General features: G+C 39.7%; 44 protein-coding genes, 1 pseudogene and 3 other annotated features. Of the genes and pseudogenes, 5 read left to right on the top strand and 40 right to left on the bottom strand.

The features are described from left to right. Positions 1 to 339 precede the first annotated feature (339 nt). Positions 340 to 570, bottom strand: a binding site (T-box leader). A 43-nt stretch (positions 571 to 613) separates the two neighbouring features. From P4V41_RS19255 to P4V41_RS19225, 7 genes and pseudogenes are all read right to left on the bottom strand, one after another. After that, positions 614 to 787 carry a hypothetical protein gene (locus P4V41_RS19255; protein WP_197131240.1) on the bottom strand — a complete coding sequence of 58 codons (174 nt, stop codon included), beginning with the start codon at positions 785 to 787 and terminating at the stop codon, positions 614 to 616. Between the two features lie 63 nt (positions 788 to 850). After that, positions 851 to 1,294, bottom strand: a complete 444-nt coding sequence (dtd, locus tag P4V41_RS19250) for a D-aminoacyl-tRNA deacylase (protein ID WP_328086758.1) — start codon at positions 1,292 to 1,294, stop codon at positions 851 to 853. Positions 1,295 to 1,316: 22 nt separating this feature from the next. Further along, the gene (locus P4V41_RS19245) at positions 1,317 to 3,500 is read right to left on the bottom strand and encodes a RelA/SpoT family protein (protein ID WP_197131245.1); all 2,184 of its coding nucleotides are present in this window, start codon (positions 3,498 to 3,500) and stop codon (positions 1,317 to 1,319) included. A gap of 531 nt (positions 3,501 to 4,031) precedes the next feature. Beyond that, the gene (locus P4V41_RS19240; RefSeq protein ID WP_066239566.1) at positions 4,032 to 4,544 is read right to left on the bottom strand and encodes an adenine phosphoribosyltransferase; all 513 of its coding nucleotides are present in this window, start codon (positions 4,542 to 4,544) and stop codon (positions 4,032 to 4,034) included. A gap of 20 nt (positions 4,545 to 4,564) precedes the next feature. Next, entirely contained in the window at positions 4,565 to 6,916 is a 2,352-nt protein-coding gene (recJ, locus tag P4V41_RS19235; RefSeq protein ID WP_328086757.1) for a single-stranded-DNA-specific exonuclease RecJ, read from the bottom strand. Positions 6,917 to 6,987: 71 nt separating this feature from the next. Further along, positions 6,988 to 9,202, bottom strand: a pseudogene (secDF, locus tag P4V41_RS19230) (protein translocase subunit SecDF). Between the two features lie 327 nt (positions 9,203 to 9,529). Continuing rightward, positions 9,530 to 9,790 (bottom strand): post-transcriptional regulator, encoded by a 261-nt coding sequence (locus tag P4V41_RS19225; RefSeq protein ID WP_328086756.1) that lies wholly within the window; start codon positions 9,788 to 9,790, stop codon positions 9,530 to 9,532. Positions 9,791 to 9,892: 102 nt separating this feature from the next. Here P4V41_RS19225 and spoVB point away from each other — a divergent pair, with 102 nt between their 5' ends. Then, complete coding sequence (gene spoVB, locus P4V41_RS19220) at positions 9,893 to 11,443, top strand: stage V sporulation protein B (protein ID WP_328086755.1); 1,551 nt, start codon at positions 9,893 to 9,895, stop codon at positions 11,441 to 11,443. 19 nt (positions 11,444 to 11,462) lie between these two features. On the opposite strand, the gene P4V41_RS19215 is transcribed toward spoVB, so the two are convergent. Next, on the bottom strand, positions 11,463 to 12,122 hold the full coding sequence (locus P4V41_RS19215; protein ID WP_328086754.1) for a DUF421 domain-containing protein: 660 nt from the start codon (positions 12,120 to 12,122) through the stop codon (positions 11,463 to 11,465). A gap of 189 nt (positions 12,123 to 12,311) precedes the next feature. On the opposite strand from P4V41_RS19215, the gene P4V41_RS19210 reads away from it, so the two are divergent. Beyond that, positions 12,312 to 12,701 (top strand): TIGR04086 family membrane protein, encoded by a 390-nt coding sequence (locus tag P4V41_RS19210; RefSeq protein WP_328086753.1) that lies wholly within the window; start codon positions 12,312 to 12,314, stop codon positions 12,699 to 12,701. Between the two features lie 24 nt (positions 12,702 to 12,725). On the opposite strand, the gene yajC is transcribed toward P4V41_RS19210, so the two are convergent. The 12 genes from yajC to nadB all read right to left on the bottom strand — a co-directional run bounded on the left by yajC (position 12,726) and on the right by nadB (position 24,082). Further along, positions 12,726 to 12,995, bottom strand: a complete 270-nt coding sequence (gene yajC, locus P4V41_RS19205; RefSeq protein WP_328086752.1) for a preprotein translocase subunit YajC — start codon at positions 12,993 to 12,995, stop codon at positions 12,726 to 12,728. A gap of 49 nt (positions 12,996 to 13,044) precedes the next feature. After that, positions 13,045 to 14,187, bottom strand: a complete 1,143-nt coding sequence (gene tgt, locus P4V41_RS19200; RefSeq protein ID WP_328086751.1) for a tRNA guanosine(34) transglycosylase Tgt — start codon at positions 14,185 to 14,187, stop codon at positions 13,045 to 13,047. A 17-nt stretch (positions 14,188 to 14,204) separates the two neighbouring features. Beyond that, positions 14,205 to 15,233: a tRNA preQ1(34) S-adenosylmethionine ribosyltransferase-isomerase QueA gene (gene queA, locus P4V41_RS19195; protein WP_328086750.1), complete on the bottom strand. Its 1,029-nt coding sequence runs from the start codon at positions 15,231 to 15,233 to the stop codon at positions 14,205 to 14,207. A gap of 18 nt (positions 15,234 to 15,251) precedes the next feature. Further along, positions 15,252 to 15,443 (bottom strand): DUF2905 domain-containing protein, encoded by a 192-nt coding sequence (locus P4V41_RS19190; protein WP_328086749.1) that lies wholly within the window; start codon positions 15,441 to 15,443, stop codon positions 15,252 to 15,254. Then, entirely contained in the window at positions 15,440 to 16,441 is a 1,002-nt protein-coding gene (gene ruvB / locus P4V41_RS19185) for a Holliday junction branch migration DNA helicase RuvB (RefSeq protein WP_153237745.1), read from the bottom strand. The genes P4V41_RS19190 and ruvB overlap by 4 nt, the downstream gene beginning before the upstream one ends. Positions 16,442 to 16,455: 14 nt before the next feature. Next, the gene (ruvA, locus tag P4V41_RS19180) at positions 16,456 to 17,049 is read right to left on the bottom strand and encodes a Holliday junction branch migration protein RuvA (RefSeq protein ID WP_328086748.1); all 594 of its coding nucleotides are present in this window, start codon (positions 17,047 to 17,049) and stop codon (positions 16,456 to 16,458) included. A 216-nt stretch (positions 17,050 to 17,265) separates the two neighbouring features. Continuing rightward, positions 17,266 to 17,853: a YhcN/YlaJ family sporulation lipoprotein gene (locus tag P4V41_RS19175; RefSeq protein ID WP_328086747.1), complete on the bottom strand. Its 588-nt coding sequence runs from the start codon at positions 17,851 to 17,853 to the stop codon at positions 17,266 to 17,268. Positions 17,854 to 17,925: 72 nt separating this feature from the next. Then, entirely contained in the window at positions 17,926 to 18,906 is a 981-nt protein-coding gene (locus P4V41_RS19170) for a hypothetical protein (RefSeq protein ID WP_328086746.1), read from the bottom strand. Beyond that, positions 18,899 to 20,479: a LysM peptidoglycan-binding domain-containing protein gene (locus P4V41_RS19165; RefSeq protein WP_328086745.1), complete on the bottom strand. Its 1,581-nt coding sequence runs from the start codon at positions 20,477 to 20,479 to the stop codon at positions 18,899 to 18,901. The genes P4V41_RS19170 and P4V41_RS19165 overlap by 8 nt, the downstream gene beginning before the upstream one ends. Before the next feature lie 136 nt (positions 20,480 to 20,615). Continuing rightward, positions 20,616 to 21,713 carry a quinolinate synthase NadA gene (gene nadA, locus P4V41_RS19160; RefSeq protein ID WP_328086744.1) on the bottom strand — a complete coding sequence of 366 codons (1,098 nt, stop codon included), beginning with the start codon at positions 21,711 to 21,713 and terminating at the stop codon, positions 20,616 to 20,618. Beyond that, the gene (gene nadC / locus P4V41_RS19155; protein ID WP_328086760.1) at positions 21,688 to 22,548 is read right to left on the bottom strand and encodes a carboxylating nicotinate-nucleotide diphosphorylase; all 861 of its coding nucleotides are present in this window, start codon (positions 22,546 to 22,548) and stop codon (positions 21,688 to 21,690) included. Before nadC ends, nadA begins: the two co-directional genes overlap by 26 nt. Then, positions 22,502 to 24,082 carry an L-aspartate oxidase gene (gene nadB / locus P4V41_RS19150; RefSeq protein ID WP_328086743.1) on the bottom strand — a complete coding sequence of 527 codons (1,581 nt, stop codon included), beginning with the start codon at positions 24,080 to 24,082 and terminating at the stop codon, positions 22,502 to 22,504. The genes nadC and nadB overlap by 47 nt, the downstream gene beginning before the upstream one ends. A gap of 97 nt (positions 24,083 to 24,179) precedes the next feature. Between nadB and P4V41_RS19145 the strand changes: the two genes are divergently transcribed. Further along, positions 24,180 to 25,331 (top strand): IscS subfamily cysteine desulfurase, encoded by a 1,152-nt coding sequence (locus tag P4V41_RS19145; RefSeq protein WP_328086742.1) that lies wholly within the window; start codon positions 24,180 to 24,182, stop codon positions 25,329 to 25,331. After that, positions 25,328 to 25,855, top strand: a complete 528-nt coding sequence (locus P4V41_RS19140) for a transcription repressor NadR (RefSeq protein ID WP_328086741.1) — start codon at positions 25,328 to 25,330, stop codon at positions 25,853 to 25,855. Before P4V41_RS19145 ends, P4V41_RS19140 begins: the two co-directional genes overlap by 4 nt. Before the next feature lie 39 nt (positions 25,856 to 25,894). On the opposite strand, the gene P4V41_RS19135 is transcribed toward P4V41_RS19140, so the two are convergent. The 20 genes from P4V41_RS19135 to P4V41_RS19040 form a co-directional block, all read right to left on the bottom strand. After that, entirely contained in the window at positions 25,895 to 26,341 is a 447-nt protein-coding gene (locus tag P4V41_RS19135) for an ACT domain-containing protein (RefSeq protein ID WP_137788756.1), read from the bottom strand. Positions 26,342 to 26,455: 114 nt separating this feature from the next. Further along, on the bottom strand, positions 26,456 to 27,742 hold the full coding sequence (gene obgE, locus P4V41_RS19130) for a GTPase ObgE (protein WP_328086740.1): 1,287 nt from the start codon (positions 27,740 to 27,742) through the stop codon (positions 26,456 to 26,458). Between the two features lie 18 nt (positions 27,743 to 27,760). Beyond that, positions 27,761 to 28,297, bottom strand: coding sequence for a Spo0B domain-containing protein (locus P4V41_RS19125; RefSeq protein WP_328086739.1), 537 nt, complete (start codon positions 28,295 to 28,297; stop codon positions 27,761 to 27,763). A gap of 128 nt (positions 28,298 to 28,425) precedes the next feature. Continuing rightward, positions 28,426 to 28,716, bottom strand: coding sequence for a 50S ribosomal protein L27 (rpmA, locus tag P4V41_RS19120; RefSeq protein WP_066239506.1), 291 nt, complete (start codon positions 28,714 to 28,716; stop codon positions 28,426 to 28,428). After that, positions 28,709 to 29,062 (bottom strand): ribosomal-processing cysteine protease Prp, encoded by a 354-nt coding sequence (locus P4V41_RS19115; RefSeq protein ID WP_328086738.1) that lies wholly within the window; start codon positions 29,060 to 29,062, stop codon positions 28,709 to 28,711. Before P4V41_RS19115 ends, rpmA begins: the two co-directional genes overlap by 8 nt. Positions 29,063 to 29,067: 5 nt before the next feature. Then, on the bottom strand, positions 29,068 to 29,376 hold the full coding sequence (gene rplU / locus P4V41_RS19110; protein ID WP_066396525.1) for a 50S ribosomal protein L21: 309 nt from the start codon (positions 29,374 to 29,376) through the stop codon (positions 29,068 to 29,070). A gap of 14 nt (positions 29,377 to 29,390) precedes the next feature. Beyond that, positions 29,391 to 29,463 (bottom strand) — a sequence feature (ribosomal protein L21 leader region). Between the two features lie 46 nt (positions 29,464 to 29,509). Further along, positions 29,510 to 30,985, bottom strand: a complete 1,476-nt coding sequence (locus P4V41_RS19105; protein WP_328086737.1) for an Rne/Rng family ribonuclease — start codon at positions 30,983 to 30,985, stop codon at positions 29,510 to 29,512. Between the two features lie 42 nt (positions 30,986 to 31,027). Continuing rightward, positions 31,028 to 31,879, bottom strand: coding sequence for a site-2 protease family protein (locus tag P4V41_RS19100; RefSeq protein WP_328086736.1), 852 nt, complete (start codon positions 31,877 to 31,879; stop codon positions 31,028 to 31,030). Continuing rightward, positions 31,872 to 32,600: a M23 family metallopeptidase gene (locus P4V41_RS19095; RefSeq protein ID WP_328086735.1), complete on the bottom strand. Its 729-nt coding sequence runs from the start codon at positions 32,598 to 32,600 to the stop codon at positions 31,872 to 31,874. The genes P4V41_RS19100 and P4V41_RS19095 overlap by 8 nt, the downstream gene beginning before the upstream one ends. A gap of 488 nt (positions 32,601 to 33,088) precedes the next feature. Beyond that, the gene (gene minD / locus P4V41_RS19090; protein ID WP_066396533.1) at positions 33,089 to 33,883 is read right to left on the bottom strand and encodes a septum site-determining protein MinD; all 795 of its coding nucleotides are present in this window, start codon (positions 33,881 to 33,883) and stop codon (positions 33,089 to 33,091) included. A gap of 15 nt (positions 33,884 to 33,898) precedes the next feature. Next, positions 33,899 to 34,576: a septum site-determining protein MinC gene (gene minC, locus P4V41_RS19085; RefSeq protein WP_328086759.1), complete on the bottom strand. Its 678-nt coding sequence runs from the start codon at positions 34,574 to 34,576 to the stop codon at positions 33,899 to 33,901. Positions 34,577 to 34,639: 63 nt separating this feature from the next. Next, positions 34,640 to 35,158, bottom strand: coding sequence for a rod shape-determining protein MreD (gene mreD, locus P4V41_RS19080; protein ID WP_328086734.1), 519 nt, complete (start codon positions 35,156 to 35,158; stop codon positions 34,640 to 34,642). Further along, a complete protein-coding gene (mreC, locus tag P4V41_RS19075) occupies positions 35,158 to 36,030 on the bottom strand; it encodes a rod shape-determining protein MreC (RefSeq protein ID WP_328086733.1) in 873 nt (290 codons plus the stop codon). Before mreC ends, mreD begins: the two co-directional genes overlap by 1 nt. A gap of 14 nt (positions 36,031 to 36,044) precedes the next feature. Further along, the gene (locus tag P4V41_RS19070) at positions 36,045 to 37,082 is read right to left on the bottom strand and encodes a rod shape-determining protein (RefSeq protein WP_137788747.1); all 1,038 of its coding nucleotides are present in this window, start codon (positions 37,080 to 37,082) and stop codon (positions 36,045 to 36,047) included. A gap of 72 nt (positions 37,083 to 37,154) precedes the next feature. Then, positions 37,155 to 37,826, bottom strand: a complete 672-nt coding sequence (gene radC, locus P4V41_RS19065; protein ID WP_419181335.1) for a RadC family protein — start codon at positions 37,824 to 37,826, stop codon at positions 37,155 to 37,157. Positions 37,827 to 37,858: 32 nt separating this feature from the next. Further along, entirely contained in the window at positions 37,859 to 38,449 is a 591-nt protein-coding gene (locus P4V41_RS19060) for a Maf family protein (protein WP_328086731.1), read from the bottom strand. Between the two features lie 433 nt (positions 38,450 to 38,882). Beyond that, positions 38,883 to 39,878 carry a hypothetical protein gene (locus tag P4V41_RS19055; protein ID WP_328086730.1) on the bottom strand — a complete coding sequence of 332 codons (996 nt, stop codon included), beginning with the start codon at positions 39,876 to 39,878 and terminating at the stop codon, positions 38,883 to 38,885. Positions 39,879 to 39,987: 109 nt separating this feature from the next. After that, entirely contained in the window at positions 39,988 to 41,697 is a 1,710-nt protein-coding gene (locus tag P4V41_RS19050; RefSeq protein WP_328086729.1) for a sensor domain-containing diguanylate cyclase, read from the bottom strand. Between the two features lie 120 nt (positions 41,698 to 41,817). Then, on the bottom strand, positions 41,818 to 43,116 hold the full coding sequence (locus tag P4V41_RS19045) for a folylpolyglutamate synthase/dihydrofolate synthase family protein (protein ID WP_328086728.1): 1,299 nt from the start codon (positions 43,114 to 43,116) through the stop codon (positions 41,818 to 41,820). A 76-nt stretch (positions 43,117 to 43,192) separates the two neighbouring features. Then, positions 43,193 to 45,841 carry a valine--tRNA ligase gene (locus P4V41_RS19040; protein WP_328086727.1) on the bottom strand — a complete coding sequence of 883 codons (2,649 nt, stop codon included), beginning with the start codon at positions 45,839 to 45,841 and terminating at the stop codon, positions 43,193 to 43,195. Positions 45,842 to 45,888: 47 nt separating this feature from the next. After that, positions 45,889 to 46,111, bottom strand: a binding site (T-box leader). Between the two features lie 168 nt (positions 46,112 to 46,279). On the opposite strand from P4V41_RS19040, the gene P4V41_RS19035 reads away from it, so the two are divergent. Further along, the gene (locus P4V41_RS19035) at positions 46,280 to 46,474 is read left to right on the top strand and encodes a hypothetical protein (protein WP_066396554.1); all 195 of its coding nucleotides are present in this window, start codon (positions 46,280 to 46,282) and stop codon (positions 46,472 to 46,474) included. Positions 46,475 to 46,556: the final 82 nt, after the last annotated feature.

The following is a 46,556-nucleotide window of genomic DNA, read 5'->3' as shown; positions in this document are numbered from 1 at the left end:
CTAAAAGAAAAAGCTGATGTGTATCATGCTATGAAGAGCTTTTTTAAGAAGAATGAAGTGAACGCATAAGGCCAGTTGTATTCATTGATGTACTTGAAAGTGGTTGATCTCCGTTTCAGATGCTCGCTTTCCGCGGGGCAGGCGGTGAGCCACATTCGTACGTTTCACTCTTAAGTGTCTCACCTGCCCACCTGTCCCGCAGGAGTCTCGCACCCTACACTCCAATCAAATTGTCAGTGAAGAGAATGAACAAAATTACTAAAAGCAACAGTCTTGTAGAGGAGGTAAGCCATTAATAAAAAATAAAAAAATCCCGTCCCTTATGAAATCAGTCATTTCATAAGGGACGGGATTTCCCGCGGTGCCACCCTGCTTCGAAGCTAAAAAAGCTTCCTCATTATGCAAGTAACGATTGCCCACGTGTAACTCTACTGAGGTCAAAACTTAACCGTTCGAATTAAAACCTATGAAGTGTCTTTCACTTTATCATCAGGGAGAAATACTTTCAGCCATGGTATTTCATCTCTAACCCTGTGGGGTAAAGCTACTTTTCTTCGTCATCAGTTTTCATTTTGGAATTGTAGATTATCATACTTTTAGATGGGGTGTGATGTCAATAGTTTTCGCGTTTTATTTTTTTCTTTAACTGATTCACTTGATATAGATTCATTCCAAATTCTTCTGCAAGCTCCATATCGTTTGCAGATTTTTCAAGAGAAAGAAAATCATGAAAGCTCAGCTGCTTCCATTGAGGGATTCCTTCTATGCCTTTCCGGTTCTGCCTCATACAAAAAACCTCCACCTTTTTGATTTAGTCTTTCCATCAAGGCGGAGGTTTCATTCAAGTTGATTATATTTTAGAGTCCAAGATTAAGGTTACTGGTCCATCATTCGTAAACGAAACATCCATCATCGCACCGAATACACCTGTCTCCACATGTACTCCTAAGCTTTTAAGCTTGTCGTTAAAGTAGTCATACATGGTAATGGCATGATCAGGTTTAGCAGCGTCCATGAAATTTGGACGTCTGCCTTTTTTCGTATCTCCGTATAACGTGAACTGTGAAATAGAAAGGATGCTTCCTTCTGTATCTTTTAAAGAAAGATTCATCTTTTCATTTTCATCTTCAAATATTCGGAGGTTCACGATCTTTTCGGCTAAATAATCCGCATCTTTCTCTGTATCTTCATGAGTAACACCAACTAAGAGGACAAGGCCTTTGTCAATTCTGCCCTTAACATCAGAATCGACTGTGACCTTCGCCTCTTTAGCACGCTGTAATACTACTTTCATTGCAGAATCACTTCCTTAAATCCTATTGCATCAATCTTCTAACCGCATATATGTCAGGAATTCTTTTGATTCGTTCGACTACTTTTTGAAGGTGGCTGACGTTGTGAATCGAGATTGACATACTAATCGTTGCCATCTTGTTTCGATCTGACTTACCACTTACTGCTGTAATATTCGTTTTCGTTTCTGCAACAGCATGCAGAACTTCATTTAAGAGGCCACGACGGTCAAATCCATTAATCTCAATATCAACGTTATAATTCTTCGGTTGCTCTAGATTACCTTCCCATTCAACCGGTAAAAGTCGTACTTGTGCATCTTCGTTGTGTACGTTGACACAATCTTCACGGTGAACAGATACACCACGACCTTTTGTAATATAACCGACAATGTCATCTCCAGGAACTGGATTACAGCATTTAGATAAACGAATAAGCATGTTATCAATGCCTTTAACCACGATACCTGAATCTGTTCTTCGTTTTGGTTCAGGCTTTTCAGCAGAGTCTCTTATCGCATCCAGCAGCTCAGAATTATCCGGGTCCTGCTCTTTTTTACGTCGGACTTTATCCGTTAGTCGAGTGGCGATCTGCGCAGCCGTTATGCCGTTATATCCTACTGCGGCGTACATATCTTCTTCGCCTGCAAAGTTATACTTTTGAGCTACATATTGAATGTTATCATTCGTGAAGATGTCTTTCAGATCGTACCCGCGATTCTTTATTTCTTTTTCAACAAGCTCTTTGCCTTTTGCGACGTTCTCTTCTCTTCTCTCCCGCTTAAACCATTGACGGATCTTGTTTTTTGCATGAGAGCTCTGAGTGATTTTCAGCCAATCCTGACTTGGTCCGTAGGAATGTTTGCTCGTTAAGATCTCGATAATATCTCCCGTTTTCAAACGATAATCTAACGTGACCATCTTGCCGTTTACTTTTGCACCGATACATCTGTTACCTATCTCAGTATGAATGCGGTATGCAAAATCAATAGGAACCGATCCTGACGGAAGCTCATAAACATCACCTTTTGGAGTGAACACAAACACCATATCAGAGAAAAGGTCGACCTTAAGAGATTCCATAAATTCTTCAGCATCTACAACATCGTTTTGCCATTCAAGAATTTCACGGAACCATGTTAGTTTATTTTCAAATGAGCTGACAGGAGCTTTTGTTGCACCCTCTTTATATGCCCAGTGTGCTGCAATCCCGTATTCAGCTACGCGATGCATATCAGATGTTCTGATTTGGACTTCAAGTGGATCACCTTTTGGTCCGATGACCGTCGTATGAAGAGACTGGTACATATTTGCTTTTGGCATGGCGATATAATCTTTAAAACGGCCAGGCATCGGCTTATAGGCCGTGTGGATAATACCAAGAGCCGCATAACAGTCTTTAATATTCTGAACGATAATACGAACAGCTAAAAGATCATAGATCTCATTGAACTGCTTTCCTTGCTTAGCCATTTTTCGATAGATGCTATAAATATGTTTTGGTCTTCCAGAGATATCAACTTGAATGTTCACTTCTTTAAGCTTACTTTTCATCTCATCCATCACTTGATGAACATACTCTTCCCGTTCCGCGCGCTTTTGTTGCATCAAGTTAACAATTCTATAGTATTGCTGTGGATTTAGGTATCTTAAAGAAACATCTTCAAGTTCCCACTTTATTGTCGAAATACCAAGGCGATGGGCAAGCGGGGCGAAGATTTCAAGTGTTTCATTCGCTTTTTGGATCTGCTTTTCTTTTGGCATATGCTTTAACGTGCGCATATTGTGAAGACGGTCAGCCAGCTTAATCAAGATACAACGAATATCTTGTGCCATAGCAACGAACATCTTCCGGTGGTTCTCAGCCTGCTGTTCTTCTTTAGACTTAAACTTAATCTTCTTCAACTTCGTAACACCATCAACAAGCATAGCCACTTCTTCATTAAATTGAGTGGAAATATCCTTAAGTGTAATCGGTGTATCTTCAACTACATCGTGAAGAAACCCTGCTGCTACAGTCACAGGGTCCATCTGCAGATTCACCAAAATTGCTGCTACTTCAACAGGGTGATGAATATAGGGCTCTCCCGATTTACGGAATTGTCCCTCATGTGCATTTCTTGCATATTCATAAGCCTTCGTGATGAAGCTTAAGTCGTCTTTAGAAAGATAGCTCTCCGCTTTTTGCAATACTTCCTCAATCGTCATGGAATCACCTTACGTTGTCATTGTATATTGCTTCTATTATCGTTAAATTGACCCTTCATGTAAAGCAAAAAACGAAATTTGTCGAATGATTAGGCAGATTTTGTGACAGGATTGTAAATAATGTCTGTTATTTTACTTGGTGTTTTTGAAAGTAGTTGGATTCCGTTTCAGGTGCTTCGCTTTCCGCGGGGCAGGCGGTGAGCCATATTCGTACGTCTCACTCTTAAGTGTCTCACCTGTCTAGTTGCAGTGGCTAGCCCCTCGAGGTCAAAAGCTAAATGGACAAGAAGGCAAAGTGCGCCTTCCTAGCCCATTCACCTTTTGCTTGTCGGGGCTGAACGAGCCACTTCCACTTTTCGGACTGCCCGCCTGTCCTAGCCTAGAGTCTCACACCTTCCACTACAACCAACTTTTCAAAGAAGATAGTAAAAATAGATTAAAAGCAACAGTCGTATAGAACCGACTCTTTAAAATCAAATGTTTGTAGGAGAGGTAAAAAAAGAGCCCCTCAAAAGGAACTCTTTCATCGTTTTAGTATTGAGTTAAAGTGAAGATATCATAACCTGAAAGTTTTTTACGACCATCTAAGTAAGTAAGTTCAATCATGAATGCGATTCCTACAACTACTCCACCAAGCTCTTCTACAAGCTTGATCGTTGCTTCAATCGTTCCACCTGTTGCGAGTAGGTCGTCTGTGATCAAGACTCTTTGTCCTGGTTTGATCGCGTCTTTATGCATCGTTAGCACATCTTTACCATACTCAAGACCGTAATCTACTTTGATCACTTCACGAGGTAGTTTACCTTCTTTACGAACTGGAACAAATCCTAATCCTAACGTGTAAGCTACAGGGCAACCTACGATAAATCCACGTGCTTCAGGTCCGACGATCACATCTACCTGTTTTTCTTTTGCATATACAGCAATATCGTCCATTGCTTGTTTATATACTGCACCATCAGACATAAGTGAAGTAATATCTTTAAAACGAATGCCTTCGATTGGGAAATTCTCTACTACTGAAATAAACGGCTTATAATCCATGAATCTTTGCCTCCTGAAAATTACAAACTGGCTTTTGGCCGTGTTTGTTCTGTAAACCAGCTTTTTAAAGAATGATAAGAAGAGTAAACGAGCTGATTTTCAATGTCTGCTTGTTCAAACTTTTTCTGATACGTTTCAGAACTTTCTAATTCTCGTTTGCTAGGTTCTTTGTTAATGAAAATAACACCATCGTCTATTGTAACAAAATCCAGCTCAAAAAACACCTTTGACATGAAATCTATTGTTTCTTTTGACCAGCCCTTCCATTTCGCTAGTTCTGCGCCATCCCTCTGCACATTAAAGGTCTTCCTTTTTGCAAGGAACCCATAAAACCATTTAAAATGCTCTCTGGTAGGTAAAGTCGTAAAAAAGTGTTCTGTACTTTGGTGGAACACCGCGTAGATCCTTGAAGGTTCTCCGATAGTTTCCAACCATTCAGAAAAGCGAGTGAGAGAAGGAGGAACATCTAAGAACACTAAATTCTTTCCTGTAAAATAATCCTCGGGTAGAGTCAACAGCTCATCTTCACCGATCACTTGGTCAGACAGCGCTTCAAAGTCTTTATGCTTTAATGTTTCTTCCTCAAACGCGATAAAACATGATTTAGAATATGGTAGTCCGATCAACCTTTTGCCCGCATCTTTAAGACCTCGATAATCAAACAGTTGAAAATGATTTACTGAAAGATCTTCAAGAAGAAGCTGAGGTTTTCTATAGCCGTTCCACTCGTTCAGTTGTATCTGACCAACGATCGAAACCAACGAATAAGGAGTCATCTCTTCTAACAAGCTACCTTTTTGAAAACCAATGCAATCGAGAACTGATAGCTCACCATTGCCCACCTGCAATTTGAGGTGATTGGATTGACTTCCTATCTTTTTCATCTCACGGATCGGAACTTCTTCAACCATTACGCGAGGCGATGGATTTCCAACACCGAAAGGAGCTAGCGTACTTAAGAGCTCCACCGTTTCTAATGAAATCTCATTTAACCTTGCTGTTAGATCGATTGTCGTAACCGGCAGATAATCTTCTGGTTTTAAACAATCCTTAGCTTGCTGGATGAGCCTACTTCTTAATTCATCGACATCATACATCGAAAGTGTCATTCCTGCAGCCATTGGATGCCCACCGAAATGCGGAAGAATGTCTCTAGATTCTGAAAGGTTTTCAAACATATCAAATCCTTTGATGCTTCGCGCTGATCCTTTTGCCGTTTCCTTTTCAGGGTCCAAACAAAGCACGATCGTCGGACGATAGAATTTTTCAACCAATCTTGAGGCAACGATACCAATAACTCCTGGATTCCAGCCCTCTTTGGCAAGGACTAGCACTTCATTCTCATCAGGAGGATAACTTTCTTCGACCATCGCGATTGCTTCTTTTGTAATCTCGTTTACGATTCCTTGACGTTCTTTGTTTACCGAATCGATCTCTTGTGACAACATGGCCGATTTCTCTCGATCACTTGAAGTAAACAGCTCCACCACCGGCATCGCTGAACCAAGTCTTCCTGCTGCATTCACTCGCGGGCCGATCGCGAATCCTACATCTTCAGCCGTCAATTCTTTTTCATAAAGACCCGCTACTTTTAGCAGTTCTTGCAAACCGATCTTATCCGTTTTCGATAGTGCTTCTATCCCAAGTTTCGCGATCACTCTATTTTCATCAACAAGCGGTACAAGGTCCGCTATTGTTCCAATGCATGCGTAATCAAGTAAATGTAGCGGTGGTTTACCATGAAGGGCATGTGCTACTTTAAATGCTACACCTACACCTGCGAGACCAGAGAATGGATATGTACAACCAGGCTTCTTAGGATTGATAATGCTATAAGCATCTGGCAGTACAGGAGGTGCCTCGTGGTGGTCCGTGATAATGAAGTCTAGCCCGATCTCTTTTGCGATATTAGCTTCGTGTACAGCAGAGATTCCTGTATCAACAGTTACTACGAGTGAGTAACCATCATCTTTCGCTTTTCTTAATGCAGGCTCATTCGGACCATAGCCTTCTGTAAAGCGGTTCGGAATATAATAATCAAACTGTGCGCCGAGTTCTTTCAGTGCATAATACATTACCGTCGTACTGCTTACACCATCAGCGTCATAATCGCCGAAAATTAAAATCTTTTCATTAGATTCTACAGCTCTATGTATCCGCTCAACGCTCTCTTTCATGCCATCCATCAAGAATGGATCGTGAAATTGGTCGATATCTATTTTTAAAAATGCTTCTGCTTTCTCTATCGTTTCAATTCCTCTGACAACCAATAGGTTAGCGATCAGAAGAGGGATATCTAATTCTTGTGACAACCATTTCGCCTTGTCTTCCGATGGTTCTTGAATCTCCCACCTTGTTCTAGGCTCCAACATAAAAATCACCTCTTAACCTATTCATTATACAAAACAGGATAAGAGGTGACAATTTATGAATGATATTTACTTTAAATTTCTGGCTCTGCTTCAACTGGTCGTGTTCTTTTTGATTTCATCTGTCGTGATTTCATAACGTACCACAACTGAGATGCGATAAAGATGGAAGAATACGCACCAAAAGTAAGACCGATTAACAATGCAATGGAGAAGTTTCTGATTGAATCTGCTCCAAAGATCAATAGCGCTATTGCTGCGATAATAACAGTTAAAACGGTATTTATGGAACGACCTAACGTCTCATGAATACTTCTGTTTACGATTTCAGCCAGTTTCTCTTGTGTTTTTACTTTTTCAAGTTTCATGTTCTCTCGGATCCGGTCAAACGTAACGATCGTGTCGTTGATCGAATAACCAACAATCGTAAGAACTGCTGCAATGAACGGAAGGTCTACTTCTATCCTTAAGATACTGAATACGGCAATTATCATAAAAGCATCGTGTAATAAAGCCACTACAGACGCAACAGCCATGCTCCATTCAAAACGGAACGCTACATAGATGATGATACCGACTGAAGCGATCAGCACGGCATAAAAAGCGTTCTGTGCAAGCTCACGGCCAACCGTTGGCGTAACAGTACTGATACTTGGCGTTTCACCATATTTTTCTTCAAAGTGAGTGTTGATTTTCACTACTTCGTCTTTTGACAAAGCACCTTTAAAGGAAACATTTGCTTGATCGTTTTTCCCAGCAAGAACAACCGCTTCAGGTTCAAGTTCTATTGACTTAAACTCCTCTTCTACACTTTCATTGGTAAGTGTCTCGTTTGCTTGAATATTCACACGAGATCCACTATCAAAATCAATACCAAGCTTCAACCCAGCCGTAAGTAAGAAAACAATTCCTACAACGGTCAGGAGAGTTGAGATGATGAAGTAAAGGTTTCTGTTTTTTACAAAGTCGTAATTAAAGCTCACGGATGTCACTCTCCTTTACACCAAACAAGCCTGGCTTCTTATCCATAACACGAGACTGCACCCATAAACCTAGGAAAAGTCTTGAGCCAAAAACGGCCGTAACGAAACTAGCCAGTACTGAAATAATTAGAACTAACGCGAATCCTTTTACTGAGCTTGTTCCATAGGCGAATAAAACAGCAGCGGCAAGGATTGTCGTAATGTTTGCATCAAAAATTGTAGTAAATGAACGACGATTTCCAGCTTTAAACGCACTTAATACAGATTTCCCGCTTCTAAGTTCTTCTTTGATCCGTTCATACGTAATGATGTTAGCGTCAACCGCCATACCCACTCCAAGAATAAGTGCTGCGATACCCGGAAGCGTTAATACTCCGTTCATCAGATAGAAAATAGCTAAGATCAACCATATATAGATGGATAGCGTGATTACAGCAATTATTCCCGGCACACGATAGAAAATCAGCATGAATAAAAAGATCACTGCAATTCCGATAAATCCAGCAAATACAGTTTCATTTAATGCTTTCTCTCCGAACTTCGCTCCAACTGATGTAGAATACACTTCATCAAGTTTAACCGGTAAAGCTCCCGCATTTAAAATTTTAGCTAAGCTCTGTGCTTCTTCAACAGAGAATTGACCTGTGATGGTTACTACGTCTTCTGTAAGAACTTCTCTTACATAAGGTGCAGAAATATATTTTGGCTGTTTTCCAGCAAGTTCTTTCTTTTGTTCTTCTTTGAAAGAATCACCTTTTTCATAATCCAGCCAGATAACTAATAAATTTTCTCCTTGTGGCTGACGTTTAAGCACTTCTTCTGTTATTTTAGCAAACTTATTAGCGTCTTTTAGCTTTAGAGAAACAATCGGTTTATTGTTTTGAGACTCAAACGTTTGTTTTGCACCATTTCCTACTAAATCTGATCCATCTAAAAGCACTTTATCATCCACATCACGGAATGTTAACTCTGCTTGTGTAGATAATAGTTCACGTGCTTTGTTTTGATCGGTTACACCAGCAAGCTGAACTCGTATTCTGTTGTCTCCTTCGATCTGAATCTCAGGCTCAGAGACACCCAATACGTTTATACGGCTGTTTAATGCTTCAACCGTACTCTTCAATGTTTCCTGTGTAATTTTTTGACCTTTTTTCACAGGTTCAACATCGTAAAGTACTTCAAATCCGCCTTGAAGATCTAGTCCAAGCTTAGTACCTTTTACGATCTTTTCTGTTGTAAGCCCTATTAGTGCTGCGAACATGATAAGCACAACAAAAAAGATGACGATCTTACTCCTTTTTACCACTTCAAGAAACCTCCTTCATGCTGTATCAAAAAACAACACTATGTATAAGTACGAATACTAACCCTTCCCATTATAGCGATTGTTGTTTTTTTCTGTCAATTTGTCCAGTGAATGTTCATAAATAAAACATAATAAACTTAAGTTGTTTTTCGTACAGATTGTTCCCTTGACAGTAGCTGATTTCCGCTTCATTCGCTCACATTCAATGGAGCGTGCGGTGTGCTCCCATGAGTCTCGCACCTTACACTTAAACAACAATCTTTCAGAAAACTCCCTAGATAAGACAAAATAAGGAACAAAAAAGAACAGGGCTGCCAAAAGTAAGTTCTACTCTTGGGACAGCCCCTCTTCTTTATATGAGCGTACTGTAAGCCACGTCATAAAATCATTAAGTGAAAGAGCTAGGATTGTATCAACCAATGCGTAAAGACGAGGCTCAACCTTCTTTTTCTTTAATCTAGATTGAACACATTCCCATATTTCCTCTTCAGTTACACTTTCATACCCTAAGTAATGAAATTCTTCTTTTTTACTCTGTACCGCTGGCTTCACTTCTCTTTTCCATTCCGCAAAATGTGTATTCTCCATTTGACTCTCTCCTTTCGAGATTAGATGAAACAAGCTGTCATGACTATTCACTCTACTTGCATATAGTGATATATAAGATTGTCCAAGAAAGGACAGGTTAAAATGACAAAACAAACACTCGTGCAAGGAACGATCCTACTCATACTAGCAGGACTTGTAACGAAGATACTCGGTTTCGTAAATCGAATCGTCATGGCCAGGGTCATGGGTCACGAAGGTGTCGGCCTCTATATGATGGCAGTCCCTACATTCTTATTAGCCGTAACTTTAACAAGGCTTGGGCTGCCGATCGCCATATCAAAACTTGTAGCAGAAGCAGACGCAACTGGAGATCGTTCTAAAGTAAGAAAAATCTTGATCGTATCTTTAGCCATCACAGGAATTTTGAGCATTGTGATCACGATCGCTTTGTTTATCGTTGCTCCGTTATTAGCTGAATATTTCTTTACAGATGACCGTACGATCTGGCCGTTGCTCGCCATCGCTCCTGTAGTCCCTGTGATTGCGGTCTCCTCGGTTTTGAGAGGATACTTTCAAGGTCTGCAGAACATGAGACCCTCTGCTTACTCGCAGGTTATCGAACAGGTAGTCAGAATTGCTCTCGTCGCATTATTGACAGGTTTATTCCTGCCATATGGCGTACAATACGCAGCAGCTGGCGCGATGATCTCTGTTATTATCGGTGAGCTCGCATCACTTCTTTATATGTTTTCCATGTTCAAAGTAAAAAAGAAGATGCGTATTCGAAAAGGTTTTTTTAAGCAGCTGAAGCAAGGTCATGAAACGATGAAAGACCTCCTGAATATCGCACTACCTACAACGGGAAGTCAATTGATCGGTTCTGTTTCCTATTTTTTTGAACCAATCGTTGTGGCAAATAGTTTAGCGATTGCTGGTATCACCACAGCTGTTGCCACCGCGCAGTACGGGGAACTTGCAGGCTATGTTATCCCACTATTGTTTCTACCAACGTTCATTACGTATTCGCTTTCTATCTCTTTAGTACCTGCCATCAGTGAAGCGAACGCACAAAAAAAATACCACTTGATCGAACATCGCTTAAACCAAGCGCTTAGACTCTCCATGTTATCTGGTGGTATTGCAGCCGTTGTGATGTATGTATATGCGGTTCCGATCATGGACTTGATGTATGATTCACCTGCTTCCGCATCCTATGTAAAAATCATGACACCATTTTTCTTTTTCCTTTATTTCCAAGGTCCGTTGCAAGCTGTACTTCAAGCATTAAATCTTGCACGTTCCGCGATGATTAACAGTCTTATTGGAGCACTAGTTAAATTAACAGCGATATTCGCTCTAGCTACACGACCTGAATTCGGAATTATGGGAGCAGCACTCGGGATCGTAATTAGTATTGTCGTCGTTACCCTGCTTCATTTTGCTACAGTCATCAAAGCCATCAGTTATACGATCGTAGTAAAAGATTTTGTTTTATGTCTGATTTCCATTTTTATTACAGGAGGAGGAGCTGTTTACCTGTATCGATACATGATGCCTCAATTTCCTCCACTGCAAGGTCTAACGATATGTGTGACGGCAACATGTGCTATCTATTTGTTTGTTCTCATCTTCTTTAAGCTCTTAGGTAAGGAAGATCTTAAACATATACCTCTCATAAAAAGATGGATTTAAGACAGCCAATTAGGCTGTTTTATTTTTTGCTGTTCAATTCGTCGACATACAATGTACCATCTTCATTAAGTGTACAGAACGAAATGTTTTTTATCTCTTTAAACCCTATTTTTTTCAACTCTTGCCTTAACCAAAACGTTGTCTTGTCCATCTTTTCAAGATTATCATCTAAAATTTTTCCGTCCAATATAAGAGGCAGAACCATTTGAATCGGTATATTATCAGAATCAGCCTCTTTTTTTATAATTGAGAGCTTGCCTGTTGTTTCTAAAATTCCAAATTCAACTTCATTCAAGCTTCTAATATTCTTCTCCCGCAATTGTGTTAAAAGATCATCAAAGTTATAACGTTGCTTCTTCATCTCATGTTCATCCACTTGTCCTTCTTTAATGATTAAAGAAGGTTTACCATCGACAATTTCTCTCATTTTCCTGCTCTTTAATGAAACAAGTGCTAATATGAGCTGGATACTTAACAAGATAAAAATGGATACGAGGGAATTCAACATGGGAATCGTAGGATCTTCGATGGAGATAACAGCTAACTCTGCGACCATGATCGAAACAACAAAGTCAATGATCGATAATTGTCCCATCTCGCGCTTACCCATCAGTCGAAAGACCACCATGATTAAGAAATAGATAAAAAGCGTTCTAAAAACAATCGTGTACAGTTCCATGATTCCCCTCCTTCCATACTTTGTTCATTCCATTAGTTAGTGTGGCACAGATATGAAAAAAAATGTTACGCAGGATTTGCCAAATATAAATCAATGGAAGCGAGTGGGAAAATGCTTGCTTGTACTTCTAATTTTTACGGAGTCTGAATAAAGTATATAGAAAGCTTCTAGGGATAAGGAGGATCAAAAATGGGGATTAAACATATGGCGTCTTCTATGGGACGGGGTCTGATTGCTGTACTTTTAATGATCATGCTTTGCAGTTTAGTGCTCTCTCTTTTGCTGCGGTTTACAGGTTTGACAGAAGCGTCGTTGAAATGGGTGACTGTGGGTCTTTCTTTTTTATCATTATTTATAGGGGGATTGATTTCTGGAAAGAAAGGACAGAGTAAAGGTTGGCTGTTAGGTGGAGGTACAAGTCTTTTGTTTTCTTTTCTTGTTTTTCTAGTTCAATACTTAGGCTATCAAAGTACGTTTAACTCTTCTCAGTATATGTATCATGGACTTTTTCTTTTATTAGCAATTATCGGTGGAATTATGGGTGTGAACTTAAGCAGTCATAAACAAACATATAAATAAGACCCGTATGAACGGGTCTTTTTGTTATAATGCTGCTTCTTCTTTTACTTCACGGATTGCATTACGATCAAATGTTAATTTTGCGCCATCGTTCGAACGAATAACAGCGATGTTATCATCAATGCTGTCTAGTGTTCCGTGTAATCCACCGATTGTTACAACTTTGTCACCTTTTTTAAGGCTAGACTGCATCTCACGAACAGCTTTTTGTCTCTTTTGCTGCGGTCTGATCAACAAAAAATAAAAAATCGCAAACATCAAGATAATTGGCAATATTCCTCCAAGGTTTCCCATACTATTTCACCCCTTTCTATAAGTTACTATTTGTTTATGACAGAACGTTTTAGAAATTCCGTGCGTTCGGTTTATTGAATCCGTACATTTCAAAGAATTCATTTCTAAAATCCAGAAGTCTGTCTTCCATGATCGCTTGTCTAACTTGCTTCATTAAGTTTACCAAAAAATAAAGGTTATGGTAACTTGTTAATCGGAAACCAAATGTTTCGTTCGCTTTTACAAGGTGACGAATATAAGCTCTAGAGTATGTTCGGCATACATGACAGTCGCAATTTTCGTCGATCGGACGGAAATCACGTGCATACTTCGCATTACGAACCACTAACCTTCCTTCACTCGTCATACATGTTCCATTTCTAGCGATACGAGTCGGCAGTACACAGTCAAACATGTCGATCCCGCGAATCGCTCCATCGATAAGCGAATCAGGAGAGCCTACTCCCATCAGATAACGAGGTTTGTTTTCTGGAAGATGTGGAGTTGTGAAATCTAAGACACGGTTCATCACATCTTTTGGTTCACCTACAGATAGGCCACCAACTGCATAACCCGGGAAATCGAGCGATACTAAATCTCGTGCGCTCTGTTTCCGAAGTTCTTCGTATTCTCCACCTTGCACGATACCAAAAAGGGCTTGATCCTCTGGCCTTGCATGTCCTTTTAAGCAGCGCTCAGCCCAGCGACTTGTACGTTCAACAGAAGCTTTCATATAATCATATTCTGCAGGATATGGTGGACACTCATCAAACGCCATCATAATGTCAGAACCTAGTGCGTTCTGAATCTCCATCGCACCTTCAGGACTTAAGAAAAGCTTTTCACCGCTCAGATGGTTTCTGAAGTGAACTCCCTCTTCTTTAATCTCTCTCAGGTCACTTAAGGAAAAGACTTGAAATCCTCCTGAATCCGTAAGAATCGGACGATCCCAGTTCATAAATTTATGAAGCCCACCAGCTTCTTTTACGATATCATGTCCTGGGCGTAACCATAGGTGATACGTATTGCTCAGAATGATCTCTGCTCCAAGCTCTTTTAGTTCTTCTGGACTCATCGTTTTTACTGTTGCTAATGTTCCCACCGGCATGAAGATAGGTGTTTCAAATGTTCCGTGTGGAGTATGAACCTTCCCTAATCTCGCACCTGATTGTTTGCACGTTTTTATTAATTCGTATGTTACTGCTGGTTTCATCTTAAAATATATCCCCCTTAAAGTATAAGCATCGCGTCACCGAAACTGAAAAAGCGATACTTTTCTTCGACGGCTTCATGATATGCTCTTAAAACGAAATCTTTTGAGGCTAATGCGCTCACCAACATGATTAATGTTGATTTTGGAAGATGGAAGTTCGTAATCAATCCATCAATCGCCTTAAACGTATAACCAGGATAGATAAAGATATCTGTCCAACCAGAATCTTCTTCAAACTTGCCATCAAATTTATTCGCTACCGTTTCAAGCGTTCGTGTACTTGTCGTTCCAACGGTAATAATTCTTCCTCCGGCCTCTTTAACCCCATTTAAAAGTTCAGCTGTTCCTTTAGTGACCTGATAAAATTCCGCATGCATGTCATGCTCAAGTACATTTTCTACACTAACAGGACGAAACGTACCTAAACCTACATGAAGAGTAATAAACGTAACATGTACACCAATAGATTTGATCTCTTCGATCAATTCTGTAGTAAAATGCAACCCAGCGGTTGGGGCAGCTGCAGAACCTTGATGTACAGCATAAACTGTCTGATAGCGATCTTTTTCTTCTAACTGTTCCTTTATATATGGTGGAAGAGGCATCTGACCAAGGTCATCGAGCAGTTCGTAAAAAATTCCATTGTAGATAAACTTAAGCTGTCTACCTCCGTGATCACTCTCACCTGTACAAACTGCTTTTAATCGGCCGTCTCCAAAGGAAATTTCCGTTCCAGGTTTTATTCTTTTTGCTGGCTTAACTAACGTTTTCCAAGTATCGTTGCCTTCTTCTTTTAATAGAAGCACTTCAACTTTTCCGCCTGTATCCGATTTTTGCCCAAAAAGTCTTGCCGGAAGAACACGCGTGTCATTTAAAACAAGACAGTCTCCTGCTTTTAAATAGTTTTTTAAGTCATAAAAATGTTTATGTTCAATTGTTTCTTGTGATCTATCTAAGACCATCAGTCGTGAGGAAGTGCGGTTCTCAAGCGGTGTTTGCGCAATTAGTTCCTCAGGCAGATTGAAATCAAAATCATTTACGTTCATGTCATGTATTCCTGCTTTCTATTTAAATCGACCTATAATCATGAAGATCAAGGAAAGTACAATACTAACGATAATAGACGTCACGATTGGAAAATAGACAGTTGTGTTTCCTTTTTTCCATATCATATCTCCAGGAAGTTTTCCTATATACGTCCCTACTAATCCTATAATAATTAGAACGATTCCTGCAACGATTAACAGCCGGTTCAATCTGCAGACGCCTCCAGTCCAAAATATTGATAGGCCTGTTCTGTTACCATTCGTCCGCGTGGAGTACGTTGTAAAAAGCCAATCTGAAGAAGATACGGCTCATAAACGTCTTCAATCGTCATCGACTCTTCACCTATTGTAGCCGAAATGGTCTCTAGACCTACAGGACCGCCTTTATACGTGTGAATGATCCCTAGTAATAATTTATGGTCAATATGGTCTAAACCTAAACGGTCTACTTGAAGAAGCTCCAATGCTTTCTGACAGATTGGCAAAGAAATCGTATCTTTGCCTTCAACCTGCACAAAATCCCTGACTCGACGTAACAAACGATTTGCAATCCTCGGTGTACCTCTTGATCTTCTCGCGATTTCTTCAGCTGATAAATCATCCACTCTAACCCCAAAGACATCACCTGTACGCCTTACAATCTCACCTAGTTCATCTGGCTTATAATATTCTAACCTTGCGAGCACACCGAAACGATCTCGGAGAGGAGCCGATAAAGAACCCGCTCTTGTGGTCGCACCGATCAATGTGAAAGGAGGCAGGTCTAGTCTCACAGACCTTGCAACCTCTCCTTTTCCGATAACGATATCTAAGCAAAAGTCCTCCATTGCCGAATATAAAATCTCTTCAATAGCACGAGACAATCGATGAATTTCATCGATAAATAATACATCACCTGGTTCTAAAGAAGTTAGGATGGCCGCCAAGTCCCCGGGCCGTTCAATAGCTGGACCACTTGTTGTTCTCAAATTAACTTCCATCTCGTTTGCAATGATCGATGCCAAAGTCGTCTTCCCAAGACCAGGAGGGCCATACAACAGGACATGATCGAGAGGCTCGTTACGAAGTTTTGCAGCTTTAATAAAGATCCGTAGATTGTCTTTTACGGAGGTTTGTCCAATATACTCGTCTAAAAGTTCAGGGCGCAGGCTTAACTCGATATTTGCTTCATCTTGACGTTCCTCTGAAGAAACAATTCTCTCTTCCATACATCCTCACGTCCTTATGAATTCATTAACTTCTTTAATGCCGTCTTTACATATTCGTTTGCTGACATCTTCTCTTTTTTCAAATCAGGAAGAATCTTTTGAATTTCTTTTCTGCCATAACCTAAAACAGCAAGTGCCTCAATTGCCTCGTCGAGTTCATCACTTTCTAGTTCAACATCAGCAAACAGCCCTTCTGTAAATTCAACATCTGCAAAAATCGAGAGCTTGCCTTTCAAATCTAATATCATCTGGCGAGCGGTTTTCTTTCCTACCCCAGGAAACTTTGTTAGAAACTTTTCATCTTCCTGTTCAATCGCATTTACAACTTGTTCAGGCTGGCCAAACGCTACGATAGCAAGTGCTCCTTTAGGACCTATCCCTGAAACATTTAATAATTTTAAAAATAAATCACGCTCTTTACGGTTTTTGAAACCGTAAAGTGCAAGAACATCTTCTCGTACATATTGATACGTATAGACCGTCTTTTGCTCATTTAACTTATAAATAAAAGGGTTTGGACATAAGACTTTATATCCGATACCAGTATTGTTTATGACAATATATTCTGCTGTTATGTATTCTACATTTCCAGATATGCTTTCAATCAACTTCTTCTCTCCCTAACGCTAAACACGAGCGTATGTTTCTATTCTTTATTGTATCATAGAAAATCGCATTTATCTTTGACTGATTGCTTGATTCGGCTTAAAAATCGATCAATTTTCATGAATCAACCTCAGCCATCACTATTTCAAGCTTCATTTTAAACTCATAAAAAAAAGAACTGTTCAAAAGTTGATTTAACTTCTGACAGTTCTTTCATACTAGCGGTTGTTTTCGAAAGGACGTTTTATCGCATTTCCAAGGTCACTGCCGGCATTTACGATATCGTTGCTAATTCCGCGAACATCTGATTCAACTTCCGTGTAAGCACGGCCATCTCGCAGATTGTTATCAACGTTCTCAATGCGGTTAACCATATCGCGATCAGCTACAATCTTCACATCACGATTAGGTGCCAATCTCGAAGTGATCTCTCTAACTTTTTTCGTCAGTTCAGTCTTCTTCTTTTCATCCGTGTCTACTCCTACAATGACGTTGTTATCCTCTAGAATAACGTGAGCATCGTCTACTCCACGAATGTTGTTGACCTTACCCGCGATTCGTTCAGCAAGTTTACCATCATAATCTTCATGGTAAGTTGCATTATGATCATTTATATCTCGATCAGCCATATCAGAAATAAATCCATTACCACGGTCAAGATCACCACGATTATCTCCCTCATTGGTGTAGTAACCAATCGGTCGAACATCGTTATCCTTCTTATCCTGTGATTCATTTACACCGTTACAGCCTACGAGACCTACAGCTAAAATTGTTACGGTAAGTGATTTCCCTAAAAAGTTCAATGGAAAAACCTCCTTTCACCATTAGCTTGGCAGAAGAAGGCTCGAAATAATCTGTTAAATGTAGGATGATCGTTAACTCATCCTCTTCATTATCTTTTCAATAAATTTTTTCCTGTGGGAAAAGTCACGTAATGTGAACCTCGTTACTGCATCAATCATTTCCTTGTCACCCGTCTTAAGAGCCCTGTTCCATTCTCGATAGAGGTCTGTAGGAAATACCAAACATATTACGAACCACCTTTTGGTAAACCACTTTAAGAAATCTTCATTTCCTACCTCTTCCATCTTTGCATAAGACCAATGCCAAAATGGTAAGATACGATTTGCATATTGCAACCAATCAAAAGCTTGGGGAACTGCTGCAAAAAGATCAAAATCAATTAGATACGTACCCTTATCCTTATATTTCACAAAATTATGCGGTGCAACATCACCATGTGTAATTTCTTTTTTCTTATATGCTTTATTTTCTAGCTTTTCAACAGCTGCATGATCAAACTGGTTTAAACTCCATTCTCCCCACATGATTATATCTGAAATTAGCGGCTGCATTTGATGATTCCAATTTGCTGATTTCGAATGAAATTTAAAAGCGTCCAATCTGTCACTCCATTTTTTAAATAAAGAGTACGTAGACAATTGTTCATAGATTGGTACCGGTATATTTTTTGAAAAAGAATGAAAACGGCTGATTGCTTCTACTCCAGCTTTAACGTCGTCCATTTTACCAAAATGAAGACCTTCTCCTTTATAGAATGGCATGATTGCCCAAATGTATTTACCGAATTGAACCGTTTTTTTCTGATTTGGATATGCGGTATAAGTACCCATAATTCTTGGGTTTTGTCCATGATACAATTTAGAAAGTTTTAATTGCTTGCTGCATGTTTCTGATCTGTTGAACCCTTTTAATACATATTTACCTTGTTTGGTTTTAATCCAGATAACGTTCTCACGAAAAAAACCAAAATCAATCACTTCAAGCCCTAGTTCATTCATCTTTTTTAAAAAAAGACGATCTCCTTGGAAATCGTCCCTTACGTCCCTATTCATCTTCTTCCGTTTCTTCCGTAGAATTCTCATCTAATTCACGAGATTGTGCTTGTGAATATGGATTAGGCATTCCTTGCTGCATTTGTTGAGGCATCCCTGGCATCCCTGGCATTCCAGGCATTCCTCCAGCCTGTGGCATCATACCCATCTGACCCATTCCTGGCATTCCACCACCCTGTGGCATCATACCCATCTGACCCATTCCTGGCATTCCACCACCCTGTGGCATCATGCCCATCTGACCCATCCCTGGCATTCCACCACCCTGTGGCATCATACCCATCTGACCCATTCCTGGCATTCCACCACCCTGTGGCATCATGCCCATCTGACCCATCCCTGGCATTCCTCCTGGCATCATACCCATTTGACCCATCTGTGGCATTCCTCCTGGCATCATACCCATCTGGCCCATCTGTGGCATTCCTCCTGGCATCATACCCATCTGGCCCATCTGTGGCATTCCTCCACCTTGTGGCATCATACCCATTCCCATTTGACCCATCTGAGGCATACCGCTAAATCCTTGCGGCATACCCAGAGTCATGCCCATTGATCCTGGTTGTTGCATACCCATTTGCATATCCTGCATACCTTGTTGTTGTCCACCAGGTGTGTATTCTCCTGCCGGCATTTGGTCCATATCCGAATCAGGATATTCTCCAAAAGGCATAGAGCCTCCTTGCTGCATGCTACCTCCGCCTTGTTGCCCACCTTGTGGATATCCACCACCATAGAGTTGTGGCATTCCACTGAAACCTTGTGGAGGCATCATTCCATAACCCTGTGGCATTTGAGAATAGGTTTGTGGTTTTGGAAACATTGGTGGAATAGAACCATACATGTTTTGCATCATTCCAGATGATTCTTCCATCAAAAATGGATGTTTATTGGGCGGATAGCCATCTTTTCCTGCATAAATCCCATGCTTGCTTGCCACGTTCGGCTGATTTGCCATATTCGGCATGTTCGCTATGTTTGGTTGATTCGCCATATTTGGCATATTCGCTATGTTTGGTTGTTGATTTGGATATCCCATTGGCACATAATGTCCAAGATTTGACGACTCCACCATCCCAGCAAAGTCCTTGTCATGAATAGGTGCCATGGGCTGCTTCATCGGCGCTTTCATCGGTTGATCTTTTAACATAGGAACATCTTTTTTCATTGGCGTGTCTTTTTTCATTGGAACGTCTTTTTTCATAGGGGCATCTTTTTTCATTGGTGCGTCTTTCTTTTCCATCTTTGTTGGTGCAGGCTTTAATGGTGCCGGCTTCATTGGTGCTGGTTTCTTTTCTTGTTTTATTGGAGCTGGTTTCTTTGGAGCAGGCTTAACCGGTGCTGGCTTTGGAGCCTCTTGAACAGGAGCAACCGGTTTTTCTTTAACCGGTACAATAGGCTGCTCTTTTTTCATACCAGGCATCTTGATGGGGATTTTAATCTTTTCCCCCCGTTCAATTACATCTGTTTTGGAGAACCCTGGATTTGCTTTTCTTAATTCATTCACTGGTACATCATATTTTTCAGCAATTTTGTCGAGTGTGTCCCCTTTTTGCACAATGTGTATTCTCACGTTGCAAAACTCCCTCCTGCCAAATTTCCTTACAGTATATGAACATTTGGGCATATTGCTACATCGTATTAGAAGTGACATTATTCCTTTATCAATTTATGCCTTACAAAAGTAGGTTATGACAGGGGGAGAAACACTACATCATTCGGTTTAAAGCTGTGATTGCGTATTTTTTTGTTTCTTCATCAACCTTAATTACGTTTTCAAGGTTTCCATCTATAATATTTTCTAGCGACCACAGCAGGTGTGGCAGATCGATACGGTTCATCGTAAGGCAAGGACATAGATGTGGGTTTAATGAGACGATTTTCTTGTCACTGAACTGTTGAGCTAACCGGTTTACAAGATTCATTTCAGTTCCAACAGCCCAGCTTGTTCCTGGTTCTGCATGTTTGATCGTCTCAATAATAAAATGAGTAGATCCGTTCAAATCACTAGCTCTCACAACTTCATGCGTACATTCAGGATGAACAATAATTTGGAACTCCGAATGGTTCTCTCTAAAGTCGGTAATCTGTTCCACAGTAAATTTTTCATGAACAGAACAATGCCCCTTCCAAAGAATCACTTTGATTTGTTCAATGTTCGTACCTTCATAGATTAATTTGTTTGAAATTGGATCCCAGATTGCCATATCTTCAAGTGGAATCCCTAGATCAAAAGCGGTATTTCTTCCTAGATGCTGATCAGGAAGAAACAGCAACCTATCTTTTTGATCAAACGCCCAGCTCACCATCTCTTTAGCATTCGAAGAAGTCACAGTAGCCCCACCATTTTTTCCACAAAACGCTTTTATCTCCGCAGTTGAGTTCACATAGGTTAAGGGTAGAATCGTATCTCCAAAGAGCTTTTGAAGTTCGATCCAAGCTCTCTCTGTTTGATGAATATTAGCCATATCAGCCATAGAACAACCAGCTTTCAAATCCGGAAGAATTACAGTCTGATTGTCTGTGCTCAACATGTCTGCTGTTTCAGCCATAAAATGGACACCACAGAATACGATAAAATCAGCATCTTTATTCTCCGCTGAAATTTTGGCAAGCTGAAGAGAATCACCTGTAACATCTGCAAATTGAACAATTTCATCTTTTTGATAATGATGGGCTGGAAGGAATAAACGTGTTCCTAGACTGCTTTTAATCTCTAGAACCCTAGCTTCCATCTCTTCAACTGACATGGTGCTATATCGATCCGGTAATGTGTTTGGTTTAGAAAAAGTTTTTAGTAAAGTCATGTTTTACAACTCCTTTAACATTCATGCTAATATCCAGTGCTTTATAAGAATGGGTTAAGTAACCGAGAGAAATATAATCAACACCTGCTTCACTATATTCCTTTATTTCATCCAGAGTAATTCCTCCAGAAGCTTCAGTAATAATACTCGAGGGCACATGTGTAAGTCTTTGTTTGATCTCTTGGGGGCTACAGTTATCAAACATGATAATATCTGCACCAGCTAAAACCGCTTCGATCACTTGTTCTTCCGTCTCTGTTTCCACTTCTATCTTCACTGTGTGACCACACTTTTTACGCGCCGTTTCAACCGCTTCCCGAATAGATGGAAATCCTGCCAAATGGTTATCCTTTAACATCACCGTATCGTAGAGCCCGAACCTGTGGTTGTATCCTCCTCCGCATCGAACAGCATACTTTTCAAACATCCTAAGACCAGGTGTCGTTTTTCGTGTATCACAAATACGAGTTCCACCTTCGCAACAATCAACAGCTTTTGCCGTAATCGTCGCTATACCCGAGAGACGCTGAAGCAGGTTTAGAATCACTCTTTCACCTGATAAAACACTTTGTCTTCTACCCGTGACCTCAGCTAACAATGTTCCCGCTTCAAACTGTTCTCCTTCGTTGACGAAGATTCTTGTTTGTACTGTTCTATCTAGCAACTCATACCCTATAGACAAGATTTGTCCACCTGCAAATACTCCATTTTCTTTGGCTATAATGCTTGCGGTGACTTCTGTATGATCTTCAAAAAGAGACGCTGACAAGTCTCCTGATCCTATATCTTCAATTAAAAATTCCTGCAGCTGTTTTTTCAGCAATAAAGGATTCATCATGCCACAAACTCCTTATCAATTTTTTGGTGTTCCATTCATTTTTCTGAGATGGAAAATCATTTCGATAATGACTTCCTCTGCTTTCTTCACGCTTAAGACAACTTGTTATAGTCAACCATGCGATTGTTTGCATATTGAACCTCTTAATAATAGGGAGTGGTTCACTGATCAGATCAGGTCTCCACGAACCTAGATCTAAGGTTTTTGACGCACTCATTAGTTCTTTTTTACTTCTTACGATTCCCGCATATTTATCCATTAGATGGTGAATCTCGTTTTCTTGCAAGAGACCGTCAAGCTGTATTGAATTCTGTTCGAGCTTCTTCATTCTTTTAAAAGGCGCAGGCTTCAATTCCGTTACCTCAGATGAAAGGATATCGTTTGCCGCCGCTTTTGCAAAAACAGCTCCTTCGAGGAGAGAATTACTCGCTAATCGATTAGCACCATGTACACCGGTATTGGCACACTCTCCAATCGAATATAGCCCTTTCAACGAGGTCTTACCGCTTTGATCTGTAACGATTCCACCCATCGTAAAATGAGCACCAGGAGATACTGGGATCAATCCTTTATTTAGATCGATACCTGCTTTTGTGCAAAGCATTGTTACTCCAGGAAATTTACTTCTAAAATCTTTAATTGTCGAAATATCTAAGAACACTTTCTCACCGTGTACATGAATTTCTTGAAACAGCCTCTTCGATACGATATCTCTCGGTGCAAGGTCTTTTAATGGATGTACATCCTTCATAAAAGGAACTCCACTTGAGTTGATCAATATTCCACCTTGTCCTCGCACTGCTTCAGTGATCAACCCTGATGGAACTCTACCTGATAAAAGGGTTGGATGGAATTGAACAAACTCTAAGTCTGAGAGTTCAACACCTGCTCGGTATGCCATACATAGAACGCTCCCATCCGATCCAAATGCATTAGAAGTCGTTCCATATATCCCCGCATAACCACCACCTGCCAATATCGTATTTTTCGCTTGAAAGATAGTGGTTTGATTTTCATCATCTTTACAATACACACCAATACACTTATGGTCTTGAATGATTAAGTCCACTGCATATTGGTGGCTGACAATTTTAACATTTTTACTAACTCTTCGTATTAGGGCTTCAATCACTTTCTTACCTGTTTGATCTCCTCCAGCATGAACGATGCGGTTCCGGTTATGTCCGCCTTCTTTACCTAAAACAAAAGACCCGTTCTCATGTCTATCAAAGTTCACTCCCCACTCAGCAAGTGTGCGAACGACACTTTCTCCTTCTTTAACTAGTTGTTTGACCGCCTCTTGATCATTATGGTGGTGCCCTGCCTTAAGCGTATCTAAAAAATGCTCCGCCCAAGAGTCCTCTTCATCTATTGCTGCAGAAATTCCACCTTGAGCTAAAAAAGAATTTGATTTCTCTGCAGAAAACTTTGTGATAACTATCACATTCTTATACGAACTTAAATATTCAGCAGCCATCAAACCAGCAATTCCACCGCCGACAATTAGAACATCTGCTTCGTTATGTTTCATATACACAAAACACCTCAACTTTACACGTGTCTTGACACCTATATTTACATAGATTTAAACTAGATACAACTATTTTATTAAAACTGAGGTGGAAACCTTGATATATCTTGATTATGCAGCAACTACACCCCTGTCCGAATCAGCTCTGAACGCTTTTGTTCAAACATCAAAATCATATTTTCAAAATACTGAGAGTCTACATGAAGGTGGTCTAGCAGCTCGTGATTTATTAGAACATGCCCGATGTTCTTTAGCTGAGTTGTTAAAGAAAGAAAGTGAAGGAATCTATTTTACAGGCGGGGGCTCTGATGGTAATTTTCTAGCTATTACTTCATTAGCGAATGGAGCAAACTATAAAGGGAAGCACATCATCTCTTCTAATGTAGAACATTCTTCTGTTGATTATGTTCTTAGATTGTTAGAGGAGAGTGGTTACGAGATAACAAGAATACCCGTACAAAAAAATGGGAAGATGCCGATCACAACGTTGCTGTCCTCTATTCGTCCAGATACCATACTAGTCACTATTCAGCATGTGAACAGTGAGACGGGAATCGTGCAGGACATTAAAGAAATCGGTGAGCTTTTAAAAAATCGCGGTGTTTTGTTTCATAGTGACTGCGTTCAATCATTCGGAAAATGGGATAAAAGTTATTTTCATTCTATGAGTATTGATGCTTTTACAATGTCTGCACATAAGATAAACGGACCAAAGGGAACTGGTGCCGTATACATCTCACCATCTGTTCATATAGCACCTCTTCTTTCTGAAGTCACACATGAACGTGGATTCCGTGCAGGTACAGTCGATCTCCCATCCATTGTCGCTTTTGTTACAGCAGCAGAAGAGGCATCCTACCTACAGAAAGAACACTATCAGCATGCTGTTAACATGCGAAAACAACTAAAATCGTCTATACTATCAGATAAGACCATAATCTTTGAAGGCAATGACGACAGCTCTCCTTTTATCATACCAATCCGTGCAAAAGGGATGGAAGGCCAAATCGTCATGCAAGAGCTGGACCGATTAAAAATCGCTGTTTCCACAGGATCAGCATGCAAGAACGGACGGCAAGCACCTTCTAAAACCTTACTTGCACTTGGAAGAACTGAAAGTGAAGCTCATGAATTGGTTAGAATATCAACCAGTCATCAAACGACTTCTGAAGAAATTGCTTTACTTGGAAAAGCACTTATTGAAATAACAAATACATTCAGATCTGTTAGCGAGGTAATTACAAGATGAGCAACGAGAAATTAAAAGGTGATGAAAGACGTTCGCAGCTCATAACTTGGCTGCTGAAAGCTGATAAGCCACTTAGTGGTTCGATTCTCGCCACTAAAACCAATGTTAGCAGACAGGTTATCGTACAAGACATGTCACTTTTAAAAGCCAGTGGTGAGCCAATCATGGCAACAGCTCAAGGCTATATTTATTTAAAGAACGACTCAAAAAAACAATTCTCTCGAGTGATTGCTGCCAATCATTCACCAGAAGAAACTACGAGTGAACTATTAACGATCGTGGATTATGGTGTTACAGTAGAAGATGTTACTGTTGAACACCCTGTTTATGGAGATATCAAGGCTTCACTTAAACTCTCCACGAGAAAAGATGTTGAAGATCTCATTAAACGACTAAGAGACACGAATGCTAGCCTTTTAAGTGAATTAACAGAAGGCATTCACATGCACACTCTCTCATCAGACTCTGAAGAAAAACTCGATGAAGTTTGTGGCGCCTTAAAGGAAAAAGGTTTTTTGTTATAAGCGTAAAAAAATCCCTAGCTGTATCAGCCAGGGATTTTTTTAGGCGCCGGTTCCTACTACTTCAACTCGTTCTACCGTTTCCATACGATTTAATGTGCTTAACAAGTCCTTCATATCTCCTTGAAGCATGTTCGTTTCAATTGTCAATGTAATATGTGCACGTCCCTGTAAGGGGATCGTCTGATTAATCGTTAGTACGTTGCACCCTTGGGAAGCAACAACTGTTAACAGGCTCGACAGGGCACCGGATCTGTCTTCAAGGTGGATGGAAAGTGTTATAATCTTCTCTTTTACCATCGTATGAAACGGAAAGATTCCATCGCGGTATTTGTAAAATGCACTTCTGCTCAACCCAACTTTTTCTGCAGCTTCTGCGACTGTTTTTACTTTTCCTCGATCTAAGAGAGACTTTGCTTCCAACGCTTTTTGCATGGATTCCGACAAAACATCTTCTCTTACCATATAATATTGCTGATCATTTTTCATTTAGCTTTCCTCCGGTGACTTTCTTACCTTCATTATAATAGGATTAGTCTATTATGTCTATCTCACGTGGACATTTGTATAAAAAAGACAGCCTACAGAATAGGCTGCCTTCTTTTAATCGATAAATTCGAACTCATATTTTAAGATTCGAACAACATCGCCATGCTCTGCTCCGCGATCACGTAACGCTTGGTCTACACCAAGAGTACGCATTTGTCTTGCAAAACGCTTTGTTGCTTCTTCTCGAGAAAAGTCAGTCATCTTAAACAACTTTTCTATCTTCGGACCATTGATAACAAAAGTACCTGCAGGGTCACGAGTAATATAGAAGCCAGCATCTTCTTTTTCGTGCTTATATAGAACCCTTTGTTGTTCTCCGCCATCGTCATGGATGAGCGGGAACTCAGGTGTTACTTCAAGAGTATCTGCTGTTGTGAAAAGCACCTCTCTAATACCTTGACGAGAAATCGCAGAAATTGGGAATACTTTTACGTCTTCTCCTACTTTTTCTTTGAAGATCTCAAGGTTTTCTTCAGCACCTGGAATGTCCATTTTGTTGGCTAGAACAATTTGAGGACGTTCCATCAATCGCATGTTGTACTGATTAAGTTCATCGTTAATTTTAACGAAATCATCATAAGGATCTCGTCCTTCCATTCCAGACATGTCGATAACATGTAGAATAACACGTGTTCGTTCGATATGTCTTAAGAATTGATGACCGAGTCCAATACCTTCGTGAGCACCTTCAATCAAACCTGGTAGATCAGCCATTACAAAGCTTCTTCCATCTTCTACAGCAACAACACCTAAGTTAGGAGTGATCGTTGTAAAATGGTACTCAGCAATTTTCGGCTTCGCTGCTGAAACGATCGATAAGAAGGTCGATTTCCCTACACTCGGAAAACCAACTAATCCTACGTCAGCTAAGACTTTCAATTCTAATGTTACTTCTCGTTCTTCACCTGGTTCACCATTCTCAGCAATTTCCGGAGCCGGATTTGCAGGAGTAGCAAAACGAGTGTTTCCTCGGCCGCCTCGACCACCTTTAGCGATGATTGCTTGCTGCTGATGATGTACGAGGTCAGCAATCGTCTCTCCTGTATTGGCATCTGTCACGACAGTACCAGGAGGAACTTTAACAATCATATCGTTCGCTTTTTTTCCATGCATGCCCTTAGACATACCATGTTCACCTCGAGGGGCTTTAAAATGACGATTGTAACGAAAGTCCATAAGCGTTCGTAAGCCTTCTTCAACTTCAAAGATTACGTTTGCTCCTTTTCCTCCGTCACCGCCAGCAGGACCACCGTCTGGAACGTATTTTTCACGGCGAAATGCAACCATCCCGTTTCCGCCGTCACCTGCTTTTAAATAAATCTTGACCTGATCGACAAACATTTCATTCTCCTCCTTCCATTAAGAAGTTAACTGAATATCAAAATAACACTTATTTTCCTGATTATAGCTTTCGATGAGTAACATGCTTTTATGTGTTGAAAAAATATTCCTCAATACTTCATACGTATCCTTCTCATCTGTTAGCGCTCCTTGAAAGGTATAACAGACTCGAAGAACTGCAGGATCAAATGTAACAGTAAGTGAGTATTCATCATAACCCGAAATGGAATTATTCAACACATCGCATACTTCTTTCGTAGTATGTAACAATTCCTCTTCAAATAAGCTGAAATCCCCGCTTTCACCATTTACTTTTCCATACAATTTCACCGGATGCTTCAACCAATTATATGTTAATAAGTACTCCGATAAATTCGGGGTTTTCAGGTTAGAGATTCTTGATTCTTCCCGTGATAGTTCAATAACTTCATTCATAATCTCTTTTGCCCGCTCTGTGCGGCCAAGTGATAGGTTTGCTTTTATAAGCTGTAGCTGGTTTAGCCAGTCATGCCTGGCGTGGCGCAAAAGATCGACAGTTGTCCATTTGTTTGACATCATCGCACTCCTAGCCTTTCCTTTTAATAGGGCTATACCTTACACCAACAAATTTAGCGCAGTACTTAATACTCTCACAAAGCAAAGAAAAAACTCTAACCAATCTGGTTAGAGTTTTCATCTCCCTCTTACGCTTCTTGCGCGATTGGGTAAACACTTACCTTTTTGCGGTCACGGCCATAACGTTCGAAACGTACAACTCCGTCTACCTTAGCAAATAGTGTGTCATCTCCGCCTTTACCTACGTTTGTACCAGGATAGATCTTAGTACCACGTTGACGGTAAAGAATTGAACCACCAGAAACGAATTGTCCATCAGCACGCTTAGCGCCTAGACGCTTAGACTGTGAGTCACGACCATTCTTTGTGCTACCTACCCCTTTTTTAGAGGCAAAGTATTGAAGGTTTAATTTAAGCATTCGTTGCACCTCCTTCATGTTCAGTCAATTTTATATACTCGCTGTATCCTTCTTCAATTGAAGCAAGGGATACAATCATGCCTTCCAAAAGCCACTGTGTTTTTTGATGTATAGAATCATTAAGATTACCCGGTACGGTTAACGTTAGAAAACCACCATCTTCATGAGTAGTTACTTCTGGCTCATAGCCGCAAAGCTTTTCTATCGCATTGATCGTACCGAACGACACCGCTGTAGCTGCTGCACAAACCAAGTCTTGGCCATGTGGAGCATAATCAGCATGTCCTTCCATCGTAAACGAAAGTATGTCTTGATCTTTGTTCCTGTATATAGAAACTAGAATCATGAGAATTACCCGTTAATTTTTTCAATCACAACTTTTGTGTATGGTTGACGGTGTCCTTGCTTACGACGGTAGTTCTTCTTCGCCTTAAACTTGTAGACAACCACTTTTTCGCCACGGCCATGTTTTTCAACTGTTGCCGTAACTGTAGCACCTTCAACTAAAGGAGCTCCTACTTTCAAGCTATCTCCACCTACCATCAATACATCCTCGAATGTTACTGACGCTCCAGCTTCAACATCTAGTTTTTCAACATAGATCGCTTGACCTTCTTCAACTCGAACTTGCTTACCACCAGTTTGAATAATTGCGTACATCAACGTGCACCTCCTCTTATACTCAGACTCGCCATCCCAGGTGTATATAAAATACTTAAAACCTGGTCTGTGCGGTTGGAGCGGGTGCTCCAAACACTAACGAAAAAAGGATACCATGTTTGGCACCCTCATGTCAATGTGAATCTTTTAACATCCTGCTTCTTATTTCATCTGTTTTTCCTGAATGTCTGACTGCCATTTCCCGGTTTGACGAACCGATAGATACAATCACTCTCACATCATGCTGTTTCTCTAAAAGTTTTAGCTTGTCAGGATTCTTTTTTAGCCATTCTGAAAAGTGTTGAGGCACTTCCATCCATAAAGCCTCATCATCTTCGTATGTGTATTCTTTCATAATACGGTCCATCTCATAATAAAACGTTTCTGGGCGCAGGATATACCCATCCATCATATGGCGATCGAACCTTGTAGCAAGAGTCTCAAGTAATGAAGGTCTCTCTTTTTTTCTAGTCATTTCAAACAAGCCCATTTTGGTAAAACCATGAAGAATCATAGTTGAAGAATCATTCATTAATGCTTCTCGCATAACTTTGTTGATTTGTTCTTTGTCTTCATTTGATTGCATCGTTATAAAGTCAATGACGATCATGCCGGCAATATTACGTAATCGAAGCTGTTTCATTATTTCTTTTGCAGCGATTTTATTTGCCTCAACAACAGTCTTAGACCGATCTTTTTTTCCAGTGAATTTTCCGGTATTCACATCTATCACAGTTAGTGCTTCTGTCACATTAAAATATAGTGAAGACCCATTCTTTAACCATACTAGGGGAGAAAGTGTTTTTTCAAGGTCTATGTCGATTCCAAATTTACGAAAAAGAGGCTCTTTTTCATTATACAGATTAACAGAAAATGGATTTCGGAATGAAGCCGCATATTCTTTGACATGCTGATACGTTTCATAATCATCGACTAAAATTTCTTCCACCTTAAAATTAAGCCATCTCTCTAAGAGCGGATAAAAAAAATGAGGTTGCACGATTAGAGCAGGTGCTTTTTTACCATCTGAGCATTTTTGTACTTCATTCAATTGTCTTCGAAGACTTTCAAGCTCTTGATTCATTTCGCGCTCAGGAAAATCTTCACAACCTGTGCGAATAATCAAGCCTTCTTTATCACTTGTAACAGAATCTCCCCAGTCTTGCAGCATCGCGCGCTGAGAATCTTTTATCTTTTTTGATATTCCAACGTGAGGAGTGAATGGAAAATATACGAGCAGATGACCTGTAAACGAGATAAGAGCTGTTAATTTGGCACCTTTATCTCCAGTCTCTTCTTTGACGACTTGAACAAGTACCGATTCTCCTTCTTTTATAAGGCTTGAGATGGATACTTTCTTTTGATCCTCAACTGAGAGCTGTTGATAAGCAGGCAAATCGTCTTTATGAAGAAAGCCGTTCTTGCTTGTTCCAATATCTACAAACACAGCTTGCATGCCAGGCAATACCTTTTGAACTTTTCCTTTATAGATGTTTCCTGTTAACGGACTTTTAGTTGGTCTATGAATTGCACATTCTATAAGTTTTTCATTCTCCATTAACGCTGTACGTTTTTCTATTCCTACTGCATTGATTATTACGCGTTGCATCGTTCCATTCACATCTCCCTGTTTTTCGCTCTGTATCCTATTCTAACGAAAAACTTTTCCGATTGCACACTCAGGCGAATGAATATGAAAATAAGCTTGTAAAAGTTGTTTTTCATTAATGGTTGTAAGATTAAGGTTCTTAATAACTATAGAATGTGAAACTCCTTTTACCAAGTGGTGAGTGACTTTTGAAAGTGACCATGTTGGGGGTACGATAATCGTACGAGTACCTTTTTTACTTGTTTGCTGCATTGTGTTCAGCAAGAACCGCATGAATACATAATGTCTCCTTCGCCATTCAAGGATATGAGCTAAGCCTAAGAAAAGACAGATTATCCACATGTTCAAATGCGATGGCTGTAGAGAAAGCTGCCATGCACCGCCTATTACCAACAAAGCTCCAGATCCTATTAAAAATTTTTGTTGTGCGACCCTGTAGGGCATCCATTTTGTGATAAGAGCGAATATTACCTTCCCACCATCTAGTGGCCATATCGGAAGAAGATTAAATAAAAATAGCGTTAGATTCAAAATAAAAAACCAATAAAAATCACCCGCAGAGATGAGGTTAGTCTGGCTTAAAACAAAAGCTACACCTGTAAGCCAAATGTGTTGTAACGGACCAAGGACAGCTACCCAGACCTCTTCGTGAATAGGACGTGTTCCATGTTCTTCAACTACGGCGGCGCCTCCGAAAGGAAGAAGATCTATTCTTGAAATTCTCCAATTAAAAAGACGGGCACCTGCAAAATGACCCATCTCATGAATAAGAACGACGAAAAACCAAACGATGATCTCCCTAAAATGCCCTGTGTAGATCGCACCGAAAATCACAACCCAAAAGGCGGGATTAATCTTTATTTTTCGCATGAATTCCATTATTAATTTAATCAATATCAATCACCTTGCTAGGATCAATAAAGCTCTTGTCTTTTTTAATCGCAAAGTAAAATTTACCAGACTTCCCATCCTTACTTCCAGATACTTTACCTAATCGTGTACCGCTTTCTACGTAATTATATAATTTTATGGACTTATCAATCTCTTTAAGGTCTCCATACCACGATTCTTGTTCATCAGAGTGTTGAATAATTACGGTATAACCCAAGTCATCTTTTTTTCCAGCATAAACAATATAACCACTTTTCGATGTTTCAACATCTTCCTCTTTGCCCGTTTCAATAACGATTCCTTTACCGTTCGCACTGAAAGTCTCATACACCTTTCCGTCTGCAGGAACAGCAAAAACTTCACTAACTTCTTCTGATTTCTTTTCTTTCTGCAGCTTATCTTTCGGAAATAAGGCTAATGGTTTTCCAAACTTATCTTCATACCAATCTTTAGCTGCAGCAAACTGAAACTCATCTTGATATACGTGTTTAATAAATTTTTGCGCTTGAACCGTATGTTCATTATTATTCTTAAAAGCGATTCCTACAATTAAGAATAAAATAATAGAAAACATAATTTGCATTAACATTGCATGACGGTTGAATAGAGGATGAGATTTCTCCGGTTCGTCCCTAGACGAGATGACCGAACTACTTTCTTTTGAGGTGCCGTTCTTAGAAATATTACCGTACTTCTTTCGGATTTCATCTGCTCTATTTTTCATAACCGTTCCTCCATTTTTCTCATATATGTACATCCTATGACTTGTCCGTTGGAGATATGAGTAAATGGTTTGTTGATTTGTACAGCTTGAAAATAAAGATTTACGTATGCTCTGTTGTTTTCGTAAGTGGTTGATTTCCGTTACTGGTGCTCACTTTCCGCGGGGCGACCGGTGTGCTACTTGCACTCATAAGCGTGAGATGATCAAATCTAAAAAACAATCATCCTGAAAATCAATAACCGACTTCAAGAACAACAATGGTGAGTGAAAAAGCTTTGGGAAAACATCTTTGGCAAGTTGATTGGAGTGCAAGGTGCGAGACTCCTGGGGGATCAGCGGGACAGGTGAGACACCTAAGGACACAAAGTGTCGAGGTGGCTCACCGCACGCCCCCCGGAAAGCGAGCATCCTGGAACGGAAATCAACCACTTTCAAAAATCTACAGAGGAATATGCCCAATAAAAAAACATCAGCGCGAAGCCGATGCTTTATTTCATACCTAATAATGTTTTGATCTTTCCAAAGAAACCTTTGTCTTCTTCTAGTGACAGAAGCGGAACAGACTCACCTAATATTCTTCTTGCAATATTTCGATAAGCGATAGAAGCTTTTGAGTCAGGCTGTAACGCAACGGGTTCACCTTTGTTTGCAGCTTTTATCACGTTCTCATCATCGATCACGACTCCAAGAAGCTCAATAGAAAGCACGGAAACGATTTCATCAACATCTAACATATCACCGTTCTTGGCAAGATGATTGCGAAGACGGTTTACAATCAGTTTAGGCGGTTCCATATCCTCTTGTTCTAAAAGCCCAATAATGCGATCAGCATCACGCATAGAAGCAGTTTCAGGGTTTGTTACAACGATTGATTTATCCGCACCTGCAATGGCATTCTTAAAGCCTTGTTCGATACCGGCAGGACAGTCAATAATGACATAATCATAGTCTTGTTTTAATTCCTGAACGATTTTCTTCACTTGTTCAGGGGTAATGGAAGATTTATCTTTTGTTTGAGCTGCTGGGAGCAGGTACAAGCACTCAAAGCGCTTATCTTTTATTAATGCTTGTTTAAGCTTGCAGCGTTCTTCTGCAACATCAACAAGATCATAGATGATTCGATTCTCAAGTCCCATTAATACATCCAAGTTTCTCAACCCGATATCAGTATCTACAAGACATACTTTTTTTCCAGAAAGAGCTAGAGCAGTCCCTAAATTGGCAGAAGTCGTCGTTTTACCGACTCCACCTTTCCCAGACGTTATGACTATTGCTTCTCCCATGCTTCATTCCCCTTTCTATAGCAAACTGTTCAGTTTCGGTCTTAATCGATGAACAGCATTGATTCGATCAATACGAATCTGTTTTTCTTCATTGGATATGTAAGCAAACTCCATCTCATTGCCTATTTCGGGATAAGAGTCTGGCGCTCTATTAATATAATGAGCAATCCTTAGTTGAGAAGGCTTCATTACGGATGCTGCAATGATCGCTTCTTCGTTACCTTTCGTGCCGCAGTGAGCAATTCCTTTTAGCGAACCAAGAATATAAATATTCCCTGTCGCCATAACAGTTGCTCCTGGATTTACATCGCCGATCAGAAGCAGGTCTCCTTGGATATCAAGTACCTGACCTGATCTGACGACTTTTGATACGGTCACAACTTGAGCATCTTTTCTCATCTCTTCAGCTTCAGCTTTTGTGATAACATTTGAATCAAAATCATCTAGAATAAGATTTTCTTTTTGTTTAAGAACTTCTGTTAACTTTTCTTCTTGTTCCGCAGTCAAATAACGATTTCCTGCTTTTACTTTAACGGATATAACAGGTCCGCTTAACATTTGGCTGCTTCCGGCGGTTAATTTATCATTAAGCTCCTCGATTAATAGATCGAAAGAACACTTATCATCCAACAATAAAACGAGGCCATCTTTTGTTCCTTTAATTGTTACGTTGTGCTGGAGTTTTTGTACCATTGCCATTGTTCACCTCAACGTACTAACATTCGACAGCTAGGTCTAAATTCCTCTTCGCAAAAGTTAGTTTTCTTTTAGAGTATCTTTTATTTGGTTCAACTGCTTTACAAACGGATAATAAATGAGTATCGCAAAGAAACCGTTTAAGATGAGGGTAGGCAACAATCTTTTATACAGGAATACATCTAACATCTGAGTACTGATCCCTATAAGACTGTTCAAACCGTATACAAAAAACTCTAATATGGAAACCCCTACTACGGACAGAAGTAAAGTCACGATTAAGTTCCCAAATAAATACCTTGAAAAGATTGATGTAATATAGGCCGTAGCAGCCATAGAGAACAAATAAACACCAATGATGTCTGTATAGAGAAGGTCAGTGAGCAAACCAAAAGCAAGCCCATACAACAGTCCGTATGTGGTGTTTACATACATAGCAACAAACAAGATTAATACCATCGAAAATCGGGGGACAAGCTGCCAATCCATACTATTATCCTGAGGCAAAAAAGCTTGTACTAAAGAACTTTCACTAATAAATGCTAGATAGATAAGAAAAGGAAGAAAGACTTTTTTCATCATTCTTCCTCCTTTTCTCTTAAACTTTCATCCACTGCAGGCATTTCGCGTTCAAGCACCATCACATGATCAATATCATAAAGATCTGCTGAAGGCTTTAAATAAGCCGTTTGTGTCAATCCCACTTCATCTGGTTCAATATCGATTACTTCTCCAATGAGTAGATTTGGTGGAAAGACATCTCCGAGACCAGAGGTGATAACCTTTTGGCCTTTCTTAATCTTCGCATCTACCGGAATCTTCTTAAACACCAAAGCTTGTTTTTTTGCATCATAACCTTCAATCGTTCCAAAGATGTTCTTTTCACCTTGAACGATGGCAGAGAAACGATTCGTACGGTCATTGTCACTAATCAACTGAACGGTTGATTGAAACAAAGAAACATTAGTAACTTTGCCAATAAACCCTTGTGGTGAAATGACTGCCATCTTCGGTTTAATACCATCTTTTTCCCCTTTATTGATGTAGATAAATTGATTCCACTGATCAGGGGAGCGTCCGATCACAGTACCTTCTCTCACTTTAAAGTCGGTAAGATCTTCTTCTTTGTCTAATTGTGCTTTAAGTGTTTCGTTTGTTTTTTTAGCTTCCTCATACTGTACATAAAGTTTTGCGTACTCATCTAACCTAGCTTTTAACATTTGATTCTCTTTGTAGAGCTGCTTCATTTCAGCTAAATTCTCAAAGAAACCCGCTAGTGTATTAGCGGGTTTATAGAAAATCGTTTGTGTTAGTCCTGCAGAATCTTTTAAAAACTGTTCAGGTAAGGTTAGGCTTTCCCTTTTTTTCATCGAAAAACCAATCAGAGCTACTAGAATGATGATGCTAACTAGCAGAATGATAAGGCGTTTGTTCGAAAAAAATTGTGGCATGAAAATACACCTACTTACTTGGATTTAGATCTAGAAGTTATACCAGCCTTGGATTTAAAGAGGTGCAGGTTTTCAAGCGCACGGCCAGTTCCAACTGCTACACAATCCAACGCGTTCTCAGCCACAATAACAGGCATTTTCGTCTCTTCGCTTATTACTTTATCCAAGTTTCTTAATAAAGCACCTCCACCTGTAAGAACAATACCGCGATCCATAATGTCAGCAGCAAGTTCTGGTGGTGTTTTTTCAAGAGTTACTTTAACAGCATCCATAATGCTGTTTACAGTATCACGCAACGCACTGGAAACTTCTTCCGCCGTAATCGTAATCGTTTTTGGAAGGCCTGTCAACAAATCTCTACCGCGGATATCCATATCCTCAATTCCATCAGGTGCACCAGCAGAACCGACTTCTAGCTTAAGAGTTTCAGCTGTTCTTTCACCAATCATAAGGTTATAAGTCTTTTTAATATAAGCGATGATCGCATCGTCCATTTCATCACCCGCAATACGAATTGACTGGCTAGTAACGATTCCACCTAGAGAGATGATCGCAACTTCAGTCGTACCTCCACCGATATCAACGACCATACTTCCTGTTGGTTCCCATACAGGAAGATCGGCACCGATTGCAGCAGCAAAAGGCTCCTCGATTGTGTAAGCTTCACGAGCCCCAGCTTGTTTAGTCGCATCTTCAACCGCACGTTTTTCAACTGCAGTAATTCCTGATGGTACACATACCATGACATAAGGTTTACGTGCAAAAACTGAACGGTTTTTTTGGGCTTGCTGAATAAAGTATTTCATCATTGTAGCTGTCGTTTCAAAGTCAGCAATAACTCCATCTTTCATAGGTCGTACGGCAACGATATTACCAGGAGTACGGCCAATCATATTCTTAGCAGCATTACCTACCGCTTCAATTGAACCTGTGTCAGTACGCAAAGCAACAACGGAAGGTTCACGCACAACAACACCCTTGCCCTTCACGTAAACAAGTGTGTTTGCAGTTCCTAAATCAATTCCTAAATCTCTTGAAAATCCACCAAACATTTATGTAGACTCCTTTCATCAAGCAAAACTCATAAGTTTGATTATACGCTAAAGAAGAAACAAAAGACAATGTTAAACATATCCTTTTTCTTTTAAACTTACGTATCTTTGATCACCTATAATGATGTGATCCAACACTTCAATTCCTAGCATCTTTCCGCACTCTACTAATCTTTTTGTCACTTCAATATCTTCCCTGCTAGGAGTAGGGTCACCACTCGGGTGATTATGAAAACAGATGATCGAAGCACTTGAGCGTTTGAAACCTTCTTTAAATACTTCTCGCGGATGTACAATAGACGTATTTAGACTTCCTATAAATACCGTTTTTTTATAAAGTACTTGATTTTTTGTATTTAAATATAAACAAACGAAATGTTCTTGCTGTAAAAAACGCAGCTCATCCATCAGATACCTAGCTCCATCTTCAGGTGAACGTATCGTGTACCTTTCTTCAAACTGAAGACGGCTAATACGTTTTCCGATTTCTATGGCAGCCATCAGTTCCACTGCTTTTGCTGACCCTATACCATTGATTTCTTTCAATTCACCAATCGTTGCTTCTTTTAGATGCCTTAATCCTTCAAACTGCTGAATGATGTGATGGGCAAGTTGGATAGCAGACATTTGCTTCGTACCCGTTCTTAAAAGGATAGCTAACAATTCATAGTTGGAGAGCGCTTCAGGACCATCATTTAAAAGTCTCTCTCTCGGTCTCTCCTGTAATGGGTAATCTTTTATCATAAGCGGCTTCGTTACCACTTACGTCCCCCCTATTATTCAGTCTTCGTGACTGACTCGGTGAATGAAAACCCGAAATCTTTTAGTGATCGAACCACCATAGAAATCGGTAATCCAACAACATTGAAGTAATCGCCTTCGATTCTTTCAACTAATAGCGATCCTGACCCTTGAATTCCATAACTTCCAGCTTTATCAAATGGTTCACCGGTGTTTAAGTACCAATCAATTGTATTTTCATCTAAAGTGTGAAAAGTAACACTTGTCTTAACAGAGAAAATCACTTTTTTTGTTTGATCTATTAAACAGACCCCTGTGTAAACTTCATGTGTTTGACCCGAAAGCATCCTTAACATCTTGGCAGCTTCAATCCGATCTTTTGGTTTACCAAGTCGATTATTCTGATAAGATACGATGGTATCTGCACCTATGATCACACAATCTGGTTTCTGATTAAAAATGTCTGCAGCTTTCTGCTCAGCAAGTGATTCTACCAGTCGACTTGGAGTAAGGGAATAATCCATTTTTTCTTCAAGTGTACTTGGATACGTTTCAAATGGAAGTAGCGTTAATGACAGAAGTTCATATCTTCGAGGTGAAGCAGAGGCTAATATGAGGCGTTTCATGTAATCACCTTTCATCTAATACATTGATGTATAGTTTCGTATAGATTTACAATAGCAAACTTGTAAAAATTAGACAAATCACGCCGAAAAACATACTTCTATTAGTTTTTCGGTTCTTTACAGCATTTTATGAGGGCAAATGATTAAATTCATAGACGAATTCCGACAAAATTCTAAAAACCTATCAATCAAGACATTTTGTTGTTTTACGCTATCACACTCAATACTGTTGGACACTAAAAAAGTATGACTCAATAATTGAGCCATACTAAGTTTCTTTAGTTTCTTCATTTCTACAAGATTGTTTCTTTCAAATACTTGTCTTGTTTGACAGTTGATTGGAGTGGAAGTGGCTCACCGCCTGCCCCACGGAAACCGAGCATCTGGAATGAAATTAATTACTTCCAAAAGCAACAAAGTTTAAGAAAACAGTCTATTTTAATGTTTCAAGCAGCTTCGTATATGACTGCAGACTATCCATTACTTTTTGCTGAAAAGCCCAATTCAGTTCTCCTTTTTTCGAATCCCTTAATGCTAGAAAGGCACCTTCGAGCTGCTTTTCAAAATCTGATGCTGCTTTCGTTGTACTTTCACTCCACTTGCCTTTCTGCCCTTTTCCATATTCTTTCCACTTGTTAAAATCGCTAAGTGTCCGATCAAGACCTGATCCACTTGCTTCTGGCATTTGAGAAAGTGTGAGCGTATTTTGAAGTAAAATCTGACCATTCGTAAAATAAGTTTCATCTAGCTTTGTTGGTGTTCTTAATTGATCGAAAGAAAAAGAGAGCGATTTAAAAAGTGGCTTATCCATTTCTTTTTGATAAGCTTCATTAAATGTATCTAACTGATGCTTCTCATTTCCAATGCCCACGATAACAGAATATTTCTCTTCTTCAGCTTTAAAAATAACTGCTGAAAATCCTTTCTCTTCTATGGACTTAACAACTCCTTCTGCTCGATCTTTTGATGAGAAGACGCCTGCTTGAAGTGCCGAAAAATCTAATTTTATCGGCCTGATCGTTACTGATTTATCTGAGTTAGCTACTTTTTCTGTATGAACTGCTGAAGTCTCTGTCACTCTATCTCCCGCTTCCGTGATATCTGAAGAGAATACCGTTAAGACCAGTACACCTAAAATCGTTCCCGTAACGATAGCCCCAATAATTGCTGCAATAATTTGCTTAGGAAAGCCTTTCCCGTTATTCGGAACAAGAAAGCTTGTCCTCTTATTCAACACATGTCCGTTCTTTCTTTTAAAGAAGTTTTCATGCTTCTTGAGAGAAGTTGCCAAAATCGTATATCCGCCTCTGTTAACTTCCTCGATGGCAGCAGCAACCTCATTATGAGCGGGCTGCTCTTTAACAGATGTTTGATCTTCACTATAGTTTTTTTCTTTACCATTGATTAAGATGGATATCTCTTGTTTCATATCATCCGCTCCTCTCTATCATCTACTAAAAACATATGCTTTTTTCGTTTTAATAGAACAAAAAAAGATAGGAACAAAAAAAATCTAGGGGCTACACTCCCTAGATTTTTTATCCGATATAAGCGGCAACTTTATTTCTTCCTTGCTGTTTTGCACCTGTATACATGGCACGGTCTGCATTCCGCATTAATGTAAGTGGATCTTCCCCTTGATGTGGAGCGGTGGCAACGCCGATACTTGCAGTTATATAAATGGTATGTCTGCATTGATCGGTTAGGTCATTGTAGATATCAAATCCTTGATCAGAAATAACAGAGCGAAGCTGTTCAGCTAATTGAATACCTGCTCTGTCTCCAGAGTCAGGCAGCAAGATAATAAATTCTTCTCCCCCATATCTGGCAACTGTTCCTCGATCAGCTATAAATTCCTCAAGCCTTCTAGCTAAGAGGATTAATACTTCATTTCCACTTTGGTGACCGTATGTATCATTCACTTTTTTGAAATGATCAATATCTAATAAAATGATTGAGAACTGCTTTCTGAAATATTCATAATTTTGATACATTTCGGTCAGAATGCTCTCAAAATATCGATAATTATATAAACCAGTTAAAGGACATTGTTCACTTTTCAACTTAGTGGATTCATAGTTCCTTGCATTATCGATCGCTACTGCCAAATAGTTTGCTAAGATTTCCAGGATGATAAGGTGATGCTTCTGAAAAGCGTGTTTTTCTTTAGAAGCAAAGGTGATAATTCCCACGATCTTTTGATTTCTGATCATTGGCACTGAGAGTACAGAGTGAGCTTTTCCTTGAAAGAAAAGTTCTGATATTTTCCGCCATGGCTTTAATTTGCTGTAGCGTATACTTTTACCGGTCGACCACACTCTTCCACTGATCGCTTCATGCTTTTTAATAGGAACTGTGGTGAGAATACCTTCTTCACTTTCATATTGACGGATGATTTTTAAATTTTCACCTGCATCCGCATCATATATAAAGGCAAAATCTACATTCATAAAACCGATCAGTCTTTCTATAAAAACATCCAATATGTGGTTTACCTTTAGATGTTCTGAAAGCTGCTGACCGATCTCACTGGCTTTTTGAAGAGCATCGTTAATCTGTTGACTTACATGATAGAGATTAATAATGATAGATAATGAAAGAAATGGTAGGCCGACATAAAAGATTCCAGGACGTCCTAGCTGAGAGTATAGAACATATAGCATAAGACCAACAGGAATAGCTAATACTTCGGATACGAAGTCCCAAACTGCATCACGCTCAATAAAAGCAACATCTTCTTCGTATAGTACTTTTACGATAAAGTAAAGACCTACATGATTTAAAACTAACCCTGTTAATACATAAGCCACTACAGGGATCAGATTAATAGATTCGTCTACTGCAAACGGTCCCACTTCACCTCCTAAGAGATGAAAGACCGTGCTTTCACAGATGATTAACCACGAAAACATGAGGGTGTTCGCCATATATCTGTAATATTCTTTGATCACATGAACTTTTAATGAGATGAACATCGCGAGTAAAGACAAGAGTGTTACATATAAGGCAACTGTTAGTCCATAATATAAGAAAACGGCGAGATTGATTCCAGACATGAAAGAGATGTTCGTATTCATCACTTTGATCGGGAAACAAGAAACAACGATCGCTAAAAAGCTTATTATACCAAGATCGATTACATTGATTTCAGGCTGATTACTTGTCATTTGAACAGCCGTCCAAATAGCGAGTGGGAATAATAGTATCCACGCCGCTATAAGAATCATACGTTTTTTTCTATTTGCCATACGAGTCGCCACCACCTTGTCCCCCTTCCAAATAAGAAATGCTTGAAATACACATCTTTTTTACTAGGACAAATTCATTATCTTTTATTTTATCAAAAGTTCAAAAAATTACAATAAATGTTATTCTGAATTTGTAAATGTTTTTCTAATTTCCGAAATAAAGTATAGCGATCCTGTAATGACAAGAATATCATCTTCCTGTAATCGCTCTTTTAGATGTTGCAATGCCTCTCTCCAAGAAGAGATGCTATATGAATTTTCCAATGGGCTATCTTTCAATAATTGTTCTGCAGATGCTGCTCTTGGAAAATCAAAGGTCGTAAAACACGCTTCGTACACGACGCTTACTAAGTCTTGCATCATCGTTGCATACGCCTTGTCTTCTAATGCCGCAAATAAAAGAAAGATTCTTTTTGATTCATAATGATTGATCAAAGTTTGTTTAAGTGCTGCAACGCCTTGCTGGTTATGAGCTCCGTCAATTATTATATCGGGTGATTGTGATACTTTTTCAAATCTTCCAGCCCAATTCGCTTTACGAAGTCCATCAGTTAACGTAGAAAGTGGAATTTCAAATCTACGAGTCCTTGTCAAATGCTTAACAGCTGCCACCGCGAGTCCTGCGTTCTTAATCTGATGTGTTCCCATCATAGAAATCTCTAGTTCTATACCACCATGATCTTCAGAGTCAGTATAGAGAAATCTTTCACCATTATTCTTACTCTCAAGGTGCACAACAGAAAAATCACGATCAAGAAAGTAGTTCTCTGCGTTCATTTCCTTCGCTTTACGATCAATCACTTCACGTGCTTCAGTTTGATCTGCTGTTGTAATGACGGGTACATCCTGCTTTATAATTCCAGCCTTTTGGAAGGCGATCTCTTTTAGAGTTTCACCGAGTATGCCCATATGGTCAAAGCCTATGTTTGTGATGAGACTTAAGATCGGTGTTATAACGTTAGTAGAATCGTAAAGACCCCCGAGCCCTGTTTCATATACAACAATATCAGGCTGTTTATCAGCGAAGTAAAGAAGTGAGATTACGGTGATCACTTCAAACTCGGTAGGACTTCCTAGATTGGTTAAAGAAACTTCTTCAACTAGAGGCTTAACGATTCTTGCATAATGTAGCAGTTCTTCGTCTGTAATAGGTACTCTGTTCAATGAAACCCTCTCATTGAACGAAATGAGATAAGGAGATGTGAACGTACCCACAGAATAACCCGCTTCATTCATGATGCTTCTAATATATTCAACCGTTGATCCTTTACCATTCGTGCCTGCAATATGTATACACGTTATCTTCTTTTCGGGATTACCTGTTCGTTCTAAAAGCCATTCCACTCGTTTCAGGCCAGGTTTTATACCAAATTTCAATAAGCTATGAATCCACTCTAGTGCTTCACTGTAAGAATTCAAGTTAATTCCGCCTTTCTAACCATAAAGAAGGCGAATCCCTGCTGAAATAAGGATCCGCCTCATATTTAATGATGTGTTAGCTTTGAAGTTCTTTAATACGCGCCAATACGTTATCATATTTCTCTTGATAATCCGCTTCTTTTGCACGCTCTTCCTCTATAACCTTTTCAGGTGCCTTCTTCATAAATCCTTCATTGCTTAATTTTTTCTGTACGCGCTCTACTTCTTTCGCGTATTTCTCAGCTTCTTTTTCAAGTCTCTTAATTTCTTCATCGATATTTAACAACCCTTCGAGTGGGAGGTACATTTCTAAACCAGTTAAAATTGTGCTCATGCTCTTTTCAGGTGCTGAAATCTCATCTGAGATAATAAGTTCCCCTGGGTTACAGAAACGAACTAAATAATGACGATTTGATTCGAGTGCCGAAAGGATCTCTTTATTCTTTGGTTTGATCTGTAGTTCAACTGGCTTACTCGGAGCAACGTTCATTTCAGAACGGATGTTACGAACTGAACGGATCACTTCTGTAATCAGCGCAAATTCTTTTGCTGCTTCAGGAAAATGAAGGTCTTCACGCTTTTCTGGCCAAGCAGAAATCGTAATCGATTCCCCTTTATGAGGCAAGTGCTGCCAGATCTCTTCTGTAATAAACGGCATGAAAGGATGAAGCAATCTTAGCGTTTGGTCTAACACATGAGCTAGAACAGAACGAGTCGTCTTCTTCGCTTCTTCGTCTTCCCCATAGAGTGGAAGTTTCGCCATTTCAATGTACCAGTCACAAAGGTCATCCCAGATAAAGTTATAGAGCAGACGTCCCACTTCGCCAAATTCGTATGCATCGATCAAACGTGTGATATCTTCTACCGTCTCATTCAATCTTGTTAAAATCCATTGATCTGCTAATGATTTTTTTCCGCTTAGATCAATCTCATCGTATTGCAGACCGTCCATGTTCATCAATGCGAAACGAGATGCATTCCAGATCTTGTTAGCAAAGTTCCAAGTAGACTCTACTTTTTCCCAATAAAAACGAAGGTCGTTTCCTGGTGAACTTCCTGTAGATAAGAAGAAACGCAATGCATCAGCACCATACTTCTCGATAACGTCCATCGGGTCTACACCATTCCCGAGTGATTTACTCATCTTTCTTCCTTCAGAGTCACGTACGAGACCGTGAATCAGCACATCGTTAAACGGCTTTTGTTCCGTAAATTCGATCGATTGGAAGACCATTCTTGAAACCCAGAACGTAATAATATCATAACCTGTTACGAGTACGTTTCCTGGGAAGTAACGCTTATAATCAGCCGCTTCCTCGTCAGGCCATCCCATCGTAGAGAACGGCCACAGTGCAGATGAGAACCACGTGTCTAGAACATCTGTATCCTGCTCCCAATTTTCCGGGTCTGTCGGTTCTGTCTTGCCAACATAGATCTCTCCCGTTTCTTTATGGAACCATGCCGGGATTCGGTGACCCCACCAAAGTTGACGCGAGATACACCAATCACGAATGTTTTCTATCCAACGCATATACGTATTCTCGAAGCGATCAGGAACAAAGTTTATTTTATCTTCACCTTTTTGCAGCTTGATCGCTTCGTCTGCTAAAGGCTGCATCTTAACAAACCATTGTGTTGAAAGATATGGTTCAACTACTGCTCCACTTCGCTCAGAGTGTCCAACAGAGTGAACATGTTCTTCAATCTTGAACAATACGCCTTGCTCCTGAAGATCTTTTACGATCTGCTTTCGACACTCAAATCTATCTAATCCTTGGTAAGCACCAGCATTAGCATTCATCTGACCGCCTTCATCCATTACAAGGATACGCTCAAGGTTGTGTCTATTCCCGATCTCAAAGTCATTTGGATCATGAGCAGGTGTAATTTTTACAGCGCCAGAACCAAATTCCATATCAACATAATCATCTCCAACAATCTCTATCTCACGTCCAACGATTGGCAGAATCGCTTTTTTGCCAATAAGATGTTGATAACGCTCATCTTTCGGATGCACTGCAATCGCTGTATCACCAAGCATCGTCTCAGGACGAGTTGTAGCTACTTCAATATGTCCTGATCCATCAGCTAGTGGATACTTCATATGATAGAACGCACCTTGAACATCTTGGTGGATAACTTCAATATCAGAAAGAGCTGTTTTTGTCTTTGGATCCCAGTTGATGATATATTCACCGCGGTAGATCAAGCCTTTTTCATAAAGAGTAACAAAAACTTCTTTTACAGCATCAGACAATCCCTCATCTAATGTAAAGCGTTCACGGGAATAATCTAGTCCGAGCCCTAATTTTGCCCATTGATTACGAATAAACTCTGCATACTCTTCTTTCCATTCCCACGATTTTTCTAAAAACTTTTCGCGTCCTAGGTCATAGCGCGAAATACCTTCTTCACGCAACTTTCCTTCTACCTTAGCTTGTGTTGCAATACCCGCATGGTCCATACCTGGAAGCCATAAAACATCATAGCCTTGCATACGCTTTGTACGGGTTAAGATATCTTGAAGGGTAGTGTCCCATGCATGCCCGAGGTGCAGTTTCCCAGTAACGTTAGGAGGTGGGATTACAATGGTATAAGGCTGTTTACCCTCTTCACTCTTTGCTTCAAAAAACTTACCTTTCAGCCAAAAATCATAACGATTTTCTTCTGTAGCCTTCGGATCATATTTCGTAGGCATCGTCAGTTCTTTCTGTTCGTTCGTCATTCTATTCTCCTCCTTTATTTCTTAAAAAACAAAAAAGCCCTTTCGTCAAAAAGGACGAAAGGACTCCGCGGTACCACCTTTATTTACGGCAAGTCTAAATAAACTTGCTGTACACTCATGAATAACGGATGGACCGTCTTCTCCTACTTCGTGTTTCAGAGAAGATGCTCAAGGGCGACTTCCAACTAACTTTCCTTAAGGATTCTTTCAGCAAATGAATCCTCTCTCTAAAAGGTGTTATGTTGTACTATTCCCTGTCTACGCGACAATATAGAATCTGAATATATTTTATACAACTTATCTGTTTTTAGTCAATAGTATTACCGTAACTTGTAAAAGTTATTCTATGCGTTTGATCGCCCTTTGGTGATAGCCTGTCTTTCACATTAATTATATTGTTGCATAAATTATAAAAAATGGGCGAATGGAGGGCTTGTCTTGTCTAGAAAGTATTTTCGAAAAACACGTTTTCCAGGGTGGTTTGTCACACTCAAACAAACAATCGGACAATTGACTGCGCCACTTATTGTCTTTCAGCTTTTAAGGACGATACTATTTCCATCTGCTGTTGATTTTATCATCCTTTTAACCTTAGTGATCCTCCATGTGTGTTTCGCTTATGATGTTCTTTAATTCTTTAATCTAAATAGTTTCTTAAAACTAAAAAAAGATCACATATAGTCGTTATATGTGATCTCAGCTTGTAGACAAAGTA

The sequence above is a fragment of the Fictibacillus nanhaiensis genome (genome assembly GCF_036213205.1).
Taxonomy (GTDB): Bacteria; Bacillota; Bacilli; order Bacillales; family Fictibacillaceae; genus Fictibacillus; species Fictibacillus nanhaiensis_E.
Note: the sequence above shows the minus strand (reverse complement) of the source record. Positions and strands in the feature narration are given on the sequence as shown.

What these genes read in the sequence shown, in the direction of transcription:
- P4V41_RS19255 (WP_197131240.1), bottom strand. Translation starts at nt 787, where the DNA reads ATGAGGCAGAACCGGAAAGGCATAGAAGGAATCCCTCAATGGAAGCAG.
- dtd (WP_328086758.1), bottom strand. Translation starts at nt 1,294, where the DNA reads ATGAAAGTAGTATTACAGCGTGCTAAAGAGGCGAAGGTCACAGTCGAT.
- P4V41_RS19245 (WP_197131245.1), bottom strand. Translation starts at nt 3,500, where the DNA reads ATGACGATTGAGGAAGTATTGCAAAAAGCGGAGAGCTATCTTTCTAAA.
- P4V41_RS19240 (WP_066239566.1), bottom strand. Translation starts at nt 4,544, where the DNA reads ATGGATTATAAGCCGTTTATTTCAGTAGTAGAGAATTTCCCAATCGAA.
- recJ (WP_328086757.1), bottom strand. Translation starts at nt 6,916, where the DNA reads ATGTTGGAGCCTAGAACAAGGTGGGAGATTCAAGAACCATCGGAAGAC.
- P4V41_RS19225 (WP_328086756.1), bottom strand. Translation starts at nt 9,790, where the DNA reads ATGGAGAATACACATTTTGCGGAATGGAAAAGAGAAGTGAAGCCAGCG.
- spoVB (WP_328086755.1), top strand. Translation starts at nt 9,893, where the DNA reads ATGACAAAACAAACACTCGTGCAAGGAACGATCCTACTCATACTAGCA.
- P4V41_RS19215 (WP_328086754.1), bottom strand. Translation starts at nt 12,122, where the DNA reads ATGGAACTGTACACGATTGTTTTTAGAACGCTTTTTATCTATTTCTTA.
- P4V41_RS19210 (WP_328086753.1), top strand. Translation starts at nt 12,312, where the DNA reads ATGGGGATTAAACATATGGCGTCTTCTATGGGACGGGGTCTGATTGCT.
- yajC (WP_328086752.1), bottom strand. Translation starts at nt 12,995, where the DNA reads ATGGGAAACCTTGGAGGAATATTGCCAATTATCTTGATGTTTGCGATT.
- tgt (WP_328086751.1), bottom strand. Translation starts at nt 14,187, where the DNA reads ATGAAACCAGCAGTAACATACGAATTAATAAAAACGTGCAAACAATCA.
- queA (WP_328086750.1), bottom strand. Translation starts at nt 15,233, where the DNA reads ATGAACGTAAATGATTTTGATTTCAATCTGCCTGAGGAACTAATTGCG.
- ruvB (WP_153237745.1), bottom strand. Translation starts at nt 16,441, where the DNA reads ATGGAAGAGAGAATTGTTTCTTCAGAGGAACGTCAAGATGAAGCAAAT.
- P4V41_RS19170 (WP_328086746.1), bottom strand. Translation starts at nt 18,906, where the DNA reads ATGAATAGGGACGTAAGGGACGATTTCCAAGGAGATCGTCTTTTTTTA.
- nadA (WP_328086744.1), bottom strand. Translation starts at nt 21,713, where the DNA reads ATGACTTTACTAAAAACTTTTTCTAAACCAAACACATTACCGGATCGA.
- nadC (WP_328086760.1), bottom strand. Translation starts at nt 22,548, where the DNA reads ATGAATCCTTTATTGCTGAAAAAACAGCTGCAGGAATTTTTAATTGAA.
- nadB (WP_328086743.1), bottom strand. Translation starts at nt 24,082, where the DNA reads ATGAAACATAACGAAGCAGATGTTCTAATTGTCGGCGGTGGAATTGCT.
- P4V41_RS19140 (WP_328086741.1), top strand. Translation starts at nt 25,328, where the DNA reads ATGAGCAACGAGAAATTAAAAGGTGATGAAAGACGTTCGCAGCTCATA.
- P4V41_RS19135 (WP_137788756.1), bottom strand. Translation starts at nt 26,341, where the DNA reads ATGAAAAATGATCAGCAATATTATATGGTAAGAGAAGATGTTTTGTCG.
- obgE (WP_328086740.1), bottom strand. Translation starts at nt 27,742, where the DNA reads ATGTTTGTCGATCAGGTCAAGATTTATTTAAAAGCAGGTGACGGCGGA.
- P4V41_RS19125 (WP_328086739.1), bottom strand. Translation starts at nt 28,297, where the DNA reads ATGTCAAACAAATGGACAACTGTCGATCTTTTGCGCCACGCCAGGCAT.
- rpmA (WP_066239506.1), bottom strand. Translation starts at nt 28,716, where the DNA reads ATGCTTAAATTAAACCTTCAATACTTTGCCTCTAAAAAAGGGGTAGGT.
- P4V41_RS19115 (WP_328086738.1), bottom strand. Translation starts at nt 29,062, where the DNA reads ATGATTCTAGTTTCTATATACAGGAACAAAGATCAAGACATACTTTCG.
- rplU (WP_066396525.1), bottom strand. Translation starts at nt 29,376, where the DNA reads ATGTACGCAATTATTCAAACTGGTGGTAAGCAAGTTCGAGTTGAAGAA.
- P4V41_RS19105 (WP_328086737.1), bottom strand. Translation starts at nt 30,985, where the DNA reads ATGCAACGCGTAATAATCAATGCAGTAGGAATAGAAAAACGTACAGCG.
- P4V41_RS19095 (WP_328086735.1), bottom strand. Translation starts at nt 32,600, where the DNA reads ATGAAAAATAGAGCAGATGAAATCCGAAAGAAGTACGGTAATATTTCT.
- minD (WP_066396533.1), bottom strand. Translation starts at nt 33,883, where the DNA reads ATGGGAGAAGCAATAGTCATAACGTCTGGGAAAGGTGGAGTCGGTAAA.
- minC (WP_328086759.1), bottom strand. Translation starts at nt 34,576, where the DNA reads ATGGTACAAAAACTCCAGCACAACGTAACAATTAAAGGAACAAAAGAT.
- mreD (WP_328086734.1), bottom strand. Translation starts at nt 35,158, where the DNA reads ATGAAAAAAGTCTTTCTTCCTTTTCTTATCTATCTAGCATTTATTAGT.
- mreC (WP_328086733.1), bottom strand. Translation starts at nt 36,030, where the DNA reads ATGCCACAATTTTTTTCGAACAAACGCCTTATCATTCTGCTAGTTAGC.
- P4V41_RS19070 (WP_137788747.1), bottom strand. Translation starts at nt 37,082, where the DNA reads ATGTTTGGTGGATTTTCAAGAGATTTAGGAATTGATTTAGGAACTGCA.
- radC (WP_419181335.1), bottom strand. Translation starts at nt 37,826, where the DNA reads ATGATAAAAGATTACCCATTACAGGAGAGACCGAGAGAGAGACTTTTA.
- P4V41_RS19060 (WP_328086731.1), bottom strand. Translation starts at nt 38,449, where the DNA reads ATGAAACGCCTCATATTAGCCTCTGCTTCACCTCGAAGATATGAACTT.
- P4V41_RS19055 (WP_328086730.1), bottom strand. Translation starts at nt 39,878, where the DNA reads ATGAAACAAGAGATATCCATCTTAATCAATGGTAAAGAAAAAAACTAT.
- P4V41_RS19050 (WP_328086729.1), bottom strand. Translation starts at nt 41,697, where the DNA reads ATGGCAAATAGAAAAAAACGTATGATTCTTATAGCGGCGTGGATACTA.
- P4V41_RS19040 (WP_328086727.1), bottom strand. Translation starts at nt 45,841, where the DNA reads ATGACGAACGAACAGAAAGAACTGACGATGCCTACGAAATATGATCCG.